Genomic DNA, 57,671 nt, shown 5'->3' with positions numbered 1-57,671 from the left:
CATTGCCAGAACAGCAATATCAGCGAGAGACTAGCCAGCAGCACATAGGTCGAGCGTTCGATCGCGGGCGAGGCGAAGCGCGTGAACAGTCTCTTGAAGCCCTGCCGCGCCATGCCGCTGTGCTGCACGGCGAAGATCGACATCAGCACCAAATTGATCAGCAAGGCCGCCGTCAGCGAGGACGTCGAACCGATATCGTCGGTCTTATCGACGGTCTTGGGGACGACATATCCCGAGACGAAGCCGACCGCGTAGAGAAACGTGCCGAAGAAAATCAGATAGGCGAGGCCGCCGTAGCAGAGGGTGAGCAATCTCATGGCAAGGGAGCTGACGGCCGTAGGCGCTGCATTCGGGCCGGTGTGCATCGTAATCGACATCTTAAATCTCCTTGGTTTGGAATATTGACGTCGGAAACTGTCTTGAAATTTTCTTGTTCAGGACTGCTTGAGGCGCCTCCGCTTGCGCAGCCGCGCGGCTCTTTCGAGGGCGTCATCGAGCGGTCCGCGGTAGATGCGCTTGTTGTGCAGGCCGCGATTGCCAGCCTGGTGCAACGTGAGCAAAGCAGCCTGCCGTTCGCGGTAGGCGATGGCGGCGGCCATCCAGCCGTTGAGAAGGCGCTTCAGGCGCGCGGGCGGGATGAGAGGGCTGGCGACGGGGCTTGGGCGGATCCTCGCGCTGGGCTGCATGGCGGCCTCGTGCGGCAACAAGCCTTCTGGCGAAACATCCGCCTTGGTGGGATTGAGCAACAGGCCGGTCATGGCCATCTCCTACGATTGTACGATGATGGACCCGTCTGTAGATTGAGATGCCTGTTCCAGCTTGGCGGATTCCTTGAGAAGACCTTTGTTTTTCCTCCGGAAGCGACTGTTTTTACTTAGTTTGTAGCTTGAACCGCCCGATAGGGGCGGAGCCTCGTACCGGATCAGCAGAAGTGGTATTAAAATACCGATTTGCCGAGTTCGAGATCGACCTCAGCCAGCACGAGCTGCGCCGGCTTGGGGAAGCCGTACATATTGAGCCGCAGGTATTCGATCTCATTGTTCATCTGGTGCGCAACCACGACCGGATTGTCAGCAAGGATGAGCTGATCGAGACGATCTGGAACGGCCGGATCATCTCCGAGGCGGCGCTCTCCAGCCGCATCAATGGCGCCCGGCGCGCGCTTGGCGACAACGGAAACGACCAGGCTCTCATTCGGACGCTGCACAAGCGTGGCTTCCGCTTCGTCGGCGATGTTCAGGCCATCGACGCGCCGAAAACGGATGCAGAGGCGGCGCGACTTGTTCCCGACGCGCCGGGCAGCATTCCGGGCCGCGTCTCGGTTTCTTCCGAAGTGTCCCGCCTCGATGATGTCGTCTCGGAATCCGTGAAGGCAGAGGCCGTCACGCGATCGTCCATTGCGGTGATACCGTTTGGAAACATGTCGGATGACCCCGAGAACGACTACTTCAGCTACGGGTTGACCGAGGACATTATTCGCCTTCTCGCCCGTAACCGGTGGCTTTCGGTCATCTCGCGACACTCGACCATTGCGTTCCAGGGACGCGTGGTGGATGCCCGCGAAATCGGTGAGTTGCTGGGCGTCAGGTATGTGATGGTCGGCAGTGTTCGCAAGAACCGCGATGCCGTGCGGATAACGGCGGAACTCGTCCGCGCAGCGGATGGAAAGCAATTGTGGGCCGATAAATACGACCTGCAGCTGGAATATATCTTCGATATACAGGAGGAGATGGCTCGCCAGATCGCCGCGACGATCGAGCCCGAGCTGTCGAAGGTCGAGCAGCAGCTCGCCGCCCGCAAGGCGCCGGAAAATCTGGACGCCTGGGATTGTTATCAACGTGGTCTATGGAATTTTTGGCGCTTCACCACGCCGGGATTTGACACGGCCGAAAGTTATTTTCAGCGGGCGATTGCGGCCGATCCGAATTTCGCGCGCGGCCATGGCGCGCTCAGCTACGTCAATGTGCAACGCGCCTTCATTGACGAACCGAAAGATCGCGCGGCGCGGCTGGAAACCGCGTTACGCCAGGGGCGCCATGCGGTAGCGCTCGACGAGCTCGATTGTTTCTGCCACTGCGCGCTCGGACGCGCTTTGTGCCTTACCCATCAGAACGACGAGGCGCTGGCGGCGCTCGACGTATCGCTGGAGCTCAATCCAAGCTTTGCGCAGGCCTATTTCGCCCAAGGGTTCAATTTACTCTGGTATGGGCGAGAGATTGAAGCGGAAACGCTGCTCGATCGCGCGATCATGCTCAGTCCGCGCGACAGCCATATTTCTGCTTTCCACCATGTCCGCTCCTGGGCGCACTTCTCCCTTGGCGAGTATGACATAGCGGTCGAATTCGCGAGGCGGGCGACACGGCAGTCCAATGCCACCTATCAGGCGTTTGCGACACTTGCGGCGTCGCTCGGACTTCTCGGGGATCGGGCGCAGGCGGCAACGGCGGCCGCGGAACTGCTGCAACGCAAGCCAAACTACAACGTTGAAACGGCGCGACAGGAGTTCTTCTTCTGCAATGATGTGGGCTTCATCAACCGGTTTGTCGAAGGGTTGCGTGTAGCCGGTATTGCAGACGCCTAGAGCCCTTCCGTTCCGATGGAATCGGAACGGGCTCCAGGGTCAGGACCCATTAAATTTCGGGGCAACGTGACCGGTTAGAGCGCATAGAACCGTTGGCCGCTGCGTCCGGTGCAGCATACTGATCCGAAACACCAGATTTCAATCGGGGAGAGCGACTGATGGAGGCTGCCGTAAGGAAGCTATTCGAGCGATACGAAAGTTTTTTTAACAGGTCCCTCGGCGGTGACATGGATATGGATAAGGTCGCATCGCTGTATGCCTCGGATTTCATCGCGGCCTCGCCGGCCGGTGTTATGACCGGAAAAAACGACGATCAACTCAAGCAGGTCATGGAGCAAGGATACGCCCGCTATCGGGCAATTGGGACCAAGGAGATGCGGATGCGCGATGTCCGCATCTCCCCGATAGATCAACACCATTGTTTGGCCCATGTCGCCTGGACGGCGACCTATGCTCGCGAGGATCAACCGGACACGGCTATAGACTTCGAGGTTCATTACCTCGTGCAGAAGCTGGATGGCGAGGCGAAAGTTTTCGGTTGGGTGTCAGGCGATGAGCAGGCGCTTCTTAAGAAGCATGGCATCGGCTAGCGGTAACTTCGTCCACAGATCAGCCGTTTGCCTCGGCCGGATTCCATCTTTACGCGACGCTCTAGCCATGGCGCAAAGGTCTCGTGATCACGGCTGCGGGCCGGACAAGTTCATTTCACGCTCGGCCCGGAAAACATTGCTGTGCAGGTTCGCTATCCATTGACGTCCACTTGAGGTGACATTGAGATAGCGTATGGCCGTCTGGATCTGCGGTGCGACGTTGTTCCAGTAGAACTGCGGGTATTTGTAAACGACGTCCGCCGGCGTCTCATAGTCGAGCGTCTTGTTCATGCCGACTTCTTCAAATTCGTAGAACAGGGCATTCGCTTTTTTCAAATAGTTGGGGTCGCCGAGTTGCCCGATGAGGTCGGCCGCGCGCAGCAGCAGGCCCTCTTCTTCGTTCAGTTCGTCATTTGACGATGAAGCAACATAGGGAAATCGCGTATACTCGATTGCCCTGGCGATCCGGCTCGCATCAACTTCTTCGGCGGTGTCGAGCCGCTCGAAGACGAACAGCTTCGAGCGGTCCACATGGTAGGCTCCCAGCGCAGCATCGGACGAACCTCGCGCGAGGCGAATGGTACGGCCGCTGAGGTCTGCGACGTAGGAATCCCCGTCATCTCCCTGGACAATTCCACGAACATATCCGATGTCGTGAGTGAGGCACGCCACGATGAAATTAGTGTAATCGTCCGGTGTCGTTGGCCGCAGCATCGTCCGGCCCATCATGATGTCGTGGCCGGCAAGGGTCACGAGCATGGTGTGTTCGATGTTGTGATAGAGGGCGTCGCTGTTGCCGATGCACTCCAATGTGAGCCTGGCTGCATAGGGCAGGTATTCAGCCAGCCGGGCTTGGGAGGAGCCAAACCTGCTCCTGGTGTCCGAAGCTAGAAACGATCCCAAAGCTTGCGCGACCAGTTCCGGGATTGTGATCATGAGGCCTCTCCCAACTCGGTTGTGCGACGCCGCCGGTATCAATGTAGCACGTCGTTGGGCCAGACCGGGTGTCGCTCACGCCGCGCAAGTGGGCGCAACGCAGATTTGACGGTTGGTCAGTCGCCGTGACGTATCTTGGCGCGACGCCGCGGGCAGCGGCCGGGCACAGCCACCAAGCCAAAATCAAGATTATCTTTAGATTATCTGCATACGGGCTCTAAGCGCGGCAAGCCGGTCCGGGCCATATTGGCCGGCATGGATCGACGAGATTTCATTGCGTTTCTGGGGGCGGCGATGGCGTGGCCGGCCGCCGCACTCGCGCAGGATTCGACAAAAGTTTATCGCATTTTTTGGGTATCCACCGACTCCCAGCCCGACCCCTTCCTGGCCGGGTTTCGCGAGGGATTGCGGGCGCGCGGCTACGTCGAGGGAAAGAACGTTACCTTTGAGCTGCACTACGCGCCCGGCAATCCGCAGGCGCTTCGCGAGGTCGTATCCGAACTGAGGCGAGGGAACATCGACCTGGCCGTGTCGAGCGGCCCGGCCACGCGTGCGATGACGGCGGTAACGGACGTTCCGGTGCTGTTTGCGTTGAGTGGCGACCCGGTGGAGTTGGGCCTCGTCAGGAGCCTCGGAGAGCCGGGCGGCAATTTCACGGGCTCGACTTTCCTTTCGCTTGAACTGGCGGGGAAGCGGGTTGAGCTGCTGAAGGAAGCCGTGCCGGCTGTGCGCAGGCTTGCCGTGTTTTCAAACAGCCTTCATCCGGGAGAACAATCGGAGTGGCGCGCGACCAGGGAAGCCGCCAAGGCGCTGGGCATCGAGACCGTCTACGTTCCCTTTGCCGGCAAAAACGAACTGGACAAGGGACTGGCGGCGGCGGGAGACGCGCGTGCCGACGCATTGCTCGTCTTCCCGGATGTCCTCACGCTGGTGCATCGGGACAAGATTGCCCGGTTCGCCATCGCGCATCGGCTGCCTTCGATGTTCGGTTGGAGCGAATATTGCGACGCTGGCGGACTTCTGAGTTATGGCGCGAACCAGCGTGCGACCTATTTCTGGCTTGCGACCTACGCCGACCGGATCCTGCGTGGCGAAAAACCCGCCATCCTTCCCGTCGTGCAGCCCACGAAGTTCGAACTGGTCGTGAATCTCAGGACGGCTGAACTGCTCGGCATTGACCTGGACAAATCGTCCGTCCTGTTTCGCGCCAACAGGGTGATCGAATGATCCCGGCGCGTCTGAATTTGGTTCGAAACTCCGTCTATGGAATGCCCATTCGGTGACCCGTCCGCGCCGCTCCCTGTTCGTCAAGTACTTCGTCACGCTGTTTGTCGCAGTGGTGGTGCCACTGATGCTTGGTTCGGCGACCGAAGCGTGGTTTGCCTTTCGTGATAATCGGCTTGATCTCGATGAAATTCTTCAGGTCGAGGCGCGCTCGGCGGCCGACCGGATACAGGCCTTCACCGACGGAATACGCGATCAACTCGGTTGGGTCGTGCAATTTCCCTGGACGGCGGGCGAGGACGATCGGCGCAGGGTCGACGGGTTGCGTTTACTGCAGCAGGTGCCGGCGATTGTTTCGCTCTCGCTGGTCGACCCGACCGGCACCGAACGCGTTTTCGTATCCCGCGTGAGCATGAACAGAGCCGGCCGCGGCGCGGACATGTCGGCGGATCCTGCGGTTGTCGGTGCGCGCGCCAACCGGGTCTGGTATGGCCCGGTGCACTATCAGCGCGATTCCGAGCCTTACATGCGGATCGCGGTTGCGGGAAACCGTGCGGCGGCCGGGATCGTCGTTGCCGACATCAACCTCAAACTGATCTGGGATATCATCGCGGCGATCAGGATCGGCGACACCGGACATGCCCTTGTCGTCGACGATTCCGGTCGTCTGATCGCCCACCCCGACATCAGCCTTGTGCTGCGCAGCGGTGCCGGGGCAGGGGAGTTCGACCGCCTCAAGTCCGTCGTCAGCGCCGCGAATGGATCGGCGGTCGCCACGACCGGCGAGGACGGCAAGCCCGTCGTTGCGCTCTCGGTGCGTGCCCCCAACGTGGGTTGGACGGTGATCGCGGAGCAGCCGGCCCTGGAGGCGTTCGAATCCATCCGTGCCGCGCTGTGGCGTTCCCTGATGCTTATCGGTCTCGGAATCGTTTTCGCGCTTGTCCTGGCCTATTGGCGAGCGTGCCGCATGTGGGGACCGATCAGGCAACTGGAGGATGGCGTCGAACGGATCGGGATGGGGCAGTTCGACCATCGCATCACGATCAAGAGCCACGACGAATTGGAGCAATTGGCGATCCGGTTCAACCAGATGGCGGGAGAACTTGCCACTTCGCAGCAGAAATCCGAGCGGATCAATCGTCTGAAGCAATTCCTTGCGCCTCAAGTGGCTGAACTGGTCGAACACTCCGATCAGGGGTTGCTGGACGGACAACGACGCGAGGTGGTCGCGATTTTTGGCGATCTGCGCGGCTTCACCGCGTTTTCCGCGCGCGCCGAGCCTGACGTCATTATCGCCGTGCTGAGGGAGTATTATGAGGCGATCGGCGCCGTCACGGCCCGCCATGCCGCCACCCTGATCCGCTTCGCCGGTGACGGCGTGATGGTCCTCGTCAACGCGCCGGTCGCTTGCGAAAGTCCGGCGCAACGCGGTATCCGGCTTGCGATCGACATGCAGGCTGCGGTGCAATCCCTTGCGAACTACTGGAACGCCCGTGACTGCGCCATTGGTTTCGGCGTGGGTATCGCGATGGGACCTGCGACCGTCGGAACGCTCGGCTGGCACGGACGCCTCGACTACACGGCCATCGGAAACGTCGTCAATCTGGCATCGCGGCTTTGCGATTTGGCGGAGGACGCGCAGATATTGGTGGATCCGGTTGTCACCGGGCATGTCAAGGATAGCACCGCCCTTGCATCCATTGGGGAGCGGGCCATCAAGGGCTACGACCGTGCTCTGGAGGTTTTTGCGGTGGTTCGCAGCGCCGGACCGCTGCCGCATCCCGGCTGTCGGCTCCAGGCTGCTGACGTTCGACCCGTTGAAGCAGGATTTGGCAGACTAGCGCCGGAGCTTTCTTCGACAGATGCTGGCTGACAACTCGGCTCAAGCCGAGGTAACATGAGAACTTCCCTGAAATCGAGCCCTCCGGACGCCGCTTTTGACGTATTGATGGCCGCCGGTCCGTGCTATTTCTGGCCATGGGCGACCTGCTTTGCCACCTCACTTCCTGGGACCATCTCCTTGATCGACAAGCTTGAACTGCTGCTGGCGCTCGCAAAGGAGCGGCATTTCGGACGGGCCGCGGAGGCCTGCGGCGTCACCCAGCCGACGATGTCGACCAGCCTCAAGCAGCTCGAGGAAATTCTCGGCGTCATGCTGGTGCAGCGCGGTTCCCGCTTTCAGGGCTTTACGCCGGAGGGCGAACGCACCCTCGACTGGGCGCGGCGCATCGTCGGCGATGCCCGCGCGATGCGGCAGGAGATCAACAGCCTCAAGGACAAGCTCTCCGGCGAGATCCGAATCGCCGCGATTCCGACCGTGCTCGGCATGGTGGCGTCGCTGACGACGCCGTTCCGCGCGCGATATCCCGACGTGCGCTTTCGCATCCAGTCCTGCACATCGGCCGATGTGCTGGGCTTGCTGGAAAATCTCGAGGTCGATGCCGGGCTGACCTACATCGAGAACGAACCGATCGGCAAGGTGCGCACCATTCCGCTCTACAACGAGAGCTATCGCCTGCTGACGTCGCCCGATGCCATGTTCGGCGATCGCAAGCAGGTCACCTGGAAGGAGGTCGGCCAGGTTCCGCTGTGCCTCTTGACGCCCGACATGCAGAACCGCCGCATCATCGATCGCGCGCTGGCATCGGTCGGGGCCGAAGCCACGCCGACGCTGACCTCGAACTCGCTGGTGGTCCTCTATACGCATGTGAAGACCGGGCGCTGGGCGAGCGTGATGCCGGCAAAGCTCGCGGAGACCCTGGGCTTGGCCGACACCATCCGCAGCATTCCGATTGTCGATCCCGTCGTCGACTACAGCGTCGGGATGGTGATCCCGCAGCGCGATCCGATGACGCCGCTGATCGCGGCGCTGGTGCAGGTCGCCCGCGAAGTGGCGCCGACGCTGGAGTAGGTCACAGTATATCTAATAGCTCGCCGGCATCAGCCGCAGGCGCGGGTAGAGCCGGTCGATGGCGGCCATGTCGCTGCGCATCTGCTCGATGATCCAGTCCCTGATCTCGCTGACGACCGGCCGGATCGATCGGTCATGCGGATGCACCAGTTCGCAAAGCCGCTGTGTCGTGCTGAGCGTTTCCGAGGCTGGCACCAGCGCGCCGGTCAGCAGCCAATGGGCTGCGACCGTGAGCCAGCCGAGCGCAATGCCCTGGCCGAGCAGCGCCGCCTGCACCACCACCGCGTAGTCGGAAAAACTCAGCGACTTGGCGGGCCCCGACCGTTTGGTGAGAAAGACCGGATATTCCGCAGCCCAATCGCCGGGAGTATCCGCAAGGCGGATGATGGTGTTGGGCTCGATCGGCCCGTCCGCGCTATCAGCGTCGCGATAGGCCGGGCTGCAGATCGGCAGCATGACTTCCTTCATGACCAGCGCGCCGTTCCGCTCGGGATCGTATCGGTCGCGAAACCGCATGCCGAGATCGACATTGTCGACCGGGCCGCGCAGCGGACCGGAAATAAGCTGGAAGCGGAGATCGACGGTCGGAAACTGGCGCTGCAGCTTGTCGATGCGGGGCATCAGCCAATGCGTGGTGAACGCCGAGGAGACCGAGAGCGTGACCGTCTCAGTGCCCTTGCGGCGGCGGTCGATCTCGATCAGGCCGCCCTCGATGCTACGGAATCCATCCGATACGTGGCGATAGAGGATCTCGCCGTCTTCCGTCAGGGCCGCGCGGCCATTGGTCCGGTCGAACAGCCGAACGCCCAGATAATCCTCGAACTGTCCGAGCATTCGGCTGACCGCGGGCTGGGTGACGTTCAGTTCGGCCGCAGCTGCCGTGAAGCTGCCGTTGCGCGCCGCGGCGTCAAAGACGAACAGCGCGTGGCTTGATGGCAGCTTCCGGCGGAGGTCGGGCATAACCTGATGTTATGCCGCCGGTGAGAATTTGGCAATTGCCCCTGCCGGGCAACTCTGGTTGGCTTGCCCGATCGCCCGCCAGCACGGGCAAGATTGAAAATCCGGCGCGGCGGGGACGGCCTTGGGAGCCGCCCTGAAGTGCCCGGTCTATAAGACGAGATCATGCCGGTTTCAACCGTCGCTTGCGCCATCGCAGGTGACGTCGATGGCGCGCATCGGTGCACGCCCTCGGTAACGCAACGGGGTCGATCATTGGACCAGGGCGGAGAGAGCGTCGACATCAGGGCCGCGAGCAAGAACTATGACGGCGTCCGAGCGCTGGACAACGTCACCCTCAACGTCGCGCCGCGCGAGTTCGTCTCCCTGCTCGGGCCGTCCGGATCCGGCAAGACCACGCTGCTCGGCATCCTCGGCGGCTTCATTCAACCCTCGTCGGGCTCAATCCATTTCGGCGACCGCGACGTCACGTTCGTGCCGCCGCACAAGCGCGACATCGGTGTGGTGTTCCAGAACTACGCGCTGTTTCCACACATGAGCGTCGGCGAGAACGTCGCCTTTCCGCTGCGCGCGCGACGGATTGCAAAGGCGGATTGGGCTGCGAGGGTACGCGCCGCGCTCGCGATGGTCGGGCTGTCGGACTACGAGGCGCGCGGCATCGCCCAGCTCTCCGGCGGCCAGCGCCAGCGCGTGGCCCTGGCACGCGCCATGATCTTCGAACCGCGCCTGATCCTGATGGACGAGCCGCTGTCGGCGCTCGACAAGCAGTTGCGGGAAGCGATGCAGATCGAACTGCGCGAGCTGCACAAGCGGATCGGCGCCACGATCATCTACGTCACCCACGACCAGCGCGAAGCGCTGACGATGAGTGACCGCGTGGCGATCCTCAAGGACGGGCAGCTGGTCCAGATCGATCGCCCGGAGCGGCTGCACGATTATCCCGCCGACTCCTTCGTGGCGAGCTTCATCGGCGAGGCGAGCCTGTTGCCGGTCCGGCGCATCGACGCCTGCAGCGTGGCGCTCGGGCCGGCCGTCCTGAAAAGCGCGCGTGCGATTCCGAGCGGCGAGGCGCTGATGCTTGCGGTGCACAGCGAGAAGCTCCTGATTGCGGACGGCGTAGCGGATGCCGCGCTCAACCGTTTGACCGGCAAGGTCACCGACATCGTCTATCAGGGCGAAAGCCTTCGCGTGTTCCTGCAACTGGCCGACGGCACGTCCTTAAGCCTGCGTCAGCCGAGCCATTACCAGGCCTCGCGCCTGTTACCGCCGGTCGGCGGCGAACTCACCGTCACACTTCATCCCGAAGACACCATCGTCGTGCCCAAAGCGCAGGAAAAGGCGCACGAGAAGGCGCGGGAATGAATGCCCCGTCAAACCGAGTGCAACTATAGACCAACCAAAACAAGAGATGAAAATGTCCTATGATAGCTTCAAGGTTCTCACCTTCGACGTCGTCGGTACCTTGATCGATTTCGAAGCCGGCGTGCTCGATGCCGTACGCAAGATCTCCGGCCGAAAGGCGGCCGAGCTCAGCGACGATCAGATCTTCGCGTCCTACAAGCGCGGCCGCGACGCCCATCCGGAGCGGTCGAGCGAAGTGATGTTCCATGTCTACCGCTACCTCGCTAAGGAATTGGGACTGCCGGCCGACGATGCCGCCTGCGATTCCTTCCAGCTCGCCGTGTTGCGCTGGCAGCCGTTTTCGGATTCGGTCGAGGCGCTGAAGCGCCTGCGCACCAAATTCCGATTGGTCGCCATGACCAATGCGGATCGCGTTGCGCTGTCATGCTATGCCCACGCGCTCGACAATCCCTTCCACGACACCATTTGCGCCGATGATACCGGGGTTGCGAAACCCAATCCGGAATTCTTCGCCTACAACAAAGGCCGGCAGTCGGCGTTCGGCTACAAACAGTCCGAAATCCTGCACGTGGCGCAGAGCCAGCATCACGACATCGGTATCGCCCGCAAGCTTGGTTACAAGGTCTGCTGGATCGAGCGGCGCCAGGGCATGAAAGGGTTTGGCGGCACGCCCGAAGTGCCGGAACTCACAAAACCGGATTTCCATTTCGCTACGATGAAGGCGTTCGCCGACGCCGCGGTTGGAAGCTGAAAGGGCAGGGCGGCTGATATGGCAGAGGTCTGGACCCCAATGGCACCGGCCGCCTCGCTCTGGGCGGACACGGCGGAGCCGTTGCCTGCCTTTCCAAAGCTTGCCGGCGAGGTGAAGGCCGATGTCGTCATCATCGGCGCGGGCTACACGGGGCTGTCGGCCGCGCATCATATCGCGAAGAGCGGCCTTACGCCGGTCGTACTCGAAGCCAATCATCCCGGCTGGGGCGCGAGCGGCCGCAATGGGGGCGTCATCACCGCCAAATTCCGCCTCTCGTTTCGCGACATCGACGCCGCCCACGGCCGTGCCATGGCGAGGCGCATGTACGAGATCGCGCATGAGTCCGTCGAGATGGTCGATGAGCTGGTGTCCGAATTCGGCATCGAGAGCGCGCGGCTGACACGCAGCGGACAGGTCAAGGCCGCGCACAATCAGGCAACGCTCAGGTCCGCGATCGGCGAAGCCGAATGGATGAAGCGGGAGATGGGCGATACCGAGGTCCGTATCCTCGATGCCCATCAGGTGCGCGAGGAGACAGGATCGCGGGGCTTTGTCGGCGGGGTGCTCAATCCGGGCTCCGGCGGCATCCATCCGCTGAATTACCTGCGCGGCCTTGCTAAAGGTGTTGCGCAGCGCGGTGTGCCGATATTCCAGGAAAGCCCTGCGTTCGCGCTCCGTCGCGACGGCGATGGCGTTATTGCCGAGACGCCTGGCGGCAGCGTGCGTGCGCGTCAGGCGATCGTCGCCACCAACTCTTATTCCGACCTGACATCGGCGACGGTGCGGCTGCAGCGCACATTGGTGCCGTTCCGCAGCGCTCTCATCGCCACCGAAAAACTGTCACCGAACCTCGCCGGCAGCCTGATGCCGACGGGGCGAACCTACACCGAGACCAAGCGCATGATGCGCTGGTTCCGCAAGGTCGACGACCGCGTCATCTTTGGCGGACGCGGCGCCTTCGGCAAGCAGGATTCCGAAAGCGCCTTCGATGCGCTGCGCAAGGCAATGGTCGGCATCTTCCCGGAGCTTGCGGATATTCCGCTCGCGTTCAAATGGTCGGGCCTTGTCGCGATGACGCTCGATTCCGTGCCGCATGTCGGCTGCCTCGATGATCGCACCCTTTATTCGGTCGGCTACAACGGCGCCGGCGTCGCGATGTCGAGCCTGATGGGCCGCTACCTCGCGGCCCTCGTGCGCGGGGAGAAGGTCGATCTCGGCCTGCTCGATGCTGGCCGTCTCAAGACTATTCCATTTTATGCGTTCCGCGAACCGGCCGTCCGCGCGGTGGCCGGCTGGTACCAGTTTCTGGATGCGATCGGGCGTTAGGAGTCCTAACGCCCGATCATAACAAGAGGGGTTGAACATGATAATTACATCTGGCGGCCGGCATGCACTGTTCGGCGTGTCCCTTGGCGCTTTGGCGACGCTGTCGGCACTTCCGGCCAATGCGGACCAGATCACCTTCGTTTCCCAGGGCGGCGCCTACCAGAAGGCGCAAACCATCGCGATCCTCGATCCCTCCGCCAAGAAGCTTGGCATCACCATCAACCAGGACAGCATCCCCGACGCCTGGCCCGCGATCAAATCGCAGGTCGCCAGCGGCAAGCCGACTTGGGACGTGGTCGACGTGCCGACCGGCTATTGCCTGCGCGGCGGCGAGCAGGGCCTGCTCGAAAAACTCGATTTCTCGAAATTGCCAAACGGCGCCGCGATGCCCGAGGCCTATCGTTCTCCATACTCGGTGGCCTACGAGTTTTATTCGAGCGTGCTGGCCTACAGCCAGAAGAAATACACGGCCGAGGCCGCGCCCAATAGCTGGGCCGATTTCTGGGACGTGAAGAAGTTCCCGGGCCGCCGCGCGCTGCGCAACCACCCGATCGCCACGCTGGAGGCGGCGCTGATGGCCGACGGTGTTGCACCCGACAAGCTCTATCCGCTCGACGTCGACCGCGCCTTCAAAAAGCTCGAGGAGATCAAGCCCAACATCACGGTGTGGTGGACCTCGGGCGCGCAATCGGCGCAGCTTCTCAACGACGGGGAAGTCGATATGGTGATGGCCTGGAACGGCCGCGTCAGCGCGCTGACCAAGGAAGGCGCCAAGGTCGCTTATACCTACAATCAGGGCATCCTGCAGAGCACCTCGCTCTGCATTCTCAAGGATGCGCCCAATCTCGCGACCGCGGTCCGCTTCCTCAACGAGGCGGTCGATCCCGTCCATCAGGCCAACCTGCCGCTGCATATCGACTACGGCCCGGCCAACCCGAAGGCCTTCGATACGGGCGTCATCAAGCCGGAGCGTGTCGCGCAACTGCCGAGCGCGCCGGAGAACGCGCGCAAGCAGGCGCTGATGTCATACGCCTGGTGGTCGTCGCCGGCTGGCGAGGCCGCGGAAAAACGCTGGGTCGGCTTCATGCAGAAGTAGTTCGGCCGCACCATCGCAGGATCACAATGGGCAGCCCCGTGCAGGACCTCTCGGTACTCCACCAACGTCGCGAGCAGCGCCTGATGCTGGCGCTGGCGCTGCCGGCGCTGCTCGTGATCCTGCTGCTGGTCGTGCTGCCGGTCGGCTGGCTCGCCTGGCAGTCGGTCTATCACAACGGCTTTACGCTCGAGAATTACCGCCGGATCTGGAGCGAGGATATCTACTGGCGCAGCTTTGCCCTGACGTTCCAAATCAGCCTGCTGGTGACGCTGCTGGCGCTGCTGCTCGGTTATCCTATCGCCTATGCGGCGAGCGTCGCGCCGAAAAGGTGGGGCATCATCATCCTGGCGCTGGTGGTGCTGCCGTTCTGGACCAGTGTGCTGGTCCGCGCCTATGCCTGGCTCGCACTGTTGCAACGGACCGGTGTCATCAACCAGGTGCTGCGCCAGAGCGGCGTGATCGACGAACCGCTGGCGCTGGTCCACAACAGTTTCGGCACCGTCGTTGCGACCCTACATATCCTGCTGCCGTTCATGGTGCTGCCGCTCTACGCCACCATGCAGCAGATCCCGCGCGACCTGATGCAGGCCGGCGCCAGTCTCGGCGCCGGTCCCATGCTCACCTTCTGGCGGATATTTTTGCCGCTGTCGCTGCCCGGGGTGCTCGCGGGCAGTACGCTGGTCTTCGTGCTCGCCCTCGGTTTCTACATCACGCCTGAATTGCTCGGGGGTGGCCGCACCATCATGATATCGATGCTGGTGAGCCGCAATGTCGAACTCTACGACCAGTGGGGCGCCGCCAGCGCCGTCGGCGTGGTGCTGCTGGTCGCAGTTGGTTTAATCTTCTTCGCCGTCAGCCGCTTCATTCCGCTCGATCGCGTGTTGGGGCAAAAATGACGATGTCCCGTCCATTCCGCATCGCTCTGGTTGTGACCTGCGCGCTGGTGCTGCTCTATCTCATCCTGCCGATCCTGATCATCGCGCCGATGTCATTCTCGGCCGCGCGCTACCTGAGCTTTCCGCCGCCGTCGCTGTCGCTGCGCTGGTATCAGGAATATATCGGCAATCCGGCCTGGATGCAGGCGACCCGCGTGACGCTGACGGTCGCCGTTCTCACCGTCGTCATCGCGACCCCGCTCGGCGTTGCGGCGGCCTATGCGATCAGCCAGTCGAAATGGCGCATCATGCGGCTGATCCACATGACCCTGCTGCTGCCGCTGGTGGTGCCGATCATCATCACCGCGGTCGGCATCTTCTTCGTCTTCGCCAAGGTCGGCCTGGCCGCGACCATGACCGGCCTCGTGCTCGCCAACGTCATGCTCGGTCTGCCCTATGTCGTCATCTCGGTTGCTGCGGGGCTGCAGAGTTTTGACGCTACGCAGGAGATGGTGGCGCGCAGCCTCGGCATGAACAGGCTGCGGGCTTTCTTCGTGGTGACGCTGCCGCAGATCAAGGCCAGCGTGATCGCAGGCGGCATCTTCGCGTTCATCTCGGCGATGGACGAGACCATCGTCGCGCTATTCATTTCCGGCGGCCAGTATCAGCCGCTGACCAAGCGGATGTTCACCGCGCTCCGCGACGAGATCGACCCGACGATTGCCGCCATCAGCACGCTGATGACCGCGGTCTCGTTCATGCTGGTGCTGATTGCAACCAGCCGGTCGAAGAAGGGCACGTGAGCGGCAGGTCAGGCGGCGACCTGGTTCTTCGGCTCGGTTGAACGCGTGTCGCGCGGCAGCGTGATGCGCACCACGGTGCCGGTGCCGAGCTGCGAGCGCAGCCGCATCGTTCCGCCATGCAGACTGGTCAGCGACCGCGCGATGGCCAGGCCGAGGCCCGAGCCCTGGTAGGTCTTGGTGAGCTGGCTCTCGACCTGTTCGAACGGCTTGCCCAGCCGCCGCAGTGAGGCGGGCGCGATGCCGATGCCGGTATCGGCGATCATCAGCACGATCGAGTTGGGCAGCACGTGACTGCGCACGGTTATCTTGCCGTCGTCTGGTGTGAACTTAACGGCATTGGACAGCAGGTTGACGAAGATCTGCTTGACCGCGCGGCGGTCGGCCATCACGGAAATGGTGCTTTCGATATCGGCGTCGAGCGTCAGATGCTTGTCCTCGGCGCGTCCCGACACCACGCGCACCGACTCCGCCAGCAGCTTCGACAGATCGAGCTGCTCCATGTCGAGCTTCATGCGGCCGGCTTCGATCTTCGACATGTCGAGGATGTCGTTGATGACTTCGAGCAGGTATTTGCCGCTGGTTAGAATGTCGTGGCAGTACTCCTGATACTTGTCGGAGCCGAGCACGCCGAACATGCCGCTGCCCATGATCTCGGAGAAGCCGATGATGGCGTTCAGCGGCGTGCGCAGTTCGTGGCTCATATTGGCGAGGAATTTGGATTTCGCCTGGTTGGCTTCCTCGGCGCGGTTCTTTTCCTGCGAGTATTTTTCCGCGAGGTCGGCAAGCTCGGCTTGCGAGCGCTTGAGGTCGATCACGTTGGCGCGCAGGCGGGCGTCGTTTTCGATCAGCTTCTGCTCGTGCTCCTTGATGCGGGTGATGTCGGTGCCGACCGAGACGTAGCCGCCGTCCTTGGTGCGGCGCTCGGAGATGTGCAGCCAGCTTCCGTCGTCGAGCTGCGCTTCGAAGGTGCGGGCTCCCGGCGCTTGCGCGCCGGTCTCCTGCAGCCTGGTGCGCACTTCCGGCATGCTGCCGACCTCGATCACGGTCTCATACGACGTGCCGGGGGTTACCGCCGTATCCGGCAGCTTGTGCAGGCGCTGGAAGTGCGAATTGCAGAGCACGAGACGGTCTTCCGCGTCCCACAGCACGAAGGCTTCCGGGATCGTCTCGATCGCGTCGCGCAGCCTGAGGTCAGCCTCCACGGTCTTCTCGGCGAGGCTCTTCTGTTCGGTAATGTCGACCGCGATACCGATCAGGTGCAAGCCGCCGTCGGCGGAGTCCTGGCTGAGCTCGCAGCGCACCCGCAGCCAGATCCAGTGGCCGTCGGTGTGCTGCATGCGGAAGGTCTGGTCGATGTGGGCGATCTTGCCGGCGATCATCTGGTCGGCGATCTCAAACAGGTCGATGTCGTCGGATTTCACCAGCGCGTTGACTTCGCCGAAGGTGAGGAGGTCGTTGCGGGAGTCGAGCCCGAGCATCGTGAACATCGATGCCGACCAGAAGATCCTGCCGCGCGAGAGGTCCCAGTCCCACAATCCGCAGCGGCCGCGGTTGAGCGCGGTGTCGATCCGGCCGCGCACGGCGTCGTTGATGAGGTCGCCCTCACGGGCGCGGGTCGATTGCCAGTGGAAGGCGAAGCCGAGGATCAGCACGACGAAGCCGGTGGTGGCCGACAGCGTCACCGACAATGCGGCGTCCGAACCCCACAGCGGCTCGTTCTTTTCCTGGATGACGATGACCTGGCCCGGCAGCGATTTGACCAGCCGCGAGATCGCCATCGCGCCGTTGCCGTTCGGCAGCGTCATGTCGCTGACGACGCCCTGCTGACCGGGGGCGGCGAGCAGTTGCGCCGTGCTGATGACGTCGAGGATGCGATCGCTGTCGCCAAGGCTGCCCTCGACGGGGACGCGGGCCAGAATCCGGTGATCGGAGCCGGTGATGATGACGTGGCGGCCGGCGGCGGCGCCCCAGGCCGGAATCAGATCGGGCAGCAGGCTCTGCAGCCGCTCGATGTTGGCGGCGCGGTCCTGCCGGACCGAGCCAAGGCGGTCGAGGCGTTCGGCCAACAGGTCGGTGAGCGCGGAGAGGTCGCGCTTCATGGCGGCGCGTTTTTGCCGGCTCTGGTCGATCACCTGCACGAAGGCGCCGAGGCAGATGGTGATGAGGAAAGCAATGATGAGCGTCGGCACGGCGCGACGAAGCGCCGGCTCTGCGATGAGCAGCCGGTGGTAGGCAGGTTTTGCGATCGACTGCGCCAATCCCTTGATCGAATCGGATTGGACACATGCGTTCGCCGCATGCGCGCGCGCCATGCTTTAGACCCCCGCCGAAGGCTCTTTTGCACATTGTCCGGAAGGAACCCCACGTCATTCCGAATCACCGCGATTTGAATCCAGTTTTTCCGGGCTGTCGAGTGTCAACGATTCGTTAATTCGAAATAAATGTTGTCCAATGCGAATTAAGGCGTCGTCAGGGTGAGTCCGAAACGGGAACGGGGCCGCAAAACTACGCACGCGGCGGTTCGGCATGACTGATCACGCGCTTGATGGTCGGAAACGCGCGGCGCAGCGCGCGCTCGATCTCGTCGACGTTCTCATGCACCTTGACGACGCTCATCGACGGCGCGGCGCGGCAATGGAAGTTGACGATTTCGCCCGCATCAGTGTCGCGCACCCGCACATTGTGGATGTCATGGATCGCGCCGTTGCCGGCAAAGCGCGTCAGCGCGGCCTTGATGGTCTCGATGCGCTCGGGGGCGGCGTCGGTGCCGTGCGGCAGTTCCGGATCGAGCGGCTCGATGTGGGTGTCGACCTCGACATCCTCGCCGAAGTCTTCGCGGATGTTGCGCTCCAGCACGCGGGTCACTTCGTGGGCCGCTGCAAGCTCCATGTCGCCGTCGACTTCGAGGTCGATGCCGACGATCAGCTTCTCGCCGAGATCGTGCACGGTGACATGGTGGATGGCGAGGCCGGAATTGCGGGCGATCACCATGATGCGCTCGCGCACGCTCTCATTGTCGCGCGCGACCGGCATCGCGGTGAAGGTGAGGTCGGCGTCGCCGAGCGCTTCGCTGACGGCTTTCTGCGCGGTCTTCTTGATCGCCTCGACGCGATCGATCGGGTAGGTGCGCGGCACCTTGGCGATGGCATCGATGAAATGCGTTGGCCCGACCATGCGAACGCGCAGGCGCTCGACGCCGACCACGCCCGGCACCGCGCGGATGGCGGCGATGGCCTTTTCCGCCACGCCGACCGGCGCGCGATCGAGCAGCGTTTCGATGGTGGAGCGCCCAAGCCGCAGGCCGAGGATCGATATCATCACGGCGACCGCGATGGCGGCGACCGAATCGCCCCAGGCATAGCCCAGGCCGGTCAGCACCAGCCCGATGATGACGGCGATGGAGCCGAGCACATCGGAGGCAAAATGCAGCGCGTCCGCCGCCAGCGCCTGGCTCCTTGTCTCGCGCGCCGTGCGATGCAGCGCCCGCGCGCGCCAGAAATTCACGGCAATGTCGATCACCAGCACCACGAAGGGGACAGCCGAGAGCGTCGGTGGCGCTGCGCCCTCGCGCAGGCGGCTCCAGGATTCGACTAGGATGCCGCCGGCGAGCACGTAGAGCAGCGCGATGACAAAGAGCGCCGACAGGCTCTCGAACTTGCCATGGCCGTAATGATGCTCTTCGTCGGCCGGCTGGTCGGACACCCGCACCACCAGCCAGGTGATGACGGTCGCGACCACGTCGACGGAGGAGTGCAGGGCCTCCGAGATCAGCGCCAGCGAGCCGATCGCAATGCCGACCGCGAATTTCGCCGCAGCCATGCCGGCGCTGGCGAAAATCGAGATCGCCGCGACATTGGACTTGATAGTGGGGGTGTGACTCATGGGCGGCGGTTTAGCAGGGCGTTGTGTAAGATTAAAGCCGACAGTCGGAAGCGCAATCGCCACTCACTCGCAGGAGCGATTTGTTGCGAATTGTTCTGAATTGAAGGGCCGTCATTCTGAGCTAAGGGGCTGTCATTGCGAGCCAAACGGGTCGCGCGAATGCGCGCCCGATGACACGCTCCGCGAAGCAATCCATTCGCCACACAGCGGATCGTCATACCCGCGAAGGCGGTTATCCAATACGCCGTGGCTTATCGGTTCAATCACTGCTGCCTCTGGAATACTGGATCGTCCGCCGTCAAGTGATCTGTCCGGGCTAAACACTTCGCGGACGATGACGGCCGAATACGACGTCGCATTCTCGCGGCGTGATGCGCCCGAGGTTTGCAAATCATTCGCCCATCGAGCGGGTGACCCATAGCAAACCTGCATTCCGTCCTAGGGATGCTCGCTTTCCATCGAAGTCAACGTCGTCTGACCGGCAATCTCGTCAGCTCGCCAGCAGCGGACCGAGTGTCCGTCGGGACGCGTTTCAAGCGATGGCCCAGGCTCACGATGACACACGGCTTCGGCATAAAGACAGCGCGGACTGAACGCACATCCGTCCGGCGGACTTAGCGGATTGGGAGGCTCGCCCGGTGTCGTAGCTAACGGTGCGCGGCGTAGCGGATCGGGAATGGCGGCGATAAGGGTTTGCGTATATGGGTGCGCCGGTCGTTCGAAGATTTCGCGCCAGTCGCCTGTCTCCACAATGCGGCCGAGATACATCACGGCGACCCTGTCGCTCATGTGCTCGACAACGCCGAGGTCGTGGCTGATCATGATGTAGGAGAGGCCGAGAGTTTCCTTCAATTCCAACAGCAGATTGATGATTTGGGCACGGATGGAGACATCCAGCGCCGATACAGGTTCGTCACAGATGACAATTTTGGGATTGAGGATCAGCGCGCGAGCGATGCCGATGCGCTGACGCTGGCCGCCCGAGAATTCATGCGGGTAGCGGCCAGCCTGTTCGGGCCGGAGGCCCACATGCCTGAGCATCGCCGCAACGCGTCCGTCGATCTCGCTTTTGGCCGTCACGCCATGCAGGCGTAGCGGGGCTTCAAGCGTGCGACGAACGGTCTGGCGTGGATTGAGCGAGGCGTAGGGGTCCTGAAACACCATTTGTACGATGCGGGCCAATGCCTTTCGATCGCCCGATTGCCGGCCCGTCACGACCTGCCCGTCCAGCACGATGCGGCCCCGCGTCGGCATCAGCAGGCCAAGGATCGAAAGCGCGACGGTCGACTTGCCGCAACCGGATTCGCCGACGAGACCGAGGCATTCACCGCGCTTCAGTTCGAGATCGATGCCGTCGACCGCACGCAACAGCCGTCGGCCGCCACCCAGCAAGCCACCGCCAACCGGAAAATGGACCGCGAGATCCTTCACGCTGAGGATGACATCGTCGCCAGGTCTTTGCGCAGGTTCATGCATGGTGATGGCACCTGACTAGTCCGCCTGCACCGAGCAATGTCGTCTCCGGCGCGATGGCCCGGCAAATGTCGGTCGCCCGCGCGCAACGCGGATTGAACCGGCAACCGTCCGGGAAATCCGTGATCGCCGGTACGACGCCCGCGATCTCCCTGAGCCGCGTCCGGCCAAGTGCTGCGCGACTCCCCAGCCGCGGCAGCGAGTCGACCAGGCCTTGCGTATAGGGATGCGCGCATGCGCGGAAGATATCGGCCGAGCCGCGCTCCTCGACAATGCGACCGGCATACATGACGGCGACGCGGCGGCAGACGTTGGCGACCAGGCCCAGATCGTGGCTGATCATCAAAATCGCCGTACCTCGCTCGGCGCACAAATTCCGCATCAGCTCGATGATCTCCGCCTGCACCGTCACGTCGAGCGCGGTTGTCGGCTCGTCGGCGATCAGAAGATCCGGCCCGCATGCGAGTGCGATGGCGATCATCACGCGTTGACGCATGCCGCCCGAAAGCTGGTGCGGGTAATCTTTCACCCGTCGCTCGGGTGCGGGGACGCGGACGCTCGCCAGCGCCTCGACGGCCAGTTGGTTGGCTTCCCGCCAGTCCTTGCCCTTGTGCAGCACGAACATCTCCGCGATCTGCCGGCCAACAGGGGAGACTGGATTGAGCGCCGTCATCGGCTCCTGGAAGATCATGGCGATGCGATTGCCGCGCAGCGCGCGTTGCTCGGCCGCGGCAAGTCTCTGGATCTCCCGGCCGTTAAATCGTATGGCACCGGCACCGATCGAAAGCGGCTGGCGCAACAGGCCGATCAGGGCGAGCGCTGTAATGCTCTTGCCACAGCCGGACTCGCCGACAAGGCCGAATGTCTCGCCACGATCGATGCGGAATGAAACGCCCTCGACCGCCGCAACCCGGGCGGATCGATCGTGGAGATCGATGCGCAAGTTCTCGACTTCGATCAGAGGAGGGCCCGTCATGTGCGCCGGCTCCGCGATTGTGGATCGAGAATGTCACGCAAGCCATCGCCGAGCAAATTGAGGCCGAGCACCGTGAGGAATATAGCGAGGCCGGGGAAAATCGAGAGCCACGGCGCCGTTGTGATCTGGTCGCGGGCCTCTGACAGCATGCTGCCCCAGCTTGGATAGGGCGGGCGGATTCCGAGGCCAAGGAACGAAAGGGCGGCTTCGGCTAATACCGCGCCGCCCATGCCCAGCGTGCCGATGACAATGATCGGTCCCAGCATGTTCGGCAGCAGCTGTGTGATCATGATACGCAAATCTCCGTAGCAAGCACCCTTGCAGCCTGGACATAGCCCTGGCTCTTGAGCGACAGCGTCGACGCCCGTGCTATCCGGCAAGTGAACGACCAGTTGGTCAACCCGAGCGCGATGAGCAGGCTGGTCAGGCCGGGTCCAAGGACGGCCATGATGGCAAGCGCGAAGATCAGCGAGGGGATCGCGAGCATCAGATTGGTCAGGCCATTGACGACGTCGTCCCACCAGCCGCCCCAATAGCCTGCGGTCACGCCCAGTGTCACACCGATGACGCTGTTGACCAACTGCGAGACGATGCCGACCGTCAGCGAGATGCGCGCGCCGTGCACGACGCGGGAATAAATGTCGCGGCCCTGCGCGTCGGTGCCGAACCACCAGATCCAGCTCGGTGGCTCTTCCGCATTCAGCAAATTGGCATCCATGACAGGATCGGTATGCTCCAGCCAGGGTGCAAACAGGCCGACGAAGATCGCAAGCGCGAACAACGCCCCGCCGATGATGAGACTGGCTCCGAGCTTCATCGCGGCCGCCCCGCCGCGGCAGGCGATTCAGTCAATCGCGCACAGGCGTGATGGAGCCGGCCGGCGCTCATGCGTATCTGATCCTGGGATCGATCACGCCATAGAGCACGTCAATCAACAAATTGATCGCGAGAAAGAACAGCACCACAACGAAAATAGAGCCCTGGACAGCGGGAATGTCACGCTGCAGCACACTGTCGACGAGCAGCGAGCCGATGCCCGGCCAGGAGAACAATTTCTCGACCACGACCGCCTGTCCCATCAACGCGCCGAATTGCAGGCCGATCGTCGTGAGAATGATGACGAGAGCATTGCGCATCACATGCCACTTCACGACCCGGGTCTCGCTCATGCCCTTCGAGTGTGCCGTCCGGACAAAATCCGCGGTCATGATCTCGAGAACCGCCGCGCGCGTCGTCCGTGCCAGCAGCGCCATTGGCGAGACACCGAGCGTCACCGCAGGCAGGATCAGATATTTGAGCCCTCCATCGCCATAGCCAAAACTCGGCAACCAGCCGAGTTTCAACGCAAACAGGTACATCAGCAGCAGCCCGAGCCAGAATTTAGCCATTGAAAGGCCGGAGACCGCCACGACCATCGAGATCGTGTCGACGATGCTGCCCGGCTGCAGCGCCGCGATGAACCCGAGCGGTACGCCGATCACAATCGCAAACATCATGGCGGCAAATATCAATTGCAACGTTGGCCACATTCGTTTGGCGATCATGGTCGTGACCGGCTCGCGCGTCCGGAACGACGTCCCCAAATCGCCTGTCGCGAGCTTGGCAATGTAGGCGCCGAAGCGGACGTAGACGGGATCGTCGAGGCCGAGTTGCTTTTTCATGCGCTCCGCGACCTGCGGGTCCGCCGCACCCCGGCCGTCATCGCTCATGCTCGATACGATACTGCCCGGAACGACGCTGAACAGCACAAAGATCACCAGCACGACAGCCAGCACGGTCGGAACGGTTTGCAGGATTCGACGGATCAGGAAGGCGAGCATTGCAACTATTCCTCCCTTCCTCCATCGTTGCTTGCGATGGAGGGAGGGCGAGCGCGCGTGTCACTTGGCGGGTGAGGTCTCGTCGACCCAGAGGTCTTCGACGTTTTGATGGGTCAGTTCCGTCGCGTTCAACTGAATCCCCTTGAGCCACGGCTGCACCGCCATGACCGCCTTGTTGTAGTTGAAGAACCAGACCGGCGCTTCGTCATAGAGCAGGGCATTGGCCTTTTGCAGCAGCTGGACGCGCTTGGCGGCGTCGTCGGTCTGCCCGGCCTCATCGATCATCTTGTCGAAGTCCGCGTTCTTGAAGGTCGTGTAGTTGCAGGCTGATTGCGGTGTCGATGAGTAGAAGCATTTCAGCGCCGCCTGGGGATCCGGGCCGGTCGCCATGGAATAGACATAGGCCTGGAAGTCGCCCTTGCGAAGGACCTCCGCCAGCACCGCGGTCTCGACCTGCTTGACCTTTACCTTGATGCCCACTCTGTCCAACATCGGAATAATGGCCTCGACGATCGGCAGGCCCCAGCTTTCATTCTGGCTCGTCGTCCATTCGAATTCAAAGCCGGTGGGATAGCCGGCGTCCGCAAGCAACTGCTTCGCCTTCGCGGGATCGAAGGCGTAGGGCTTCATCGTCTTGTCGTAGAGCGGCGAGGTCGAGGTCAGAGGCAGCCAGCTTGTGGCGCGATAGGCCTTGCCTTTGACCAGCTTGCTGATGATCAGGTCGGTGTCGATCGCATGGTTGATCGCCTGCCGGACCCGCTTGTCGGCGAACGGCTTGAATCCGGGATTCATCCCCATGTGACGCGTGAAGACCTCGGCGACTTCGACGATGGTGCCCTTGAGGTTGGGGTCGGCCTGATAGGCGACATATTGCGCAGGTCCCAGCACCGAGGTGTCGATTTCCTTGTTGCGGAAGGCGACGTCGCGCGCCGCGGCTTCGCCCATGGTCGAGACGATGAGCTTGTCGGCATACGGCTTGCCGGGCTTGTAGAACCTGTCCCACCGCTCCAGAACGACGCGCGATCCCGGCACATGCTCGACGAATTTGAACGGCCCAAGACCGATCGGCTTCTGGATGAAGCCCTCCTTCGCGCCTTCGTCGGCGGGATAGATCGAAGTTATCGCGGTGAAGAAGTAGAAACCTGGATCGACCTTCTCGGTCAGCTTCATTTCAAGCGTGAAGTCGTCGATTTTCTTCAGGCCGGAGATTTCCTTGGCTTGGCCCTTCTCGACCTCGGCCGCGCCCTCGATCACGCGGACAAAACGCGCCCCGGGATAGGCCTTGGAGCCGTCCATGACGCGATTGAAGCTCCAGATGACGTCATCCGCCGTCATCTTGCGGCCGTGATGGAAATAGGCGTCGTCGCGCAGCTTGAAGGTGTAAACGAGACCTCCGCCCGAGACGGTGACCTCCTTGGCAAGCTCCGGAACCGGCTTGCCCTCAGCGGAATCCCAGAAGTAGAGCGAGCGATGCAGGCCTTTGGCGAATATCTCGTCCTGGGCGCGCTGTGTCGTATGGATGTCCATGCTGGAGAAACTGGAGCCATAGGGCGCCGTCATACGAATGGTTCCGCCCTTGCGCGGTGTCTGGGCCTCCGCCGTGGCGGCGAGTGCCAGTCCCAAACCAGCCACGATCGCAATCTTCTTGAACATCATGCTTCTCCAACCGTGCAGAAGTGTCCCGATCAGCGAGTTGACCACTCGCAGCATGTCAAGCGCAAGGTCCTGATTAAGGCGAACGGGACCAATACTTGTGCAGCGTCAATGCGAGGGGTGGGACGACCTTGGAAAGGCAGCATGTGGTGCGCCATCTGGTCCGAGGTGTCGTCGGCGGGCCGACAAGGACGCGTGTCAAATGATGTGGGCAGGAGCGCGGAAGATAGATCGTTCACCGGAATTGATTTGATCGCTCTCGCCCCCTTGCGCGCAATTTGTGCGGGCATGCAAGCGATTGCGAGTGAACGGATTTTGGGTTCCGTACTGAATTCGTGAAGCTAGGTTCCGGAGACTAACCGTCGTATCCGAATGGCGCAGCCCCTCGGGAGATCATCCGGTGGCGAGAGCCCTCCGGCGGTCGATTCCGCGAGACATGCGTTTCGACGCGTGCAGCGTTTCCGAGGGATATTCCCCGAACAGCGATCGGTAGTAGTGCGAGAAGCGGCCGAGTTCGATGAAGCCGTGTTGCATGGCGATCTCGCCGATGGTGGCGGTGGCGGGGGTGTTTTGCCGCAGCGCGGAGTGGATCGCGCAGAGCCGCTTGCGGCGGAGGAAGGTGACCGGTCCCAAGCCCAGCATGTCGTAGAACGCCCGGTGCAGGCTGCGCCGCGAGACGTTGAACTGGGCGCAGATTTCCGAAATGTGCACCGGCCGGGAGCCCGCCGTGTCGAGATAGTGTTCGACGTTTCGAACGAGTTGCATGGCCTGCGGCACCGGACCCCGGTTCTCCGCGGGCAGGGCATCGATAATCGTCGCGGCCGTCGCATCGATGATCGACCGTTTCCAGAAATCGGCCAGTTCGTCTGATATGCTGGCCTGCTGTCGCGCCAGGCAGGGGACGATCTGCCGTATTCGCTGCGTCGCGATCAAGCCCGTCAGTGAATCCGCCCGATAGCGGTTTTTTTGGCACCAGGTCGCAGGGTCGCTCAATCTGGGCTCGCCCGCGAACAGGGAAGTCACCTCGGCAAGGTCGAGGCGGATCGCGGCATAGGCGGCGGCGCCGTGGAAGCTGCCGTCATGTTCGGTGCTTGGCGGCATGATCAGCACATCCCCCGGCAGCATGTCGAACGACCAATGGGTGACGCGTTCGCTGGCGCTGAGGAGCATGCCGATCACCAGCCTGTCGTCGGTCGCGATGCGCTGCGTCCGCACGCCGACCGAAAACGAACCGATGCTGAGCGAAAAATCCCCGATGCCGACATGGCTCAGCGAGCCGCGGAATTTTCCGCGCCCGAGTTGCGTCACCTCGACATGGGATCCCCGGATCGCCTGGTGCAGGCCCTCAAAACTGTCGAGGCTGGTCGTATTGATCTGGATTGACCGACCCATCGTCGGGCATCCCTGTTGTTAGAACGAGTTCGGGAAGAAATCGCGGAAATCGAAATTGGCTTCGGTGGCGTGTGCACCCTTGTCCATCAAGGGGAGCGCCGCGACTGCCATTCCCACCGTGCAAAAGGCCGAGCGCATCGCATCCTCCGCAGGAAGCCATCATCCCCACGCTGTAGTAAAATCCCCGGCAGAATCTAGCCACAACTTCAGGGCGACCACAATGAAATTCATCCGCGGTTGACGATTGAGTGCCGCGATGTGCACGCAAAACGCAAGGGGAGAATTGTCGTCGAATTGTTCGAGACGAGTTCAGCTTAAGTCAAGCCTTGGGGTTCATTTGGCACAAACTGCACGTCACTTCGGCTCGCCGATGATTTAGCCTGTGAAGCGAAGCACAAATATGGAAGTGGGGCTGACTGTTTGCTTTTCTCTGCCACGCGCCGAGAGCAGCAACGGAAAGGGTCTGCGATGCGCTCCCCAACAGCCGCTTCTGCACTTCGTAGCCATCCATCAGGGGAATTCAGCGGTACAATCTGCGCGGGAGTGTCGGCGACATGACGTTGCTGAACCCCGATCCCAAGCAAGACGATCGGCAATCGGGAGATAGCCGATTTGGCGACATGGTCTGGATTCCCGGTGGCACCTTTCGCATGGGATCCGACCGCCACTATCCGGAGGAAGCGCCGGCCCATCGCGTGACGGTTGATGGCTTCCGGATCGACCGCACGCCGGTGACGAACCGGCAGTTCAAGGCCTTCATCAAGGCGACCGGTCACAAGACCACGGCCGAGATCGTACCCGATCCCAAGGATTATCCCGGCGCCTTGCCGCATATGATCTATGCGGGCTCGCTGGTGTTCGGGCCGCCGCTGGCTGTGCACGGTCTGCTGGATTGGAACCAGTGGTGGCAATTCATGAGGGGTGCCTGCTGGCGGCATCCCTATGGGCCGAAGAGCAACATCAATACGTCGGATAATCATCCTGTCGTGCATGTGTCATTTTCAGATGCGCGCGCTTACGCGCAGTGGGCGGGCAAGGACCTGCCGACCGAAGCCGAATGGGAATTCGCCGCGCGTGGCGGGCTCGATGGCACGGAGTTCGCTTGGGGCGACGAATTTGCGCCCGGTGGCGTGCACATGGCCAACACCTGGCAGGGCGAGTTTCCCCGGCAGAACGGGCGCGACGACGGCTACGAGCGCACCTCGCCGGTGACGGCATTTCCGCCGAACGGCTACGGCGTGCACGACATGATCGGCAATGTCTGGGAATGGACGTCGGACTGGTACGCGCCGAAGCACGAGGCCGACGCGCCGAAGGCCTGCTGCATCCCCGAGAATCCGCGCGGTGGCCGCGAAGAGGCGAGCCACGACCCGCGTCAGCCTGACATCAGGATCCCGCGCAAGGTCATCAAGGGCGGCTCGCATCTGTGCGCGCCGAACTATTGCCGCCGCTACCGGCCGGCGGCGCGCCATGCAGAGGCGGTCGATACTTCGACGAGCCATCTCGGGTTTCGCTGTGTGAAGAGGGGAGCACCAGCGCGGTAACCGCCAGTCTTGCGTCTTCACAAAGAAGCAGTCTTCACAATGAAGCAGGAGAGTGAAATGCCGGGAGAAAGAAAAGAAGAAGCACCAGGTAACCCAGGACCGGACAATCGCATACTGAGCCGCCGCAACATTTTGCTGGCGGGCACGTCTCTCGCCGCCGCCACGGCAATCAATGCCGTCGATCGCACGCAGGTCGCACAAGCCCAGCAGTCCCAACAACCTCAGGCCGCATCGGGACGCAAACCAAACATCCTCGTGATCTGGGGGGACGATGTCGGCATTGCCAATATCAGCGCCTATTCGAACGGGCTGATGGGTTACGAGACCCCCAACATCGATCGCATCGGCCGGGAAGGCATCAAGTTCCTGCACTATTATGGCGAACAATCGTGCACTGCCGGGCGCGCGGCATTCCTGACCGGGCAGCACGGTATTCGCTCTGGCCTCACCAAGGTAGGCTTTCCCGGCGCGCCGATGGGAATGAGCCAGCTCGACCCGTCGATCGGCGGCCTGCTCAAGAATCTGGGTTACGCCACCGGACAGTTCGGCAAAAATCATGTCGGCGATCGAAACGAATCGCTGCCGACCGTGAACGGTTTCGACGAGTTCTTCGGCAATCTCTATCATCTGAACGCGGAGGAGGAGCCGGAGCTGCCGGACTATCCGAAGGATCCGGCCTACCGCGCCAAGTTCGGGCCGCGCGGGGTTCTCAAATGCAAGGCCACCGACCGCGAAGACGCTACCGTCGATCCGCGTTTCGGCAAGATCGGCCGGCAGACGATCGAGGATACCGGTGCACTGACCAAGAAACGGATGGAGACGATCGATGACGAGACTTCATCTGCCGCCATCGATTTCATGAAGCGCCAGCAAACAACGGGCAAGCCGTTCTTCGTCTGGTTCAACTCGACACGCATGCATTTGCGCACGCACGTCCGCGCCGATCACCGCGGGCGGTACGCGCACGGCGACAGCGAGTATGTCGATGGCATGCTGGAGCACGACGACACCGTCGGCAGCCTGCTGAAGGCGCTGGATGACATGGGGATCGCAAACGACACCATCGTCGTCTATTCGAGCGACAACGGGCCGCACATGAACACATGGCCGGATGGCGCCATGACCTGGTTCCGCGCCGAGAAGAACACCAATTGGGAAGGCGCCTTCCGGGTGCCGTGTCTGGTCCGCTGGCCCGGCGTGATCAAGCCGGGCACCGTCACCACCGAACTGATGAGCCACAACGACTGGGTACCGACGCTGGCTTCGATCGCCGGAGAGCCTGATATCGTGGGCAAGTTGAAGGCGGGCTACACGGCCAATGGCATCAACTACAAGGTGCACCTGGACGGGTATGACCAGTCCGCCTTCCTGCGCAACGTGAGTGGCACCGCCGGGAACAACAACGGCACCAAGAGCGCACGCGACAGGTTCTTCTACGCCGACGACGACGGCATGCTGGTGGCCATGCGCAAGGGCGACTACAAGTACGTCTACGCGGAACAGCGTGCTCCCGGACAGATGCAGGTCTGGGCCGAGCCCTTCACCAAACTCCGCCTGCAGAAGATCTACAACCTGTTCCAGGACCCGTTCGAACGGGCCGATATCACGTCCAACACCTACTGGGACTGGAATCTGAACCATGTCGGGCAGGTCTACGGCGTGATGGATGACGTCTTCGCATTCGTCGCGACGTTCAAGGAATTCCCGCCGCGATCGTTCCCGCCATCCTTTGTGCCGGCGACCATCATGGAAGACACGATCAGCGATCTCAAGGAAGCCCGCCGCCGTTCGACGGTGGGGGTCGCGAAATAGCACGGGGGATTCAGGTGCCGGCCGGGTGATCGGCCGGCACCTGTTCGAACCGCCGCTGTATCACGGGGAAGAAAAATGCCGATGGCTCCATCCCCATCCAGTTCGGCGCCTGCGACGGCAAGATTCCGAACTGCCTGCCGATCATGAAAGGCTGGAACTACACGGTGCGGCTCTATCGTCCGCGCGCCGAAATCCTGAGCGGCAAGTGGAAATTCCCGGAGCCGCAGCCGGCCAACTGAGGGATCAGTCATGAATGGCTACGATATCTTCGCCTGGATCGTTCTGATCATCCTCGTCGCCAGCGTGATCGGCGTATTCTGTATCGCAGGATGGCTGCCGGTGCATATCGCGAAGTCACGCGGGCATCCGTGGGCGCAGGCGGTGACCGTCGCGGGCTGGGTCACATTGCTCTGCGGCTTTGCGCTGTGGCCCATCGCATTTATCTGGGCCTATGTCGACGTGCCGGCACCGCGCAAGACGGAGCAGCACCCATGATCATCGCGCTGATGGCCGTTTATCTGGTGCTGCTGTTTGCGCTCGTCCACTTCGGGATTGTCCGCTTCAACCTGTTCTGGAAGTCCTCGCCTTTCATCGTGCTGCTGCTGCTCAACCTCGGGCTGTTCATCCCGATGGGGTGGGGAGCGCCGCAGGGGCCGGCACTGGTCGTTCGCAATGCCGTTGCGATGGTGCCGAGCGTTGCAGGCGAAGTGACGGAGGTTTCGGTGATCGCCAATACGCCGCTGAAAGCCGGTGACTTGTTGTTCAAGATCGATCCCACGCCCTACGAGGCCCAGGTGAAGGCGATCGAGGCGCAGCTCAAGCTCTCGGACATGCGCCTTTCCCAGATGACGACGCTCTACGAGCGCGATGCCGGCCGCGCGTTCGACGTGCAGCAGCGCCAGTCGGAAGTAGATCAGCTCAAGGGCCAGCTCGAAGGCGCGCAATGGAACCTGGACACCGTGGTCAAGGCGCCGGCCGACGGCTACGTCACCAACCTCGCGCTGCGCAAGGGCGCGCGGGTCGCCAACCTGCCGCTGGCACCGGTGATGGCCTTCATCGACACCACGAACACGATCATCGGCGTCGAAATAAACCAGATCGATGCCCGCTATATCGCGCCGGGTCAGGAAGTGGAGGTCACCTTCAAGTTCGCGCCCGGTCAGATCTATGCGGGCAAGGTCGAAAGCGTCCTGCAGGCGGTCGCGACCGGGCAGACACAGACGTCAGGCACGGCCGTTCTACCCAGGGCCATCGAAGCCGTTCCCTTTGTCGTTCGCGTGAAACTGGACGACGGCGAATTCGCCCGAAGACTGCCGGCCGGCTCGACCGGCACGGCGGCGATCTACACCGAACCTCAAGCCGACGCACATAATACGGCGCGTGCTGCTGCGGCAGGTCGCCATCACCAATTACGTCAACCCGTTCTGACCGAGCGAGTCCAAGATATGACGTTGAGCCATGCTGTGACGTTGGTGAAACGCGTCGCGCGCCCCGCGGTTTGGCTTCAAAACCTCCATCATCCGCCCTTGGGCTCTCCCCATAATTCCCGCTTTCAAGTGTGACGTAGACATCACAAATTCAGGCCCTCATGTCTGCTTTTGACCCAGGGGAACACCGGCAACGCGGCGCCGAAGTCCTTGACGCCACCCCAATTCGTGTCCATATGTCGGCCAGTCGACACTTGGCCGAACCGCTGGGCGCTTTGGCTTGCCACTGACAGGCACGCACGTTTCAGACCCTTCTCCAAAAATCGATCAACCGACAAAGGCGCCGATCGCTCGGTACCTCGATTTTACGTGCACTGTCAGAAGGGGAATCTCTGTGCCTAACACAGCCGTGCAGCGCTCTAACCGGCAAGAGGCCGTTGGCTTCATTCAACCGCCCAGTGGCGGCGATGACGTCCTCAACGCGCGGCGTTGGCAGCGCATCCTGAGCAACTACAGCACCCCAAATCGGCTGCGCAGCATTGCCGAACTGGCGATCACGGCCCTGCCGCTGGTGATGCTGTGGGCCGCGGCCTGGTTCACGTTCTCCCTCGGTCATGCCTGGGCGTCATTACTTATCGCTATTCCGGCGGCCGGCTTTCTCGTGCGCCTGTTCATGATCCAGCACGACTGCGGTCACGGCACCTTTTTTGCCGGCCGTCTGACGAATGACTGGGTCGGCCGCGTCCTTGGCGTGGTCACCTTCACGCCCTACGACTGTTGGCGCCGCTCGCATGCGATTCATCATGCGACCACCGGCAACCTCGATCGCCGCGGTATCGGCGATCTCGATACGCTGACCGTGCGCGAATACCGGGCCCTTTCAAGGTGGGGTCGTCTGAAATACCGCCTTTACCGCCACCCGCTGATCATGTTCGGGGTCGGACCAGCCTATCTGTTTCTCTTGCAACAGAGGCTCCCGGTCGGCCTCATGCGCAATGGCTGGCAGCCCTGGGCCAGCACAATGGCAACCAATCTCGCGATTGCCGTCATCGTCGCTGTGCTCACATGGTTCATCGGCATCAAGGCGGTCCTGCTCGTGCACCTTCCGATCATGCTCCTCGCCGCCACGACCGGCGTATGGCTGTTCTACGTGCAGCATCAGTTTGAGCACACGATGTGGGACCGCGACGACAGCTGGGACCTGCGTCAAGCCGCGCTGCACGGCAGCTCACATTATGAACTGCCGGCGTTGCTGCGCTGGTTCACGGCCAACATCGGTATTCACCATGTGCATCACCTCAGCAGTCGTATTCCCTATTACCGGCTGCCGCGCGTGCTGCACGACCATCCTGAGCTGCGCGACGTCGGCCGCATCACGCTGCTGCAGAGCTTTCAGTGTGTACGGCTGGTGTTATGGGACGAGGCGCAGCGCCGCCTGGTGTCGTTCCGGGAAATCTGAGCCCCGGGAATTTTCAGGAAGCCGCGCGTAGGGCGGAGGGCGGATTAGCCCAACGGGTCCGCGCAAAGCGCGGCCCGCGACGAGCGTAATTGCGCTCGCGCAGTGATGACAGGCTCCGGCGTAATCCGCCGCCAAGTCTCAAGTAAGATGGCGGATTACGCTTCGCTAATCGTACTGAGTCAAATCCGGCCTACGCGCCGCTATCAAAGCCATCGAGCGCGCTTGAAACGCACGTAGAGCACCGTGCAAAGCAGGACGATAATGCCGACGATGATAAAGTAGCCGTATTGCGTCTTCAACTCGGGCATATTTTCAAAATTCATGCCGTAAATCCCGGCGATCGCGGTGGGTACGGCCAGTATCGCGGCCCAAGCGGCCAGTTGCCGCGTGATCACGCCCTGACGCTGCTGCTCCAGCAGATTGCTCACTTCAAAAACCGAAGTCAGAACGTCTCGCAAGGAGTTCACCAACGCATCGACGCGTCGCACGTGGTCCAGGACGTCCTGGAAATAGGGACGAGCGTTAGCATCGAGGCACGGTGTATCAAGGTGGACAAGCCGGCCGCAAACCTCCGTCATGGGGCCGATGATCCTCTTAAACCGGATCAGTTCCTGGCGTAGCCCGAAGATCCGCTTGACCTCTGCACGGCTGAGGAAGCTGTCGAGAGCGCTTTGTTCCATGGCGAGGACGCGCTCCTCGATCGTTTCGACAATCGGGAGATAGCCATCAACGATAAAGTCGAGGATGGCGTGGAGAACATAGTCTGGGCCTTGGCCAAGTAAGCTAGGCGCCGCTTCGAGTTGCGCGCGGAGTTCGCTATGCGCCCGTGCCGAGCCATGCCGAACCGAAATGATGAAATTCTCCCCGACAAAAATTGCGGTTTCGCCATAGGCTATGTGGTCATGCTCAAGATGAGCGGTGCGTGTCATGACAAACAGTTGATCGCCGTAAACATCAACCTTCGGTATTTGGTTGGCTTTGAATGCGTCCTCAATCGCAAGAGGATGGAGTCCGTAGTTCTTCTCAAGTTGCTCAAGTTCTCGTTTCGAAGGTTCGAATAATCCGATCCAGACAAACTCGGATTTTCCCTTGCAATCGATAGGCTCGTCCAGGGAAACGACTTTTACATTCTTGCCATTACGATACAGGTGGGCTGCCACGACGCTCACAGCGAGCTTCCTCCGAACTTATTGAGCGGGGTGCACCATCCAATCAATTGAGCCGCTTGGCTACATTTTGTTGCAGTCCTGCAGCGCCTGAATCTCGCCCGCGGATTCAACCGGCGGGCCGGGCGTCGGCTCTCCCCGTGCATGTTGACGGTCAAGCACCAGGGCCAAGACACGCACAACGACGCTCACCAGCGTATCTGGTGCCGAAGGGCGTTCGTCCGGGTCGAATGAAACATGAGTTCCATATGTCATTCAGACCACGGCGACATCTGGAACGCGGGAAACGAGCTTACGGCCTGCTGCCGTCGGCGAGGATGATCATCGCGTTGACCGCGATGCTGACGGTCAGAAGCCCGCCGAGCAGCACGGCCAGCCGCATGGACTTTTTCGACATCCATTCCGCGAAAAGGGCGCGCCATTCCCAAACAACGGCTTGCGCAGACATGGCTCATTCTCCATTCCGTTCGGTCGCGATTTTCGACCGCACGCGAGAGATCGGCCTGCCGGCATATACAATCGAGAGGACGAGCCGGCCGGCGGTATAGGAACGTCATAAAGGTTCCATGCCCGCTGACTGCGCAGAGGGCGGATTAGCCCGATAGGTCCCGCGCAAAAGCACGGCCCGCGACGAGCGCAATTGCGCTCGCGCAGTGATGACAGGCTTCGGCGTAATCCGCCGCTGCATCCCAAATAACATGGCGGATTACGCCGCGCTTGATTCGCCTTGTGGCGCTCCCCGCCGCACCTTCCGATCATCTGTTCAAACGCTACGACGAGGTGATCGAACCGGACCTCTGTTTACTGCGGGGCCTTCAGTTTAACGCGGTGTATGGGGCTCAACCGCCAATTTTCGGACCTCAGCCTTGGACCTCAGCCTCGGACCTCAGCCTTCCTGGGCGGCGCGGGGCTCATTTTTCTTTGGCTTGGTTCGAACGGTGGCCGGAGCTGCGATCTTGTCCCTCATTTCAGCACAGGTCTTGCGTACCTCCGCCATCACCAGCGAATAGGTCTCAATCTGGAGGAAGACGCGCTTGGCCTCCTGGCGGTATCGCTCCGCGGTTTCCTTGAGCTCATCGATCACGACGAGCGTCTCGCGGCTCATGGCCTCGCATTGCTTGACGTGCTCGACCAACTCGACGCCGAGGGCCTCGATGTCTTTCGCCACAGCTTCATATTCGCGGACAACAGCCTCCGCCGACAGCTTGCCGATCTCCGTGGCCCCGTCGCGATGCTCGACATAGTCGGGCAGCGCGAGATCCGGCGCGCGTACCGAAGGCGGCGCGAAATCGCTCGGCTGGGATTCGCGATCCTGCGGCAGCTTTCGAAATTCTTCCTCGATCTCGCGTTCAAGATCGATCGCATCAAAGATCGGCGGTTTGGTCGACTGCGCCATGACAATGCTCCTTGAATGAAAATGTGAGCGGGCAGGCAAAATGCTGCTAAAGGGTTAGCTGCTCGGGAAAACCAAGCAACAGAAGCCCTTTGGTAAGCTTATTAGTTAAGCTTTATGTCCGCGCTGCGGGTTAATTCTGGAACCGCAAGAAACTCCCGCCTGCGCGCTGAAAGCGGCGAGGACGTCGTCAGACAAGGTCGCCACCAGACAAGGTCGTCATCAGACCAAGTCGTCATCAGACCAAGTCATCCTGGGCTGCGGCTAGTTCACGGGTCCCTGGCCGCCCATCGTCTCCATCTCCGGCTCCTCGGGTCTGACGCCCTGGGCGCGGTTGACCAGCATTGTGATCACCCAGAGCACGACGCCGATGGCGATCAAGACCCCGGCGACGTGGTACTGAACGATCGCCCGTCCGGTCCATGGCCCGGCCAGGAATGCGCAGGTGATTGCGCCCAGCACCGGCAGGATCGTCGGCGTGCGAAAATGGTCGTGCGCGACGCTATCCTTGCGCAGCGCCAACACCGCGATATTGACCACCGTAAACACGCAGAGCAGCAGCAGCGCGGTCGTTCCGCCGAGCGCAGGCACTTCGCCGACGATGGTGATCAGTCCGAACGCCAGCAGCGTGGTGAAGCCGATCGCGATATAGGGCGTACGCCGGCTCGCATGCACCTTGCCAAGCAACGGCGGCAGCACATGTTCGCGGCTCATGCCGTAGACGAGCCGGCTCGCCATCAGCATGTTGATCAGGGCGGAGTTGGCGACCGCAAACATGGTGATGAAGCCGAAGATCCAGACCGGAAAGTTCGGCGCGCCGGCCTGCACCACTTTCAACAGCGGCGTCTCTCCTTCGCCGAGCTGCGCCGGCGGAACCAGCGTAATCGCCGAGATAGAGACCAGCACGTAGATTGCGCCGGTGATGAACAGGCCGGCGAGCAGCACTTTTGGGAAATCCCGTGTCGGCTGCTTGCATTCCTCGGCCATATTGACGGAATCTTCGAAGCCGACCATGGCGAAGAAAGCGAGCGTGGTCGCGGCGATTACCGGCCAGATCAGACCGGTATCGCCTGCCTTGAACTGCATGACGCGCGAGACATCACCCTGACCCAGGCTGATCGCCCACAGGCCGATGACGATGATGATCAGCAGGCCGGTTAGTTCGACGCAAGTCAGGACTACATTCGCTTTCACGCTTTCGCCGACGCCGCGGAAGTTGACCGCGGCAACGATCGCCATGAAGACGAGACCCGTCATGGTGATGCCGAACCCCGACAAGCCCAGGCCAAGCGCGCTCGACATGTTTGCAGAGAAAGCTCGCGAAGCCGTGGAAGCGGAGGTAATTCCCGAGCACATCACCGCAAACGCAACGATGAACGTGACAAAGTGGATGCCGAACGCCTTGTGGGTGTAGAGCGCGGCGCCTGCGGCCTTCGGATACTTGGTGACGAGTTCGAGATAGCTCAGCGCAGTGATCAGCGCCACGACAAAGGCGACAAGGAACGGCAGCCAGACGACGCCGCCTACCTGGTTGGCCACCTGGCCGGTGAGTGCATAGATGCCGGTGCCGAGAATGTCGCCGACAATGAACAGCAGGAGGAGCCACGGGCCCATGACCCGGCGCAGGCTCGGCTCGGCATCAGTGGCAGGTGGTGCAGGTATCGCGGCTTTCAAGGAGAGATCGGTCATCGCGCAGCCTCTCAACTGATCTCGCGCGAGCACTGTTGTCCGCAAAGCTGATACCGGCTGTTGCGACTCACGCGTGCGTTTGGCGTCATTGCCAGCACACAGCGTATTGGCTTTCGCGCCGCCGCCAAGACTTATTTGCGGTGATGATCGAACTGCGATGTGGAAAGCGCGTGCGGGTGCGAAATGGAACCCGCACCGCGACCGTCTCGAAGCCGTTCAGTGGCGGGTGATTGGGATGGTAGTCGCGCAAGCCGAAGAAGAATTGAGTAAAGTTTTCCCACTCCCACTTTTGTGGGCGCCGATCATCACGGCGGCAAATATCCAGGTTGAGTAACGGCCGTTCGACCTTGCATACTCTCTAACCATTCGGAGGAAAAGCGATGCAATTGCGGGTCTTTGGGCGCACGGGAATGCGGCTTTCGGTGCTAGGCTTCGGTTGCGGCGCGGTGGGCGGATTGATGGTGCGCGGCGATGCTGCCGACCAGGAGCGAACCATCGCGCGGGCGATCGCCGCCGGCGTCAACTATTTCGACACCGCCGTGCAGTACGGCGACGGCGAATCGGAGAAGAACCTTGGCCGCGTTTTGCAAAAGCTGAAGCCGGCCGACGTCGTCGTCGGCACCAAGGTCCGGTTGCCAGCTAGCGAGACCGGCCGCGTTGATGATGCGGTCGGAACATCACTCGAAGGCAGCCTGACGCGGCTGCGTCTTGAACAGGTCGACATCCTTCATCTGCACAATCCGATCACCGAGAACGGCGGCGGATCGGCGCTCAGCGTCCGGCAGGTGCTCGACGATGTGGCGCCGGCGTTCGAGCGCCTGCGCCAGCCGGGCAAGATTCGCTTCCTCGGAATGACGGCGCTCGGCGATACGGCGGCGCTGCATCAGGTGATTGGTGCGCGCGTCTTCGACAGCGCTCAGGTCGTCTACAACGTGCTCAATCCATCCGCGGCCTGCGAATTGCCGGCGCGCTATCCGGCGCAGGACTATGCACGATTGTTCGATGCGACCCAGGCCGCCGGCGTTGGCGTCGTGGGCATCCGCGTGCTGGCCGGCGGCGCGCTGTCGGGCTCGGCCGAGCGTCATCCGATCGCGGGGCCGGCGCCTGAGCCGATCGGCTCGGCGATGAGCTACGATGCCGATATCGATCGCGCGCGCCGCCTGATGCCGCTGATAGAGGAGGGGTTCGCCACCAGCCTGACCGAAGCCGCCACGCGGTTTGCGCTGTCTCATCCGGCGATGGGTACGATCCTGGTCGGCATGGCGACGCCGCAACAATTCGAGGACGCGCTCGCTGCTGCCGAAAAAGGTCCGCTGCCGCAAGCTGCGCTCGACCGGCTTTCGGCGCTGCGGCAGGCCTTTTCAGGCGAACCGCGATAAGCATTGATGGTGGGCACGGCGTGAAGAACGCCTTTGCCCGCCCTACAAAGCAGCGTCGATCTTGCTGTCCGAATTCTGCAGCGCGGGCGCCAGCGTGGCGTCGGGCTGCGGTGTGATCGCCGGCAAGGTCGGGCGCTTATACGGATGCGGATCCTTTCGTCGAACGCCAAAATGGCAAATGACAGTGTCGATGCTTTCATCTGGCCTTCGCAACCTTCGTCCATGCTGCGCCAGCCAGGCCTGTATCCTTGCGATCGAAGCCCGGCCGACCCCGCTGATCTCGGAAAGCTCACGCCTTGTGTGCAGGGATATGATCTCGGGAAGGAAAACGGCGCGATCGGCAGCGCACCGCACGACGAATGATGCATACGGCGCATTCGTCATCAACTGGATGATCCGGTCCGGCAGATCCGCGCCGGAAGTGACGGCAACCTTGTTTGCTCTTGTCATGAAGCAGCTTGATCCTGAATACGATAGGTGGGGTGAACCTGAATCATCCTAAGGTTGCTCGCAATCATACATGACCGCGTCAAATTATCACGCGCCATGAATTGACGTGCTCAACGCAGTCAGCACTTTAGAATTAGAACAATTAGAAACTCCAGCGCTCAACTTGGGCAATCGACTTGCAACGTTGCCCGGTTGTCACAGACGCAATTCGTCGTGCACGCACACCATCATCTTAGATGACTTCTACTCGCCCATTCGACTTGGGAAGTTAGAACGACTTCGTGAGAGTTGGGGTGAAAGTATGACGTATGCGATTGCGACCGGAAATGTTGTGCGTGCTATTTCGTTGGGGGCGGTGAGCTATCTTGCTCTTTCGCTGGATTTTGCAAGTGGTCAGAAAGCATTCGCGCAATCGAATTTGCCGCCGGTCACCGTGGATGCTCCAGGGCAGCAACGTGCGCGGCCCGCGGCGCCGAGATCGCAGACATCCACCTCGCGCGTGCAACGGCGTGTTGCTGCACCGGCGCCTCGCCGCGTGGAGGCGGTTCCGTATGTGACGCCTTCGACCGGAACGCTCGGCGCACCGCCGGCTCCCTATGCTGGCGGACAGGTGGCGACGGGCGGCAGCCTCGGACTGCTCGGCAACCGCGGCGTGATGAATACGCCGTTCAACCAGACCAGTTACACGGCAGAACTGATTGCAAACCAGCAGGCACGCACCGTCGGCGATGTCCTGTTCAACGATCCGTCGGTCCGGATGAAGACGCCCGCCGGCAACGGCATCGACGGCCTCTACATCAGAGGTTTCTACCACGACAGCGGCGACTTCTTGATGAACGGCCTCTATGGAATGGCGCCGTTTTATGCATCATCGGCGAATTTCCTCGATCGTGTCGAGGTTCTGAAGGGGCCGGGTGTGCTGCTCACCGGCATGCCGCCCGCAGGTGGCATCGGAGGCAGCATTAACCTGGTGACGAAGAGCGCGCCCGACTTCGACATCACGCAGCTGACCACTAGATATATATCCAAATCCCAAGTCGGAGCGCTGGTCGATGTGGCACGGCGCTACGGCGAGCACAAGGAATGGGGAATCCGGTTCAATGGCGGGGGAGGAGGCGGACAGACCGCGTTCGACCGGCAGACCGATCAGATCGGCAACGCCGTACTCAATATGGACTACCGCGGCGAGCGTGTGCGCTTCTCCGCGGATCTCGGTTACCAGGCCGAAAATCTTTCGCCGCCGCTGCGGTTTCTGACGTTCAACACCAGCCCTCCTTTTGCGACCAGCATAGCGGTTCCGCCGGCACCGGCAGCCGGCACCAATTACATGCCTTCCTGGGCGACATGGAAGCCGAGGGATACGTTCGCGATGGCGCGCGGCGAAGTCGATCTGACCGAGTCGATCACTGCATATGGCGCGTTTGGATATCACAAGAGCGAGATCGACTTCATCTATCCGTCGCCGCGCATCACGAACGCCAACGGCAACTGGACGGCCATTCCGTTCAATGGGCGTGACGTCTATGACAATTATGCGGGTGAGGTCGGCGTTCGCGCTTCGGTCGACATCGGGCCCGTCAACCACCTCCTGACTGTCAACTACTCGGCCTTCGATCGGGACTACAGCTCATTCGCCAAGGGAGGCGCAGCAGTCTCCTCGAATCTGTACAACCCGGTCCCGCTCCCCTTCCCGAACTTCAACCTCGTCGCCCAAAATCTGCAAACTCAGACAAAGCTTACCAGTGTCGGCATCGCCGACACGATGTCGATGTTCAACAACAGGCTTCAGTTCGTCGTTGGGGCCAGACGGCAGACGGCGGGTGCGGAAAGCATCAACGCCTTGATCCCTGCCAACAACTCGCGCGTCGATGTTCCGACCTGGAGCCCCGGCTTTGCAGCAATCGTGAAGCCGCTGGAAAACGTCTCGCTCTATGCGAACTATATCGAAGGCCTCAAGGCGCCGGAAGTCGTCACCGGTGTCGCGACGTACTCGAACGTCGGAGATATCATTCCGCCTGCTCAGACCAAGCAGAAGGAAGCCGGCTTCAAGATCGATATGGGCCGCGTCACCTTCACGGCGAGCGTGTTCGATATCACCAGCCCGAACACGATGTCGGTCCCTGTGCCGGGAAAGATCTTGCCCGCAAGGCGACTTGCCGGCGAGCAGCGCAATCGCGGCGTCGAGCTGTATACCTTCGGCGAGGTGACGCCGACGTTCCGGGTGCTGGGCGGCGTGACTTTCATCGACGGCGAAGTGGTCAAGCAATCAGTCTCGCTTCCGACTCTGGGGACCATTTTCAACTTCAACGGCAAGAAGCCCGTGGGTGTGTCGGAGTACAATGTCAATCTTGGCGCCGAATGGGACACCCCTTTCCTGAACGGGTTCACGCTGACGGGCCGCGTTATCTACACCAGCGAGAGTTACGCCAACGATGCGAATACGCAGGAGCTGCCGGCGTGGACGCGGGTTGATCTTGGCGCGCGCTACACGTTCCTGTCACCCTGGAACGGCAAGCCGATCGTCGTTCGCGCCAATATCGAGAACGTCTTCAACGAGGCGTACTGGAACTCCTATCGTACGGTCAGCAGCGCCACATCCCTCGGCGCCCCGCGCACGTATCTCCTGTCGACGACGTTCAATTTCTGAGCGGAGGGAGCGCAATTTGGCGGCGGCGAACTCCAGTGTTCCGGAACCGGGCCGCCTGCATCCGTGGCTGCGTGCGCTGCTGGCCGGGCCGTGCGCGCTGGGGCTCACGGTCCTCGTCATCGCCGTGATGCCGTTCTGGGTGCCCAAGGGAAGCGGCGGAGTTGACCACATCGCGTTGCCGTTGTTCTTCATGCCGGCGATCTGGGGCTTGATCTTCTTCTATGCCTTGCTCGACCGGAGCCTCGGCCGCATCGCGATCATCATGACGGGCATCGCCGTCATTCACCTGATCGCGTTAAGAGCTATTCTGTTCGGCTGAGACGATCCTTCGACCCCGCGGAGAAGCCGTGATTAACCTGAAAGCGCGCGAAACCAGGACGCTGGTGGCGGTCCACGGTTGGGCCGGCGCATTGCTGGGCCTGTTGCTGTATGCCGTCATCGTAACCGGCACGGCCGCCGTGTTCGCGAACGAAATCAAGGCCTGGTCGGGCGGGCTGCTCGGAACGAGCGAGCCGCTGAGCCAGCCGCTCGATGCCGTGCTCGCGCGGCTGGAGGCGGAAACGCCCGCTCAGTTCCGCGAGGACCTCTCCTTGCGGGCGACGCCTGCCGGCAATGTGTGGGCGTTCTTCCACACCGACGAGACCATCAATGGTGCGCGGCGCGAGCGCGGAATCCTCACCACGATCGGGCCGGAGGGCCGGATCGTCTCGCGCGCCGAAGGTTTTGGCAACGAACTCGCGGCCAACGATCCGTTCACGGCGCTCGGGCGCTTTTACGTCGAGCTGCATGTGCGGCTGCACCTGCCGAATCCGTGGGGGCTGATCCTCACGGGCATTCTCGGTCTCGCCATGCTGGTGGCGGCGGTCTCGGGCATCCTGATGCACCGGCATTTGTTCAGGGACATCTTTATCCTGCGCGGACGTGACCGGCTGGTCGGCCTGCGCGATCTGCATTCCGTTGCCGGGACGTGGACGCTGCCGCATGCCTTCGTGCTCGCGTTCACCGGCGCCTATCTCAGCTTCACCATCGCGGTCGCCTTGCCGATGCTGGCGAAGATCGCGTTCAAGGGCGATGTGCGCGCGATGGTCACGACGCTCAACGGGATGCCCATGGTCGATCCGCGTCCTGCCGCATCCGCCAATCTCGACGACATCCTGTCCGATGCGCGCAGGCGCGCCGACGCGCCGCTGTTGTTTGCCGCGTGGGAAAACCGCGGCCGCGCCGACGCGCGCATTACCGTATTTCCGGCGCCCAGGCGCGGCGATCTGTCGGCGTCGCGCCTGATCTACAATGGGGCGACCGGCGAACTCATTCGCGAGCGGCCGATCGTCGGCACAAAACCGTCGCTCGGGGCATCCTTGCTCGGTCTGATCGGCCCGGTTCACTTCGGCAATTTCGCTGGATGGTGGTCGCGCGCCGTGTGGTTTGCGCTTGGCGCGGCCAGCGCCTACGTGGCCTGGAGCGGATTGAATCTCTGGGTCCGGCGACGCGCCGACCAGCGCGGCTGGCGCGTGCTCGGGCGCGTGACCGCGTGGGTGGGAGGCGGCCTGCCTTTTGCGATGGCAGCGGCAGCCGCGGCCTACTTCATCAGCCTGCCATCGCTGGCATCCGTGTTCTGGACGCCGGCGGCCTTTCTGATCGCTGCCGCACTCGCCCTTGTCCCGGCACTGCGGATGCGATCGATCGAGCGGGTTCCGCCGCTGCTGTTCGGCGCGACCGGCGTGTTGCTGATGGCGCTTCCGCTGCTGCGTGCCGCGGCCGGCGGCCCAAATTGGCGCGCAGCGCTTGCGACCGGGCAGAGTGCGGTGCCGGTGATGGATGTCCTGGTCGCGCTCGGCGGCGTCGCATGCGTGCTGTCCGCCACCATGGCATTGCGAACCCGCGAGCCGGCCGCATTCGACGCGGGCTCCTTCGTGCAGTCCGCCGAATGATGCTGCTCGGCTGGCTCGGCCTGTCCGGCGCACTGGCCAGCGCCGCCTGCATCGCGCTCCTCGCGGCGGCCGATCCGAAGCGTCGCGGTGTCGCCCTCGCGCGGCCCGGCTTGCGGCGGTGGCTCGTAGTCGCGACGTTCATGCCCGGCCTCGCACTCGGCCTCGCCGGCCGCTGGAGCGATTTCCTGATCTGGGTCGGCGCGGCCGCCATCCTGGGATGGGCGGTCGCAGCACTGGCCAACATGCGCCGAAAGCCTCGTTCATAGGGCGTAGGGCTCTGGCGGATGCCCTTCCATTTTGGGCGGTTCGACCGTATCTTTCTCTCATGACAAAACTGCTCGAAAAAGCCTTCGAAGCCGTGCGGCGCTTACCTCCTGACAGCCAGGATGAAATCGCGCTCGCCATGCTGACCCTCAGCGGCCATGAGGGAGAGCCCGAGGAGATCGATCCCGGGCATCTTCCCGCCGTGCTGGAAGGGCTTGCGCAAGCCAAGCGCCGCCAATTCGCAACCGATGCCGAGGTCGAAGGCGCGTTTCGTCGCTTCGAGCAATGAAGCTTCGCTTCACGCCGCGTGCGGGCCGCGATTCCAGCATCCCGCCCGCGAGCGCGAACATTCGGATGCCTAACGGCGTGGGTCCCGGCTCTGCGGAGCAGCGCTCACGCGCTGCACCCCGTCCGGGATAGGCATCTACAACGTCACCACGATCTTGCCGAGGTGCTTGTTGGCTTCCATGTGCTCGAACGCTCTTCCGATTTCGGCGAAGGGATAGACCTTGTCGATCGGCAATTGCAGTTTTCGCGATTCCACCGCGCCCCAGATGTCTTTCCGGACCTCGTCGAAAATCTCGCGGACTTCCTCGATGGTGCGGGTGCGGAAGGTGACGCCGATATAGTTGATGCGGCGGGCGGCGTGCAGGTCGAAATTGAAATCGGCGTGGGTGCCGCCGAGCCGGCCGACATTGACGATGCGGCCCTTGACCTTGGTTGCCGCGAGATTCTGGTTCGCAACCTTGCCGGAAACCTGGTCGACGATCAGGTCGACGCCTTCGCCATTGGTGGCTTTCAGCACCTCGTCGACCCAGCCGGGATCGCTGGAATCGATCGCCAGATCGGCGCCGAACTCCTTCAGCCGCCCGCGTCGCGTCGCGTCCGTCGAGGAGCCGATCACGAGTTTTGCGCCCTTGAATTTTGCGATTTGCATCGCCATCAAGCCTACGCCGGAACTGGCGCCCTGGATCAGGACCGTCTGGCCTTTCTGCAGCGCGCCTGACGTGACGACCGCGTTGTGCATGGTGGCGAGCGCGACGGGGAGGGTGGCGGCTTCCTCGAAATTCATGTTCGAGGGCGCGCGGAACAGCCGGCCATGGTCGGCCAGCGTATACTCGGCAAACGCCGCGCCGCCCGAGCCCATGATCTTGTCGCCGACCTTGACGCCTTTTGCATCAGGGCCGAGTTCGGCGACTTCGCCGGCCCATTCCATGCCGAGCACGGTGCCGACGCCGCCGGCCGCGCCATGCACGTGGCCCTTGGTCATGCCGAGATCGGCGCGGTTGAGGCCGCAGGCATGGACCTTGACCAGCACCTGCGTGCCCTTCGGCGAAGGTTTTGCAATTTCGGTGATTTCAGCGCCGTTGGCGCTGTAGACATAGGCTTTCATGGGCTCTTCTCTTTAGTTGGCCACGCAGGCCGCTTGCTCGGCGGCCTGTCTTTTTTACTTGCGTCAAGCCGCCTATTCGGCGGCCTGCCGCTGGGCGCCCGACATCATGCCTTCGAGCCGGCTACGGATGATCGCTTCCGCATCGCGCATGATGCGCGACACCAGTTCGGCGCAGGTCGGAATGTCGTGGATCAGGCCCTGGACCTGGCCGGCCGACCAGATGCCTTCATCGGCATCGCCTGACGCGTAGACCATCTTGCCGCGGGCGCCGGCGACCAGTTCGCGCACGTCCTCGAACTTCGCGCCTTCCTTCTCCATCGCCACCACCTTGGTCGAGATCGTGTTCTTGGCGACGCGCGAGGTGTTGCGCATGGTGCGGAAGATCAATTCGGTCTCGCGCTCGTCGTTCGCAACGATGCGCTCCTTCACGAGCTGATGGATCGGGCTTTCCTTGGTGCACATGAAGCGCGTGCCCATGTTGATGCCCTCGGCGCCGAGCGCGAGTGCGGCAACCAGGCCGCGGCCGTCGCCGAACCCGCCGGAGGCGATCATCGGGATCTTGATCTTGTCGGCGGCGGCCGGGATCAGGATCAGGCCGGGGGTGTCGTCCTCGCCGGGATGTCCGGCGCATTCAAAGCCGTCGATCGAGAGCGCATCGACGCCCATCCGCTCCGCCGACAGGCCGTGACGGACACTGGTGCATTTGTGGATGATTTTGATGCCGTGCTTCTTGAACTCGGTGACGTGCTCCTGCGGCTTGTTGCCGGCGGTCTCGACGATCTTGATGCCGGCCTCGATGATGGCCTGGCGATATTCAGCATAGGGCGGCGGCTTGATCGCGGGAAGAATGGTCAGGTTGACGCCGAACGGCTTGTCGGTCATGTCGCGGCAGCGCGCGATTTCCTTGGTGAGATCCTCCGGCGTCGGCTGCGTCAGCGCGGTGATCAAGCCGAGCGCGCCGGCATTGGCGACGGCAGCAACGAGTTCGGCGCGGCCGACCCATTGCATCCCGCCCTGGACGATCGGGTGCTCAACGCCAACGAGTTCGGTGAATCGCGTCTTCATGTCTGCCCTCTGGTTTCCCCGGCACGGAGGCCCGCGCACGTCTTTTGTGAGAATTCGAGGGAAGGATGCCGTCAGCTCCTGCAAAAGTCTACGGGGAGGAGGCGGAGGTCAGGGCAACGCCATCATGCAAAAGCGGGACCTTGTTCCGCAGTGCGAACAATTTCCGCGTGGAGTCCCAGCATTTTCGGAGATCATTAGCTAACCGGACATGCTGCCCATATCGACCCTTTTGATCCAACTCGGACATTGCACTCGCTTGCATGCTCGAATTGCTTCTTCCGGCCGAGGCCACCGTCTTTCGTCGGGTTATCGAATATCCGAGCCGCGTTTCGGTGCCCGAAGTGCGTATAGTCTTTGGTAGATCATCGACTCCGGTATCCAATCAAGCAAGGTGTGCCCGAGTGGCAGCTTGATCAGGCCAGCGATAATTCTGGATGAAGGCGGATACCAATAAACTGACAGGTTATAAAATCTTAGGGGAGTGAACCCCAAAGTCGTAAACTCGTGCATCAATCGCTTATGACTGAAGTGCCTTCTGTAATCCACAATTGGACCCGAGAGCAGAAGTATTTTGTCAGGGTGTTCTTTGGCAACTTTCTCCAGGAACACTCCCTGCTCTTGAAAGGACAGATAGTAGACGCATTCGAGAGCCGCGATCACGTCGTAACCCTCAAATGAGGCTTGTAAAAAATCAGCGCATTCAAATCGGGCGTTTGGCAGGTTCAGCGATTTAGCGCGAGCAATCGCTACATCACTTATGTCGATGCCAACCACGGATCGTGCTTTGTTAAAAATTGTTTGGGTCAAGTGACCTTCACCACAACCCAGTTCAAGAACGGATTTGCCCCGGATGAACGGCTTCAGGCGTCGGCGCAACACCTTATCCCTGAACTGCGCGTGGGAAATATGCCAGGGGTCTGGAGTGGCGTAATAGAGATTGAAATCTGCGGCCGTTCGCATCGCTGGTTTCCGCATTTGCGCCTGGTTGGAAAACAAGAGTTCTTCGCGATCTCCCAAAACTGATTGTCGGTGCCAGCAGGCGCGATCCCGGCGCTTCGCGACTTTCCTTTGGGGGCAACGCCTATTGCATTTTCACCCTTTCGCGCCATCGCGCTTCGAAACTGTCAGAACCTTCCAGTGCTCGGGCTTGCGCATCTAATGGATCGCCAAGCTTCTCCGTGACAACGCTTTGAACTTCTTCTCTGTCGGAAACGGGTTGCGCGAATGCCCTCTTGGGCCATTCCAACAACGATTTCGAAAGCATGGGCTTGCCCTCGTACCAGCACTTTCGTCCATCGATCAGACGATAGGACCACCAACGCCCGTGCGGATTTGATGGCGCTGCGGCGCTGCATTGTTGTTTGGCCTGCGCGGTTGGCGTCCCAACTGGTAAGAGCGTAACAACCCAGGCGGCCAAGGCGATTGCTGGCAGTTTCCTCATTTGCGCACTGAGAGATTGCTCTGCCGCTGCTGCAAGCGGCTCACAGCAACTACCAAATCGGGGCGTTCGAGAACTTCCACGAGCTTGTCGAGGATAAGCTCATTGTTTTGCGGCCGGGGCCGAAGGTATTCTTCCAGTATGAGTTGCGCTTCGTTAATCGCCTGAAGAGCCAATTGCTGATCAGTCATCTCTTCTTCCTCCCCATCAAAGAAATGCCGTCCGACCGGGAAAAAGAGGCAAGAAATCAAGCCGCCTTTTGGGAGATATCCCCGCTTTTTCTGGATTACCCGATCAATTTTTATTTCAACGCGGGAGGCGCTTTCTGGTTCCACACGCTTCCGACGTTCCTTGGCACCTTCGAACGGCCGCCGCGCCTGAGCCGGCGCGTTTTGTGAAGTTCCGCTCTGGCGGCGCTGTTCGGAAGTGGGGCGGTCTCCGACCTATCCGCAAATGGCCGTCGAAACGCGAAGGAAGATCTTCGATCGCGCGGTTGCCGACAAGCTCACCATTTCGGGTACTCGCTGGTTGATGCCGACCGTCGGCACGCTGGCCAAGGATGGCAGCAGCTCCGTATTCGCAGCCGAAGGGTAATCGTTACGAGAGTGGCACCTTCGTTTCCACGAAGGGCGCCCGACGTGCTTGCTGACATGCCAAAATCGACGCTTTGACCCGAAGCGGGACACACGGGCTCTTGCTTGAACTGACGACACCGCACTTCACGGTAAACTGAGACCCCACCACCGGGCCTCGTGCTAATCTGGCTAAGGCAGGTTCTGCGTGTGTGCGGTCCAGCATGCCAAACGGACCAAAAGGGCGATGCATCTTCTTCACCGGGCGTGGGCGGCTGATTGCGCTAGCCGTCGCGGTGGGCTTGGTGTTCGGCCTGGCCGGTCCTACCTCTGCACAGTTTTTTAATTTCGGCGGATATCAGCAGCGACCGCAACCACAGCCACAACGCGGTGGAGGCTGGTCCGGTAACGAACAGCGCGGTGGAGGTTGGTCCGGTAACGAACAACGTGGTGGAGGCTGGTTCGGTAACGACACGTTTGCGCCGTACCAGCAGCAGTACGCGCCGCCACCTCGTTCGCATGGGCGGCAAGCGCCCCCGGCGGTGCGCGAGGATTTTTCAAAGGCCCCGTCGCCCGAGAAGCGCAACACTGTACCCGAGCGCCACATTCTTGTGCTCGGTGACTCCATGGCGGACTGGCTCGCCTATGGGCTTGAGGACGTCTATGCCGATCAGCCTGAGATGGGTGTGATCCGCAAACACAAGACGGCCTCCGGCCTGATCAAGTATCAGCCGAAGGGCGATCCAGCCGATTGGGCCGCCGCCGCCAAAGGCATTCTCGCCGTCGAAAAAGCGGACGCCATTGTCGTCATGCTCGGGCTTGACGACCGCGTCGCAATCCGCGAGCCGGCGGCCGAAAAATCCGACAGTAAGCCGGGGGACAAGAAGGACGCCAAGGCCAAACCTGATGGCAAGCCCTCGGTCGCAAAACCCGCGGCGAAGCCCGATGGTTCAACCAAGGTGACGGATGCCGAATTGTCGCCAGACGACGCCGCCGACAACAGCGATGCGCGGTCGGTCACAGAACCGGAGAAGAGCGCGCGCGTGCCGAACGGCCTCCATGAGTTTCGCGAGAAGCGCTGGGTCGAACTCTACAGGGAAAAGATCGACGAGATGATCGGCGTACTCAAGTCCAAGGGTGTGCCAGTGCTGTGGGTGGGTCTGCCGGCGGTACGCGGCCCCAAGGCGACAGCCGACACGGCGTTTCTGGATACGCTCTATCGCGATGCGGCCGGCAAGGCCGGCATCACCTATGTCGATGTGTGGGACGGATTTGTCGATGAAGCCGGGCGCTTTTCACAGCAAGGCCCCGATTTCGAAGGGCAGATCCGCCGGCTGCGCGCCGCCGATGGCGTGTACTTCACCAAGGCCGGCGCGCTCAAGCTCGCGCATTATGCCGAGCGCGAGATCAACCGGCTGTTGGCTGCACGTTCTGGGCCGATTGTGCTGCCCACCGAACCGGCAACGCCCGACGCCAGTGCGCGGCCGGATCAGCCGGCGCCGCGTCCGTTGGCCGGGCCGATCGTTCCCTTGGTGAGCTCTTCTGTCGGCACGGATCAACTACTCGGCGCTCCCGGGGCGCGGCCGGTGGCGATCGATGCGCAAGCCGCCCGGGTCTTGATCACGGGTGAGCCCTTGTCGGCACCAGCCGGTCGCGCCGACGATTTTACCTGGCCGCGACGCGAAATTGAACGCGAAGGAGCCAAGGGTGACACGCCAGTGGCGTCAACATCGCTCGATGCCAATGCGCGAGCACCGGCGGCGTCGCTAAAGCCGAAAAAGCAGCGCCGCTAGGGCCCAATCGCTTTTGGCGCAAATGACGCGCCTGATCGCCAAGATGTCCGAGCATAACAAGGCTTGGGGTTACCACCTGCCGCCCTATGACGCGCGGTTGAGAAAGATCGGCTGCCCGCGCTTATTGGTGTAGATGGGACGGTAGCGCTCCGTGTTGTACGTGCTGGCGACGTCCAGCTTGCGCGGCCCGAGCCTGACATCAGGGATGGGCACGAGGTCGTAGCGGCCCTCCACCAGCGCCGACATGAGGCCGGTCTTGCCTTCGAGGACGGCATCGTAGGCCATATTGCCGAAAGTCAGGGCCACGAGCTTGTCCATGAAGTCCGGATTGCCCGATCGCAGGTCGTATGTGAGATCGGAGGTGATCGTCTCCTCGCCGACGCGTCGCTTGATCTCGTCGGCGAACGATTCCGCCACACTCGCCTTCTTGCGATGACCGTAAGCATCAGGCTCTCCGTATTCCTGCACCTCGTAGCCCTCCCACGCGGCGCCCTCGCTGAGCACGACGAGCGCATAGTTGCTTGGATTGGCGCGCTTCTCCTCGACGAGCAACTGGATCAGTTTGTCGAGATCGACCTTGTACTCCGGTATGACGCACCGTATCGAGGTGGCGTATGCGGTGTAGAGCGCCGTAAATCCGGCATCGCGGCCAAAGACGCGGAAAATGCCGATTCGCTCGTGCGATCCGACAGTGGTGCGCTGCCGCTGGATGGCGTCGCTGGCGCGGGTGATCGCGGTCGAGAAGCCGATGCAGTACTCGGTGTTGCGGACGTCGTTGTCCATCGTCTTCGGGATGGCGATAATCTTGACGCCGAGGTCGTTGAGCTTGGCCGCGTAACTGAGCGTGTCGTCGCCACCGATGGCGATCAGATGTTCGATGCCGAGCCCCGCGAGGTTCGCCAGCACCTGGCCGGTGAGGTCCCACGTCCTGGTTGCGATGCCGCCCTTCGTGCTGAGCGAGGCCGGAAAGTCGTGGCCTGCAAGATGATCCGGCAGCTTCTTCATCCTGGACGGATTGGTGCGGCTCGAGTGCAGCACAGTGCCGCCGCTCCGGTCTATAGTGCGCGTGTTGTCACGGTTCAGCGGGATGATGTAGTGGAACCTGGAGGCCGGGTCCTCGAGGTTCACGTGCGTGAGGGCCTCCCAACCACGGCGGAGGCCGACGACCTCGATGTCGTTCTCGCTGCCGCGATATGTCACGCTCTTGATGACTGCGTTGAGACCGGGAACGTCGCCGCCGCCCGTGAGAATGCCGATGCGCCTTTTTGCCATACCCACCTCGCAGGCGATCCCTTACTCGGCCGCTTCCGGCTTGCGCTCCTCGCGCACCTGAAAGCGCTTCAGCAGTGAGGACACGGTGTCGCGGAAGCCACCATACTCCAGCTCGGAATAGGGCAGCATCGCGGCGCCAGACCAGCCCTGGCTGCGCATCTCGATTGCCTTGAGCTGGGCGCGCCGGCGGACCTCGTCCCACGCCGGGTTGTCGAAGAAATCGGTAAACGACTCCGAAAAACGGCCGTCCTTGTCGATCGAAAAGCCGGTGCAGGAAACGATCGGCAGGCAGTACATGCCCGTCACCGGTGTGTTAAGTGGCACAGGCATGAGCGGCATCACGTGCGAGCCGCGCGCATCGCCGCCTACGAAGTGCGCCTTCGCGAACGGCGAGACGATTTCTTCGGGGGCCGGGAAAATCCCCTGGTTCCTGACGATCGCGACCGGATCGTCCTTGCCGGTGTACTTGCCTGCGATCGCGTGAAGACGCTGTGCCGAAACGGCGACGGCCACCTCGCCATGGGTCCGGGAAACGATGCGATCAATGCCAAAGCGCTCGTTGTCGCGGAGCAGCGCGGCAATGTGGTAGCCATCCGCGGGCGCGTCGAGTTCGATCACGCTGTCGCCGGCCGTGTGATCCATGTCGATGACATGGAAACGGAATCCCTTGATCATCGGGGGCAGCATCAGCCCGGCGCAATACATGGGATCGGCAAAGGCGAGGTAGAGCGGCAGGTTGTAGGCGCCGGGGCCGCATTTGTCGGCGGCGAACACCATAAAGGACTCCGCGGGTCTCGTGCCCGAGAGGCTGTGGTCGAAGCTGAGCTCGGCGACGCCCGGTCCGGCGCCGCGAACGTTTCCGGAAGGTGCGTCGACGAGAAGATCCTGGCCGGCGCCATAAAGCCCGGAGGTTTTCGCGACCGAGGTGGCCGCGAGGAACGCCTTCCAGGCAAGCTGATGCACCTCGGAGCTCCCTTCGCCCCGTGTGTGTGTCATGATGATCGCAATGTCGTCGCCGGTGTGGCAGACGAAAGCGTCGATCAGCAGGCCATCGCAAATCGCCTTCGCGACCTCGCCCTCGACAGCCGCCATCATGCGTGTAGACGGTTTCGTGTGGCCGCCGACGGAGCCTATGTCAGCCTTGATGACCGAAAGAGTGAGTCTCATGAGCGTTCCCTCCGCCAGCGCAGCGCACCGCCTCGGCGTCTGCGCTTGCTGCGCCGGGGCGACGGCGCTGCTCATTTCCGCGAAAAAGAACGTTTAAGATTCTGTTAGGTTCCACAAATGCCGTTCTCGAAAAGCCCGGGCTCATCCGTAGCCGGGATCATCGATCACCGTAAAGATCATGCCAGAAGCGATGCCAAGGCTCTACGTCACTGGGATTGGAGCACCTCGCGACGCGCCGGATCCGTCCGCCACGATGCTATCATTCAGTTTCTGATTGACGATCTGGACCGTACGGTCGATTTCGGCATTGGGTGCGCCAAGCTGATGCGAAATCAGCTTCACCAGCAGGTCGACGCGTTCGATGGAAGGCGCGCCACCAGCGACCGCCCGGGCTGCTGACGAGGGCCTGAGAAGGCTTTCCGCCGCTTTGGCGTATTTCTCGAAAGGTACCTGATCCGTGGGATCGGCGCCCAAACGCTGGGCGATGGCATCGACGTGGTCATAGATCGATTGCGAGAGGTTGATATCGCCGTGCACCGCGTCGCGGATCGATTGCGGCTCTTGCGGCGTGATGCAGCGGTAATTCCCGGTCAATAGCATCGACCATTTGGCCAGCGGGACGAACATCGAATCGAACACTTTGAGCTTCACCGGAACGTCCTGCCCATCCAGCTTCACCGCATCGATGTCGGCTTCCAGCTCCCGAAGCAGCAGATTGTGCTTCTCGTCCGCAAATGACGCGGCCTTGAAGTTTGTCGGCAGGCCGACGTGAAGAACATTCGCCGCTTCCTCTGGGGGACGGAAGGCCTGCGGATCCGGAGAGCACAGCGACACCAGGCCTGGCTCAAACCGATCCCATACCGCAGCGTTGGTATAGGCCTTCTCCAACTCCATTTCCGCAAGGGCCGGGATGCGCTTGAGATAGGGCAGAGGAGGCATGTTCATGATCGAAAGGCAAGGCAGCTTCGCTTCGGCGATTTTGATCATCAGAAGCCGCATCGCGGGGGCAGCGTATTGCGGTTCCTGCATCGCAAGGCCAACCAGATCGTAGCGGGAAGGGTCGACATCGGCGGGCTCGACCGCGTCGAGGATTCCAGGCAGGTCGCGCGAGAAGATCGGCCGGTGGGTCGCCTCGTCGCGCAGCTTGATGCGAACTTCGGTGCCGTCGCGATTGATGAGTTCTGCCGTCTGCTTCCGGCAAACAAGGGTTACGTTGTGCCCCGCCATCAAAAGCTTTGTCGCCAGCAATGAGCCATACGAGGCCCCTAGGATCAGAATGTTACGCGCCATGCGCCCTCCCACAGATGATGTTTTCCGGCGCCACTACTCCGGCGCAGATTCGCGAGCGCCTGCTTTGCGACAGGAGTTAAGCCGACTATTGCGGTGCGATACCGTCTTCCCTGGGAGTGCAGCCCAAAAAATGCCGGCGCAGTTCGAGCCGTCGGTCAGGCCGATGCGGCGAGCTTAAAGGGCGTTGCTTCGTCGTCGAACGCGTTGAAGATATCGCGAATGCTGATGACGCCGATCAGGCTGTAATTGTCGATCACCGGCACGTGGCGGATGTGATGCTTGCTCATGAGGTGGCGGACATGCTCGAGCGTATCCGTCGACGTGCAGGAAACGAGCTGCTGTACCGAAATGAATTGCGAAACGCGCAAGTTCACGCCGGCTGCGCCGTGTGCGGCAATCGCGCGAACGACGTCGCGCTCAGTGAACATGCCGACCGCCGTGTTGCCTTCGGTGCGGACGACATCCTTGACGACCAGCGCGCTGATATTGCTGGAGCGCATTAGTTGGGCTGCGATGGCGACGGTCTCGTTCATGCGAACCGTTGCGACACGGGCGACTTTGTTGCGCAGGATATCTCCGACTTGCATGGCAACCTCCCTGGGGTGAAATATCGATCTAACTCTGGTATACATAATGCCAATTGTCAACACGTTTGGCCGTGGAAATCTTTCGCCGGGACGAAGATAAATAGGCAGCATTACTGACGTTATTGAAGCGCCCCATTCCGACCCGAGGATAGCGGGACGCCCCTGGGCGGGCCGAAAAGCGATCTGGTATACCAGAAGCCGTCCAGGCAAAAGAAAAACGCGCCCATCCCGGAGGATGAGCGCGCTTGTTTCGAATAACCGATCCGGTTTGGATCAGGCCGCGAGCTGCGATTTGGCGACCACCGACTTGCGCCAGGGCTTGAGCAAGGCGATCGCCAGCACCGAGGCCAGGATGTTCGCACCGGCCGCGACGATGAACACGGTGTCCCAGGTGCCCGAAGACTGCTGCATGTAGTTCGCGACAGGCACCAGCAGCGCTGCGGTGCCCTTTGCCGTGTAGAGCAGGCCGGCATTGGTGGTCGCGAACTTCGCGCCGAACGTATCCGTGCAGGTCGACGGGAAAAGGGAGTAGATCTCGCCCCAGGCAAAGAACACGAAGCCCGACAGCAGCACGAACCACACCGGATCGTGGCCCAGCATGTACAGGCCCCAGATGCCGATGCCTTCCATGCCGAACGCGATGAACATCGTGTTCTCGCGCCCGATCATGTCCGAGATCCAGCCGAAGAAGGGACGGGTGAGGCCGTTGAGGACGCGATCGATGGTGGCCGCGAACGTCACTGCCGTCATCGTCACCGCCATCAGCGTGACCGGTACGCTGTCGACCTTCCAGTCGACGGCGATCGGCTTGAGGTTGGCGGTGACCATCAATCCGCCGGCGCCGACGATCACGAACATGAAATACATCAGCCAGAAGATCGGCTGACGGATCACCTCGGTCGGCTGATAATTGCGCCGGCTCTGGATCACGTTGGCGTTCTGCGTCACCGCAGGCACTTGTCCCGCCTTGGGCGAGAACATCAGGAAGGCGAGGATCACGATGATGATGCCCTGGCCTAGACCGAAATAGAGGAAGGTGGTCTGGAAGCCGGAATCCTTGATCATCGCCTGGATCGGCGCGACCGTCAGCGCCGAGCCCGCGCCGAATCCGGCGGCGGTGATACCGGCAGCAAGGCCGCGCTTGTCCGGAAACCATTTCAGCGCGTTGCCGACACAGGTGCCGTACACGCCGCCGGCGCCGATGCCTGCGATGATCATGCCGAGATAGAAGCCGTTGAGGGTGGTTGCCTGGGCGTTGATCGCCCATCCGATGGCGCAGAGGATGCCGCCGACCAGGACGACGAGGCGCGGGCCGTATTTATCGACGAACCATCCTTCGACCGGGACCAGCCAGGTCTCGAACAGCACGAACAGCGTAAATGCCCACTGGATCGAAGCGCGATCCCATCCGAATTTCTTCTGGATGTCGGGGACGAAGAAAGTCCAACCATATTGATAATTGGCGATCATGACCATTGCGGCGACGCCGATGGCTAACTGGGTCCAGCGATAAGCATCGCTGACTCGGGCCGCCGCGACGGGGGCCGCTCCGTGCACTGTGTCCGTCATTTTTCCTCCAATGGCTGTTCTATCGATAACCCCGACAGCTCCGTGGAAGTCTGGTATATGTTATGCCAGTAGACAAGAGGAAATTTTACACAGACTGTGAAAATTTCGAACTCCGCAAAATCGCTGCGAACAAAAAAGAGGCCGCGCAGTCTGCGCGGCCTCGGGAAAATTTGTTAGACTAAGTTGTTGTTTCGCCGTGGTTAAGCGGCACTGCTGCCCGGCCCGGCGACCGTCGCCCGCAGCCGCGTATAGCCTTCCTGGATGACCGACCAGAACAGTGCGATCAAGCCCAGGATCATGATCGTGCTGACGAGCGGGTTGGAAAGGAATATGCCAAACGAACCCTGGGATCCCAGAAGCGACTGCCGGAAGGCCTCTTCCGCCTTGTCGCCGAGCACGATGGCCAGCACCAGCGGGGCGAGGGGATAATTGCACTTCTTGAGCAGATAACCGATCACGCCGAACACAAGCATCAGCATGACGTCAAACGTAGAGCTGTGCACGGAATAGGCGCCGATCGCGCAGAGCACCAGGATCAGCGGCGCGATGATGCTGAAGGGCACGCGCAGGATTGCCGCGAAGATCGGCACGCAGGTCAGCACGACGATCAGGCCGACGAGATTGCCGAGATACATCGAGGCGATCAGGCCCCAGACGAATTCCTTCTGTTCGACAAACAGCATCGGGCCGGGCTGCAGACCCCAGATCAGGAGGCCGCCGAGCAACACCGCAGCCGTCGGCGAGCCGGGCACGCCGAGCGAGAGCATCGGCAGCAAGGCCGCGGTGCCCGCGGCGTGGGCCGCGGTTTCCGGCGCGACCACACCTTCGATCTCGCCTTTGCCGAAGTTCTTGCCGTTCTTCGCCACGCGTTTGGCGATGCCGTAACTCATGAACGAGGCCGGAGTAGCGCCCGCCGGCGTGATGCCCATCCAGCAGCCGATGAAGCAGGAGCGCAACGAGGTCATCCAGTATTTTGGCAATTCCTTCCAGGTCTGCAGCACGACCCGCAAGTTGATCTTGGCCTTGCCGCCGCGGAAGGCGAGCCCTTCCTCCATGGTCAGAAGGATTTCACCAATGCCGAACAGCCCGATCACGGCAATTAGGAAGTCGAAGCCGTTGAGCAGATGGGTGACGCCGAACGTCAGCCGCAACTGCCCGGTGATGGAATCAAGCCCGACAGCGGCTAGCGCAAAGCCGATCATCATCGCCGCAATGGTCTTGAACGGCGGCTCCTTGCTTAGGCCCACGAAGCTGCAGAATGCGAGGAAATACACCGCGAATTTTTCCGCTGGACCAAATTGCAGCGCAAAGCTGGCGACCAAGGGAGCGACCAGCGTGATCATGACCACGGCGAACAGAGCGCCGACGAAGGATGAGGTGAAGGCGGCGGTCAGTGCCTCGCCGGCCTTGCCCTGCTGTGCCATCGGATAGCCGTCGAACGTCGTGGCTACCGACCACGGTTCTCCGGGTATGTTGAAGAGAATTGAGGTGATCGCGCCGCCGAACAGCGCGCCCCAATAGATGCACGACAACATGATGATGGCCGACGTCGGCGACATGCTGAATGTCAGCGGCAGCAGGATGGCAACGCCATTGGCGCCGCCCAGCCCCGGAAGCACGCCGATGATGACACCGAGCACGATGCCGAGAACCATCAGCATGATGTTGTACGGCTGCAGCGCGACCGCAAAGCCGTGAAACAGATTGACGAGTTCTTCCATCCCGATAATCCAATCCTGACTGTGCGTCGTTGTTA

Annotated in this window: 51 protein-coding genes and 3 pseudogenes (2 of these 54 running past the window's edge); 26 read left to right on the top strand and 28 right to left on the bottom strand. The window is 61.8% G+C overall.

Annotated features, from left to right (window positions below):
- Both mddA and C7G61_RS05260 read right to left on the bottom strand, forming a co-directional pair.
- Positions 1–377: the 5' portion of a methanethiol S-methyltransferase gene (gene mddA, locus C7G61_RS05265; RefSeq protein ID WP_420836737.1), read on the bottom strand. Its footprint begins 418 nt before the window's first position; the window shows 377 of its 795 coding nt (coding positions 1–377); its start codon is at positions 375–377; its stop codon lies beyond the left edge, outside the window.
- A 57-nt stretch (positions 378–434) separates the two neighbouring features.
- On the bottom strand, positions 435–758 hold the full coding sequence (locus tag C7G61_RS05260) for a hypothetical protein (RefSeq protein WP_108513035.1): 324 nt from the start codon (positions 756–758) through the stop codon (positions 435–437).
- A 173-nt stretch (positions 759–931) separates the two neighbouring features.
- On the opposite strand from C7G61_RS05260, the gene C7G61_RS05255 reads away from it, so the two are divergent.
- A complete protein-coding gene (locus C7G61_RS05255; RefSeq protein ID WP_190241677.1) occupies positions 932–2,581 on the top strand; it encodes a winged helix-turn-helix domain-containing tetratricopeptide repeat protein in 1,650 nt (549 codons plus the stop codon).
- A gap of 158 nt (positions 2,582–2,739) precedes the next feature.
- Positions 2,740–3,171, top strand: a complete 432-nt coding sequence (locus C7G61_RS05250; protein WP_108513033.1) for a DUF6841 family protein — start codon at positions 2,740–2,742, stop codon at positions 3,169–3,171.
- A gap of 87 nt (positions 3,172–3,258) precedes the next feature.
- On the opposite strand, the gene C7G61_RS05245 is transcribed toward C7G61_RS05250, so the two are convergent.
- Positions 3,259–4,107 carry a metal-dependent phosphohydrolase gene (locus tag C7G61_RS05245; RefSeq protein WP_108513032.1) on the bottom strand — a complete coding sequence of 283 codons (849 nt, stop codon included), beginning with the start codon at positions 4,105–4,107 and terminating at the stop codon, positions 3,259–3,261.
- A gap of 255 nt (positions 4,108–4,362) precedes the next feature.
- On the opposite strand from C7G61_RS05245, the gene C7G61_RS05240 reads away from it, so the two are divergent.
- The 3 genes from C7G61_RS05240 to C7G61_RS05230 all read left to right on the top strand — a co-directional run bounded on the left by C7G61_RS05240 (position 4,363) and on the right by C7G61_RS05230 (position 8,242).
- Positions 4,363–5,334, top strand: a complete 972-nt coding sequence (locus tag C7G61_RS05240; RefSeq protein ID WP_108513031.1) for an ABC transporter substrate-binding protein — start codon at positions 4,363–4,365, stop codon at positions 5,332–5,334.
- Positions 5,335–5,386: 52 nt separating this feature from the next.
- Positions 5,387–7,204 (top strand): adenylate/guanylate cyclase domain-containing protein, encoded by a 1,818-nt coding sequence (locus tag C7G61_RS05235; protein ID WP_244608131.1) that lies wholly within the window; start codon positions 5,387–5,389, stop codon positions 7,202–7,204.
- Positions 7,205–7,351: 147 nt separating this feature from the next.
- Positions 7,352–8,242: a LysR family transcriptional regulator gene (locus C7G61_RS05230; RefSeq protein WP_057851059.1), complete on the top strand. Its 891-nt coding sequence runs from the start codon at positions 7,352–7,354 to the stop codon at positions 8,240–8,242.
- Between the two features lie 12 nt (positions 8,243–8,254).
- On the opposite strand, the gene C7G61_RS05225 is transcribed toward C7G61_RS05230, so the two are convergent.
- Complete coding sequence (locus C7G61_RS05225; RefSeq protein WP_108513030.1) at positions 8,255–9,202, bottom strand: LysR family transcriptional regulator; 948 nt, start codon at positions 9,200–9,202, stop codon at positions 8,255–8,257.
- A 252-nt stretch (positions 9,203–9,454) separates the two neighbouring features.
- Here C7G61_RS05225 and C7G61_RS05220 point away from each other — a divergent pair, with 252 nt between their 5' ends.
- The 6 genes from C7G61_RS05220 to C7G61_RS05195 are packed head-to-tail and all read left to right on the top strand — an operon-like array spanning position 9,455 to position 15,412.
- Entirely contained in the window at positions 9,455–10,561 is a 1,107-nt protein-coding gene (locus tag C7G61_RS05220; RefSeq protein WP_190241676.1) for an ABC transporter ATP-binding protein, read from the top strand.
- Between the two features lie 52 nt (positions 10,562–10,613).
- Positions 10,614–11,312, top strand: a complete 699-nt coding sequence (locus C7G61_RS05215) for an HAD family hydrolase (RefSeq protein WP_190241675.1) — start codon at positions 10,614–10,616, stop codon at positions 11,310–11,312.
- Between the two features lie 18 nt (positions 11,313–11,330).
- Entirely contained in the window at positions 11,331–12,638 is a 1,308-nt protein-coding gene (locus tag C7G61_RS05210) for an NAD(P)/FAD-dependent oxidoreductase (protein WP_108513027.1), read from the top strand.
- A 37-nt stretch (positions 12,639–12,675) separates the two neighbouring features.
- Positions 12,676–13,734, top strand: a complete 1,059-nt coding sequence (locus C7G61_RS05205; protein ID WP_108513026.1) for an ABC transporter substrate-binding protein — start codon at positions 12,676–12,678, stop codon at positions 13,732–13,734.
- Positions 13,735–13,760: 26 nt separating this feature from the next.
- A complete protein-coding gene (locus C7G61_RS05200) occupies positions 13,761–14,630 on the top strand; it encodes an ABC transporter permease (RefSeq protein ID WP_420836736.1) in 870 nt (289 codons plus the stop codon).
- The gene (locus C7G61_RS05195) at positions 14,627–15,412 is read left to right on the top strand and encodes an ABC transporter permease (RefSeq protein WP_108513024.1); all 786 of its coding nucleotides are present in this window, start codon (positions 14,627–14,629) and stop codon (positions 15,410–15,412) included. The genes C7G61_RS05200 and C7G61_RS05195 overlap by 4 nt, the downstream gene beginning before the upstream one ends.
- A gap of 8 nt (positions 15,413–15,420) precedes the next feature.
- Here C7G61_RS05195 and C7G61_RS05190 read toward each other — a convergent pair whose 3' ends face one another.
- From C7G61_RS05190 to C7G61_RS05155, 8 genes and pseudogenes are all read right to left on the bottom strand, one after another.
- Complete coding sequence (locus tag C7G61_RS05190) at positions 15,421–17,724, bottom strand: PAS domain-containing sensor histidine kinase (RefSeq protein ID WP_108513023.1); 2,304 nt, start codon at positions 17,722–17,724, stop codon at positions 15,421–15,423.
- 193 nt (positions 17,725–17,917) lie between these two features.
- The gene (locus tag C7G61_RS05185; RefSeq protein ID WP_108513022.1) at positions 17,918–19,294 is read right to left on the bottom strand and encodes a cation-efflux pump; all 1,377 of its coding nucleotides are present in this window, start codon (positions 19,292–19,294) and stop codon (positions 17,918–17,920) included.
- Positions 19,295–19,732: 438 nt separating this feature from the next.
- Positions 19,733–20,770, bottom strand: coding sequence for an ABC transporter ATP-binding protein (locus C7G61_RS05180; protein ID WP_108513021.1), 1,038 nt, complete (start codon positions 20,768–20,770; stop codon positions 19,733–19,735).
- Positions 20,763–21,743 (bottom strand): ABC transporter ATP-binding protein, encoded by a 981-nt coding sequence (locus tag C7G61_RS05175; RefSeq protein WP_108513020.1) that lies wholly within the window; start codon positions 21,741–21,743, stop codon positions 20,763–20,765. Before C7G61_RS05175 ends, C7G61_RS05180 begins: the two co-directional genes overlap by 8 nt.
- A pseudogene (locus tag C7G61_RS05170) lies at positions 21,740–22,560 on the bottom strand (ABC transporter permease). The gene C7G61_RS05175 and the pseudogene C7G61_RS05170 overlap by 4 nt, the downstream one beginning before the upstream one ends.
- Before the next feature lie 67 nt (positions 22,561–22,627).
- Complete coding sequence (locus tag C7G61_RS05165; protein WP_108513019.1) at positions 22,628–23,563, bottom strand: ABC transporter permease; 936 nt, start codon at positions 23,561–23,563, stop codon at positions 22,628–22,630.
- Positions 23,564–23,623: 60 nt separating this feature from the next.
- Positions 23,624–25,219, bottom strand: coding sequence for an ABC transporter substrate-binding protein (locus C7G61_RS05160; protein ID WP_108513018.1), 1,596 nt, complete (start codon positions 25,217–25,219; stop codon positions 23,624–23,626).
- A gap of 390 nt (positions 25,220–25,609) precedes the next feature.
- Positions 25,610–26,608: a helix-turn-helix domain-containing protein gene (locus C7G61_RS05155; protein ID WP_108513017.1), complete on the bottom strand. Its 999-nt coding sequence runs from the start codon at positions 26,606–26,608 to the stop codon at positions 25,610–25,612.
- 554 nt (positions 26,609–27,162) lie between these two features.
- Between C7G61_RS05155 and C7G61_RS05150 the strand changes: the two genes are divergently transcribed.
- The 6 genes and pseudogenes from C7G61_RS05150 (at position 27,163) to C7G61_RS05125 (ending at position 32,850) form a co-directional block, all read left to right on the top strand.
- A complete protein-coding gene (locus C7G61_RS05150; RefSeq protein WP_108513016.1) occupies positions 27,163–28,152 on the top strand; it encodes a formylglycine-generating enzyme family protein in 990 nt (329 codons plus the stop codon).
- Between the two features lie 57 nt (positions 28,153–28,209).
- Positions 28,210–29,964: an arylsulfatase gene (locus tag C7G61_RS05145; protein ID WP_108513015.1), complete on the top strand. Its 1,755-nt coding sequence runs from the start codon at positions 28,210–28,212 to the stop codon at positions 29,962–29,964.
- A gap of 59 nt (positions 29,965–30,023) precedes the next feature.
- Positions 30,024–30,203 (top strand): annotated as a pseudogene (locus C7G61_RS05140) (carboxylesterase); the annotation flags it as partial.
- A 10-nt stretch (positions 30,204–30,213) separates the two neighbouring features.
- Complete coding sequence (locus C7G61_RS05135; protein ID WP_108513014.1) at positions 30,214–30,459, top strand: DUF3302 domain-containing protein; 246 nt, start codon at positions 30,214–30,216, stop codon at positions 30,457–30,459.
- A pseudogene (locus C7G61_RS05130) lies at positions 30,456–31,392 on the top strand (HlyD family secretion protein). Before C7G61_RS05135 ends, C7G61_RS05130 begins: the two are co-directional and overlap by 4 nt.
- Positions 31,393–31,836: 444 nt before the next feature.
- Complete coding sequence (locus C7G61_RS05125) at positions 31,837–32,850, top strand: fatty acid desaturase (RefSeq protein ID WP_190241707.1); 1,014 nt, start codon at positions 31,837–31,839, stop codon at positions 32,848–32,850.
- Positions 32,851–33,053: 203 nt separating this feature from the next.
- Here the strand turns inward: C7G61_RS05125 and corA are convergent, their stop codons facing one another.
- From corA to C7G61_RS05105, 4 genes are all read right to left on the bottom strand, one after another.
- Positions 33,054–34,019 (bottom strand): magnesium/cobalt transporter CorA, encoded by a 966-nt coding sequence (corA, locus tag C7G61_RS05120; RefSeq protein ID WP_108513013.1) that lies wholly within the window; start codon positions 34,017–34,019, stop codon positions 33,054–33,056.
- Between the two features lie 289 nt (positions 34,020–34,308).
- On the bottom strand, positions 34,309–34,464 hold the full coding sequence (locus C7G61_RS44490; protein WP_190241674.1) for a hypothetical protein: 156 nt from the start codon (positions 34,462–34,464) through the stop codon (positions 34,309–34,311).
- 438 nt (positions 34,465–34,902) lie between these two features.
- On the bottom strand, positions 34,903–35,412 hold the full coding sequence (locus C7G61_RS05110; protein WP_108513011.1) for a hypothetical protein: 510 nt from the start codon (positions 35,410–35,412) through the stop codon (positions 34,903–34,905).
- A 261-nt stretch (positions 35,413–35,673) separates the two neighbouring features.
- Positions 35,674–37,098, bottom strand: a complete 1,425-nt coding sequence (locus C7G61_RS05105) for an APC family permease (protein WP_108513010.1) — start codon at positions 37,096–37,098, stop codon at positions 35,674–35,676.
- A gap of 380 nt (positions 37,099–37,478) precedes the next feature.
- Between C7G61_RS05105 and C7G61_RS05100 the strand changes: the two genes are divergently transcribed.
- Positions 37,479–38,477 (top strand): aldo/keto reductase, encoded by a 999-nt coding sequence (locus tag C7G61_RS05100; RefSeq protein WP_108513009.1) that lies wholly within the window; start codon positions 37,479–37,481, stop codon positions 38,475–38,477.
- 42 nt (positions 38,478–38,519) lie between these two features.
- Here C7G61_RS05100 and C7G61_RS05095 read toward each other — a convergent pair whose 3' ends face one another.
- Positions 38,520–38,927 (bottom strand): hypothetical protein, encoded by a 408-nt coding sequence (locus C7G61_RS05095; RefSeq protein ID WP_108513008.1) that lies wholly within the window; start codon positions 38,925–38,927, stop codon positions 38,520–38,522.
- Between the two features lie 106 nt (positions 38,928–39,033).
- On the opposite strand from C7G61_RS05095, the gene C7G61_RS05090 reads away from it, so the two are divergent.
- The 5 genes from C7G61_RS05090 to C7G61_RS05070 are packed head-to-tail and all read left to right on the top strand — an operon-like array spanning position 39,034 to position 44,058.
- Positions 39,034–41,574 (top strand): TonB-dependent receptor, encoded by a 2,541-nt coding sequence (locus tag C7G61_RS05090; protein ID WP_420836735.1) that lies wholly within the window; start codon positions 39,034–39,036, stop codon positions 41,572–41,574.
- Positions 41,575–41,590: 16 nt separating this feature from the next.
- The gene (locus tag C7G61_RS05085) at positions 41,591–41,893 is read left to right on the top strand and encodes a hypothetical protein (RefSeq protein WP_108513006.1); all 303 of its coding nucleotides are present in this window, start codon (positions 41,591–41,593) and stop codon (positions 41,891–41,893) included.
- Positions 41,894–41,921: 28 nt separating this feature from the next.
- Positions 41,922–43,505 carry a PepSY-associated TM helix domain-containing protein gene (locus tag C7G61_RS05080; protein WP_190241673.1) on the top strand — a complete coding sequence of 528 codons (1,584 nt, stop codon included), beginning with the start codon at positions 41,922–41,924 and terminating at the stop codon, positions 43,503–43,505.
- The gene (locus C7G61_RS05075) at positions 43,502–43,771 is read left to right on the top strand and encodes a hypothetical protein (RefSeq protein ID WP_108513004.1); all 270 of its coding nucleotides are present in this window, start codon (positions 43,502–43,504) and stop codon (positions 43,769–43,771) included. Before C7G61_RS05080 ends, C7G61_RS05075 begins: the two co-directional genes overlap by 4 nt.
- 59 nt (positions 43,772–43,830) lie before the next feature.
- Entirely contained in the window at positions 43,831–44,058 is a 228-nt protein-coding gene (locus tag C7G61_RS05070; protein WP_108513003.1) for a hypothetical protein, read from the top strand.
- 135 nt (positions 44,059–44,193) lie between these two features.
- Here C7G61_RS05070 and C7G61_RS05065 read toward each other — a convergent pair whose 3' ends face one another.
- From C7G61_RS05065 to C7G61_RS05045, 4 genes are all read right to left on the bottom strand, one after another.
- Positions 44,194–45,162 carry a zinc-binding dehydrogenase gene (locus C7G61_RS05065; protein ID WP_108513002.1) on the bottom strand — a complete coding sequence of 323 codons (969 nt, stop codon included), beginning with the start codon at positions 45,160–45,162 and terminating at the stop codon, positions 44,194–44,196.
- Positions 45,163–45,234: 72 nt separating this feature from the next.
- A complete protein-coding gene (locus C7G61_RS05060) occupies positions 45,235–46,227 on the bottom strand; it encodes an NAD(P)H-dependent flavin oxidoreductase (protein WP_108513001.1) in 993 nt (330 codons plus the stop codon).
- A 306-nt stretch (positions 46,228–46,533) separates the two neighbouring features.
- Positions 46,534–47,187 carry a class I SAM-dependent methyltransferase gene (locus C7G61_RS05055; protein ID WP_210205910.1) on the bottom strand — a complete coding sequence of 218 codons (654 nt, stop codon included), beginning with the start codon at positions 47,185–47,187 and terminating at the stop codon, positions 46,534–46,536.
- Between the two features lie 477 nt (positions 47,188–47,664).
- Positions 47,665–47,856: a hypothetical protein gene (locus C7G61_RS05045; RefSeq protein WP_108512999.1), complete on the bottom strand. Its 192-nt coding sequence runs from the start codon at positions 47,854–47,856 to the stop codon at positions 47,665–47,667.
- Here C7G61_RS05045 and C7G61_RS05040 point away from each other — a divergent pair.
- From C7G61_RS05040 to C7G61_RS05035, 3 genes are all read left to right on the top strand, one after another.
- On the top strand, positions 47,842–48,063 hold the full coding sequence (locus tag C7G61_RS05040) for a hypothetical protein (protein WP_108512998.1): 222 nt from the start codon (positions 47,842–47,844) through the stop codon (positions 48,061–48,063). The genes C7G61_RS05045 and C7G61_RS05040 overlap by 15 nt on opposite strands.
- Before the next feature lie 55 nt (positions 48,064–48,118).
- A complete protein-coding gene (locus C7G61_RS44485) occupies positions 48,119–48,259 on the top strand; it encodes a hypothetical protein (RefSeq protein WP_190241672.1) in 141 nt (46 codons plus the stop codon).
- A 202-nt stretch (positions 48,260–48,461) separates the two neighbouring features.
- A complete protein-coding gene (locus C7G61_RS05035; protein ID WP_108512997.1) occupies positions 48,462–50,030 on the top strand; it encodes an SGNH/GDSL hydrolase family protein in 1,569 nt (522 codons plus the stop codon).
- A gap of 84 nt (positions 50,031–50,114) precedes the next feature.
- Here the strand turns inward: C7G61_RS05035 and C7G61_RS05030 are convergent, their stop codons facing one another.
- The 7 genes from C7G61_RS05030 to C7G61_RS05000 form a co-directional block, all read right to left on the bottom strand.
- Positions 50,115–51,302, bottom strand: coding sequence for a 6-phosphofructokinase (locus C7G61_RS05030; RefSeq protein ID WP_108512996.1), 1,188 nt, complete (start codon positions 51,300–51,302; stop codon positions 50,115–50,117).
- A gap of 21 nt (positions 51,303–51,323) precedes the next feature.
- Positions 51,324–52,544 (bottom strand): fructose-1,6-bisphosphatase, encoded by a 1,221-nt coding sequence (locus tag C7G61_RS05025; protein WP_274542259.1) that lies wholly within the window; start codon positions 52,542–52,544, stop codon positions 51,324–51,326.
- Between the two features lie 126 nt (positions 52,545–52,670).
- A complete protein-coding gene (locus tag C7G61_RS05020; RefSeq protein WP_108512995.1) occupies positions 52,671–53,759 on the bottom strand; it encodes a ketopantoate reductase family protein in 1,089 nt (362 codons plus the stop codon).
- A 155-nt stretch (positions 53,760–53,914) separates the two neighbouring features.
- Positions 53,915–54,346, bottom strand: coding sequence for a CBS domain-containing protein (locus C7G61_RS05015; protein ID WP_108512994.1), 432 nt, complete (start codon positions 54,344–54,346; stop codon positions 53,915–53,917).
- 273 nt (positions 54,347–54,619) lie between these two features.
- Positions 54,620–55,915: an oxalate/formate MFS antiporter gene (gene oxlT / locus C7G61_RS05010; RefSeq protein WP_108512993.1), complete on the bottom strand. Its 1,296-nt coding sequence runs from the start codon at positions 55,913–55,915 to the stop codon at positions 54,620–54,622.
- A gap of 200 nt (positions 55,916–56,115) precedes the next feature.
- Complete coding sequence (locus C7G61_RS05005) at positions 56,116–57,636, bottom strand: tripartite tricarboxylate transporter permease (RefSeq protein ID WP_108512992.1); 1,521 nt, start codon at positions 57,634–57,636, stop codon at positions 56,116–56,118.
- Between the two features lie 32 nt (positions 57,637–57,668).
- Positions 57,669–57,671, bottom strand: the final stretch of a protein-coding gene (locus C7G61_RS05000) for a tripartite tricarboxylate transporter TctB family protein (protein ID WP_108512991.1). It continues 495 nt past the right edge of the window; 3 of the gene's 498 nt are visible here — the last part of the coding sequence; the start codon falls outside the window, past its right edge; it ends in the stop codon at positions 57,669–57,671.

This window comes from Bradyrhizobium algeriense (genome assembly GCF_003062295.1).
GTDB classification, from domain to species: domain Bacteria; phylum Pseudomonadota; class Alphaproteobacteria; order Rhizobiales; family Xanthobacteraceae; genus Bradyrhizobium; species Bradyrhizobium algeriense.
Note: the sequence above shows the minus strand (reverse complement) of the source record. Positions and strands in the feature narration are given on the sequence as shown.

Coding starts and splice junctions, on each gene's coding strand:
- C7G61_RS05030 (WP_108512996.1), bottom strand. CDS start 51,302: ATGGCAAAAAGGCGCATCGGCATTCTCACGGGCGGCGGCGACGTTCCC.
- C7G61_RS05175 (WP_108513020.1), bottom strand. CDS start 21,743: ATGACGGGCCCTCCTCTGATCGAAGTCGAGAACTTGCGCATCGATCTC.
- C7G61_RS05195 (WP_108513024.1), top strand. CDS start 14,627: ATGACGATGTCCCGTCCATTCCGCATCGCTCTGGTTGTGACCTGCGCG.
- C7G61_RS05165 (WP_108513019.1), bottom strand. CDS start 23,563: ATGCTCGCCTTCCTGATCCGTCGAATCCTGCAAACCGTTCCGACCGTG.
- C7G61_RS05150 (WP_108513016.1), top strand. CDS start 27,163: ATGACGTTGCTGAACCCCGATCCCAAGCAAGACGATCGGCAATCGGGA.
- C7G61_RS05055 (WP_210205910.1), bottom strand. CDS start 47,187: ATGCGAACGGCCGCAGATTTCAATCTCTATTACGCCACTCCAGACCCC.
- C7G61_RS05100 (WP_108513009.1), top strand. CDS start 37,479: ATGCAATTGCGGGTCTTTGGGCGCACGGGAATGCGGCTTTCGGTGCTA.
- C7G61_RS05245 (WP_108513032.1), bottom strand. CDS start 4,107: ATGATCACAATCCCGGAACTGGTCGCGCAAGCTTTGGGATCGTTTCTA.
- C7G61_RS05045 (WP_108512999.1), bottom strand. CDS start 47,856: ATGACTGATCAGCAATTGGCTCTTCAGGCGATTAACGAAGCGCAACTC.
- C7G61_RS05005 (WP_108512992.1), bottom strand. CDS start 57,636: ATGGAAGAACTCGTCAATCTGTTTCACGGCTTTGCGGTCGCGCTGCAG.
- C7G61_RS44490 (WP_190241674.1), bottom strand. CDS start 34,464: ATGTCTGCGCAAGCCGTTGTTTGGGAATGGCGCGCCCTTTTCGCGGAA.
- C7G61_RS05095 (WP_108513008.1), bottom strand. CDS start 38,927: ATGACAAGAGCAAACAAGGTTGCCGTCACTTCCGGCGCGGATCTGCCG.
- C7G61_RS05020 (WP_108512995.1), bottom strand. CDS start 53,759: ATGGCGCGTAACATTCTGATCCTAGGGGCCTCGTATGGCTCATTGCTG.
- C7G61_RS05075 (WP_108513004.1), top strand. CDS start 43,502: ATGATGCTGCTCGGCTGGCTCGGCCTGTCCGGCGCACTGGCCAGCGCC.
- C7G61_RS05015 (WP_108512994.1), bottom strand. CDS start 54,346: ATGCAAGTCGGAGATATCCTGCGCAACAAAGTCGCCCGTGTCGCAACG.
- C7G61_RS05180 (WP_108513021.1), bottom strand. CDS start 20,770: ATGCATGAACCTGCGCAAAGACCTGGCGACGATGTCATCCTCAGCGTG.
- C7G61_RS05065 (WP_108513002.1), bottom strand. CDS start 45,162: ATGAAAGCCTATGTCTACAGCGCCAACGGCGCTGAAATCACCGAAATT.
- oxlT (WP_108512993.1), bottom strand. CDS start 55,915: ATGACGGACACAGTGCACGGAGCGGCCCCCGTCGCGGCGGCCCGAGTC.
- C7G61_RS05210 (WP_108513027.1), top strand. CDS start 11,331: ATGGCAGAGGTCTGGACCCCAATGGCACCGGCCGCCTCGCTCTGGGCG.
- C7G61_RS05105 (WP_108513010.1), bottom strand. CDS start 37,098: ATGACCGATCTCTCCTTGAAAGCCGCGATACCTGCACCACCTGCCACT.
- C7G61_RS05260 (WP_108513035.1), bottom strand. CDS start 758: ATGACCGGCCTGTTGCTCAATCCCACCAAGGCGGATGTTTCGCCAGAA.
- C7G61_RS05205 (WP_108513026.1), top strand. CDS start 12,676: ATGATAATTACATCTGGCGGCCGGCATGCACTGTTCGGCGTGTCCCTT.
- C7G61_RS05190 (WP_108513023.1), bottom strand. CDS start 17,724: ATGGCGCGCGCGCATGCGGCGAACGCATGTGTCCAATCCGATTCGATC.
- C7G61_RS05025 (WP_274542259.1), bottom strand. CDS start 52,544: ATGAGCAGCGCCGTCGCCCCGGCGCAGCAAGCGCAGACGCCGAGGCGG.
- C7G61_RS05035 (WP_108512997.1), top strand. CDS start 48,462: ATGCCAAACGGACCAAAAGGGCGATGCATCTTCTTCACCGGGCGTGGG.
- C7G61_RS05060 (WP_108513001.1), bottom strand. CDS start 46,227: ATGAAGACGCGATTCACCGAACTCGTTGGCGTTGAGCACCCGATCGTC.
- C7G61_RS05110 (WP_108513011.1), bottom strand. CDS start 35,412: ATGGCGCAGTCGACCAAACCGCCGATCTTTGATGCGATCGATCTTGAA.
- C7G61_RS05145 (WP_108513015.1), top strand. CDS start 28,210: ATGCCGGGAGAAAGAAAAGAAGAAGCACCAGGTAACCCAGGACCGGAC.
- C7G61_RS05215 (WP_190241675.1), top strand. CDS start 10,614: ATGTCCTATGATAGCTTCAAGGTTCTCACCTTCGACGTCGTCGGTACC.
- C7G61_RS05185 (WP_108513022.1), bottom strand. CDS start 19,294: ATGAGTCACACCCCCACTATCAAGTCCAATGTCGCGGCGATCTCGATT.
- C7G61_RS05160 (WP_108513018.1), bottom strand. CDS start 25,219: ATGATGTTCAAGAAGATTGCGATCGTGGCTGGTTTGGGACTGGCACTC.
- C7G61_RS05225 (WP_108513030.1), bottom strand. CDS start 9,202: ATGCCCGACCTCCGCCGGAAGCTGCCATCAAGCCACGCGCTGTTCGTC.
- C7G61_RS05135 (WP_108513014.1), top strand. CDS start 30,214: ATGAATGGCTACGATATCTTCGCCTGGATCGTTCTGATCATCCTCGTC.
- C7G61_RS05200 (WP_420836736.1), top strand. CDS start 13,761: ATGGGCAGCCCCGTGCAGGACCTCTCGGTACTCCACCAACGTCGCGAG.
- C7G61_RS05250 (WP_108513033.1), top strand. CDS start 2,740: ATGGAGGCTGCCGTAAGGAAGCTATTCGAGCGATACGAAAGTTTTTTT.
- C7G61_RS44485 (WP_190241672.1), top strand. CDS start 48,119: ATGGCCGTCGAAACGCGAAGGAAGATCTTCGATCGCGCGGTTGCCGAC.
- C7G61_RS05070 (WP_108513003.1), top strand. CDS start 43,831: ATGACAAAACTGCTCGAAAAAGCCTTCGAAGCCGTGCGGCGCTTACCT.
- C7G61_RS05240 (WP_108513031.1), top strand. CDS start 4,363: ATGGATCGACGAGATTTCATTGCGTTTCTGGGGGCGGCGATGGCGTGG.
- C7G61_RS05155 (WP_108513017.1), bottom strand. CDS start 26,608: ATGGGTCGGTCAATCCAGATCAATACGACCAGCCTCGACAGTTTTGAG.